We start from the raw sequence: 56390 nt of genomic DNA on the forward strand, positions 1-56390 counted from the left end.
AGGGCTCCGGACGTGACTCTGGATTGCTTCGCTGCGCTCGCAATGACGCGGACAGACGAAGGCCCAAGGCGGAAACTCGTGACGCCAAGATATGCATGCGGTCACCCTCTCGCGGCGCATCCGCACCCGAGCTTTGTTTGTTCGTTCGCCCCCCCTCAACAGAGGGCGCAGGGAAGACCGGGAGCGCGCCGCCCCCATGGCCCCCGTGCGTGAGAAAATGCACGGGGTAGGAACCACAGGTTCGGCTGGGACATCCCGGCCTTCCCTGCGCGATGGCTTTACGGCTTACTCCGTGCTCTCCCCAGGGACCGGCTGATTGACCCTGTCATCAGCGCCATCGTCGGCGCGAACTTGATCTCGGCACCGGGAGATAAGGACCACACGGCTTGACCGTGCGCGTCGGACCGTTCGTCGGCACGATTGCTCGCGCTGCGATCCAACACGCCCATCGCATCCCGCATCAACGCTCGTGACGACCGCGATACGCCCCTCCGATCGAGGCGGGATGCGCCCATACAATCATGATTTCTGTAAAAACGCAATATCTTTCGCCTCTGGCGACGAAATTTTTCACAGCCGCCGGCGACGGCCGCGATTGACGGCGGCGTTCGCGTTCAATGTGCGACGAGCGCCAACATGAACAGCAAGGCGGAGCCGAGCGAGGCGAATGTGCGTAGGTGATTCCAGACACTCCAATCGCGGACGTAGCTCGCCCATAGCGCGGCGCCCTGCGGACTTGCCGGGTCGACGGCCGCCAGCGCGTTGTTCAGCGGAACATTGAACGCCAGGGTGACGACGAACATTCCGAGGACATAGAGAATGCCGGCCGCAAGCAGCGCGAGCGAACCCGGCTCGCCCCAGCGCACGACGGCAACGACCGCGAGCAACGCCGCCGCGACGGTCGTGCCCATGAAGAACGGGATGAACGGCGAATTGACGATGTCGACGTTGATCGCGTTCATGGCGGCAATGCCGGCCGGCGGCGGGATCCGTTGCAGCGCCGACATCACGAAGGTCGAGAAGGCAAAATAGACACCTGCCATCAAGCCGCAGCCGATGGCCGCAAACCACAGCAGACCGGACATGAGCAAGGAGATCATCGCGGCACCTCGCAAAAATACGATAAAAACTCGTATTTCAAAATGCGATAAACTCTCGTATTGTTTTGGTCAAGTCGGGATCTGGAGTCGTCATGGCGAGAAGGCGGGCGGGGCGGGATTCGACAGACACTCCGGCTGATCGAGAGGAGAGGATCGTACGGCTGGCGCCGAGCCAGCAGCGCAGCCGTGCGCGCTTCGAGCAGATCCTGGCTTGCGCCGTCGACCTGATGGCCGAGAAGGGCAGTGACGCATTCAAGATGAGCGACATCGTCGAGCGAACCGGCATCGCGTTCGGCTCGCTGTATCAGTATTTTCCGGACAAGACCGCCGTGATCGGCACGTTGGCCGAGCGCTACAATGCGATCGGTCGTGACTGCGTGCGCAAGGAGCTGACGCGCTTCGAGACCTTGGATGATCTGCAAAGCGTGCTTGGCCGCATCACCGACAGCTACTACCAGTTCTTCATCGATGAACCCGTGGCGCGCGACATCTGGCATGCGACACAGGCCGACCGCGCCCTCCAGGCGCTGGACGCGGAGGATTTCACCGTTCTGACCGGCCTGCTGATCCAGGCCTTGCAGCCGCTCGCGCCGCAGCTTCGTGGGAAAACGCTCGACGAATTCTGTCAGCTCATGATGGTCCTGATCGCGGCCGCCGTCCGGCACGCGGTCACGCTGCCGCCGAAGGACGGACGTCGCGCGCTCGCGCGCTTCAAGCAGCTGTTGCCCAGGACGATAGAGGGGTGACGTCGCTGCGGCAGTGACGCTTTCGGGCCCGAGGCCATCGGCACATCATTCCCACGCGAGCCGCAAGAGGCAGACGTCGCAGTAACACGCGCTTTCCTCAGGCATGGTCGTCTGGCCTGCCCTTCACGCCATGGCTCCGCGCAAGGGTCATGGCCTGATCGCTACCGTTCATGTGCCGTTCGGCTGCGCCGTTCCACTGTGCGAGCACGTCAAGCTCCCCCGTGAATGGAACCCGAAGCCTCTCAGACAGTTTCTCCGCAGTTCCACATAGCAAAGCGAGAATAAATTGAATCGCCGTCAGTTCATGCAATCTGCGGCTGCGATCCCGGTTGCCGCGTCGTTCGCGCGAGGTGCATCGGCCGCAGCGCCTGCGGCGCAGCCGTTCAATGCGGCCTATGTGCGCGACCTCGCGCGCAATCTCGCGTCCAAGCCCTATGCCGCGCCCGACGACAAATTACCGGACGCGCTGGCGAAGCTCGACTACGACGCCTACCGCTCGATCCGTTTCCTGCCGGATCACGCGTTGTGGCGCGGCGACAATCTGCCGTTCCAGGCGCAGTTCTTCCATCGCGGCTCGATCTACAAGGACCGCGTCGACATCTACGAGGTCGCGGACGGCCAGGCCAGGCCTGTGGCATATCGTCCCGAGGATTTCGCCTTCGGCCAGCAGGTCCCGGCGTTTCCGGCGGCCGATCTCGGCTTTGCCGGCTTTCGCATTCACGCGCCGATGAACCGGCCGGACTATTACGACGAAGTCTGCGTGTTTCTGGGCGCCAGTTATTTCCGCGCGGTCGCCAAGGGCGAGCTCTACGGGTTGTCGGCGCGTGGGCTGTCGATCGATACCGGCGAGGCCAAGGGCGAGGAGTTTCCCGTCTTCAAGACGTTCTGGCTGGAGAGGCCGACGCCGGGCGCGACCGCGATGGTCGTGCACGCGCTGCTCGACAGCAAGAGCGCGACCGGCTCCTATCGCTTCACCATCCGTCCAGGCGAGACCACCGTGTTCGACGTCGAAGCGTCGCTGTATCCGCGCGTCGAGATCGCGCATGGCGGGCTGGCGCCGATGACCAGCATGTTCTTCTTCGGACCGAACGATCGCGGCGAGGTCGACGACTTCCGCCCGGCCGTGCACGATTCCGACGGGCTCGCGATGTTCAACGGCAAGGGCGAGCAGCTCTGGCGTCCCCTGAGCAATCCGCGCGACCTCCAGGTCAGCGTGTTCAACGATCTCAATCCGCGCGGCTTCGGCCTGATGCAGCGCGAGCGCAAGTATAGCGCCTACCAGGATCTCGAATCGCATTTCGAGAAGCGGCCGAGCCTGTGGGTCGAGCCGATCGGCGATTGGGGCGAAGGCGCCGTGGTGCTGTTCGAGATTCCGACCAGGCAGGAGATTCACGACAACATCGCCGCGTTCTGGCGGCCGAAGGCGCCGCTCGCCGCCAAGGGCGAGCACAACATGACCTATCGCCTGCATTGGGGCCAGGATGCGCCGAAGCCGCATGCGCTGGCGCGCTTCACACGCACCGGAATCGGCGTTCACGGGGAAGGAAGGCTGTTCGTGCTGGAGCTCGAGGGCGACGCGCTCAAGGGGCTCGATCCGGCGCAGGTCAAGGGCGTGGTCAGCGCCGACAAGTCCGAGGTGACCAACATCGTCACCCAGCCCAATCCCGAGACCGGCGGATGGCGGCTGAGCTTCCAATGCGCCGCCAATGACGCGCCGGTCGAGCTGCGCGCCGAGCTGACCGCCGGCGACAAGCTGGTCTCCGAGAGCTGGATCTATCGATGGACGCCGTAGCCGCATCACAGATGCGCGTGCCGCGTCACGCGCCCGGCAACGGCTTCCTTCCCGCGGAGGCGCCGCTCCAGATGGAGCCGTCGCCGCTGCATCACGTCCCTGCCGCGCAGCAGGCGGTCTCGAGCGGACCAGGCGTCGCGCTACGGCGCGCGCTCATATTTGCCGGAACCGCCGGACTGACATTGGCCGGCTGTGTCAAGATGTACGAGGTCGTCGAGGTCGGCGGCGTGACCGTGCTGGAAGGCATGGTTCTCGTGCTGTTCTCGGTTCTGCTGGCCTGGATCGCGTTCGCCTTCGTGTCGGCGCTGGCCGGCTTCGTCGTGATGCTCGCGCGCCGGCGCGACACCATCGCCATCGCTGTCGACGGGTCCCTGCCCGACCTTTCCAGCCGCACGGCGATGCTGCTGCCGACCTACAACGAGGATCCGCATGCCGTGATGGTGCGGCTGCGGGCGATGATCGAATCCGTCGCCGAGACCGGGCAGGCCGATCGCTTCGACTGGTTCCTGCTCAGCGACACCACCGATCCCGACATCTGGATCGGCGAGGAGGCCGCGTTCCTGGCGCTGCGCGAGGCCTGCGGCACGGCGCGCGTGTTCTATCGGCATCGCGCCGACAATACCGCGCGCAAGGCGGGCAACATTTCCGAGTGGGTGCGGCGGTTCGGCGCGGCCTATGATCACATGCTGATTCTCGACGCCGACAGCCTGATGAGCGGCGCGACGGTGGTGCGGCTCGCTTACGCGATGGAGCATGCGCCGCGGGCGGCGCTGATCCAGACCCTGCCCGTGATCGTCAACGGCGCCAGCCTGTTCGCGCGCCTGCAGCAATTCGCCGGCCGGCTGTATGGTCCGATCATCGCCGCCGGCAATGCGTGGTGGTACGGCGCCGAAGGCAATTACTGGGGCCACAACGCGATCATCCGCGTCGAGGCCTTCGCGCAGGATGCCGCCTTGCCCGAGCTGCGCGGCCGCAAGCCGTTCGGCGGCCACATCCTCAGCCACGACTTCATCGAGGCCGCGCTGATGCGGCGCGCCGGATGGGGCATCTACATGACGGTCGATCTCGACGGCAGCTACGAGGAGGTGCCGCCGTCGCTGATCGACCATGCCGCCCGCGACCGGCGCTGGTGCCAGGGCAATCTGCAGCATCTCGCGGTGCTGCCGGCGCGCGGCCTGCACTGGATCTCGCGGCTGCATCTGTTGATCGGCATCGGCGCCTACATCACCGCGCCGCTGTGGTTCGTCTTCCTGGTGCTCGGCATCCTGATCTCGCTACAGGCGAACTTCGTGCGGCCGGAATACTTCCCCAAGGGCTTTGCGTTGTTTCCGAGCTGGCCGGCGCAGGATCCGGTGCTCGCCGCCCAGGTGTTTGGCGCAACGCTCGGGCTGCTTTTCGTGCCGAAGCTGCTCGCCTTGCTGGCCGCGCTTCTCACGCGCGCACGGCGCCGCGGCTTCGGCGGCGGCATCCGGCTGTGTCTCGCGGTGATCGTGGAGACCGTGCTGGCGGCGCTGATCGCGCCATCGATGATGATCTTCCAGTCGGTCGCGGTGATCGAGATTCTGCTCGGACGCGATGCCGGCTGGCAGGTGCAGCGGCGCAACGACGGCGGCATCAGCCGTGCGGAGATCATGCGCAAGCTCGCGCTGCCGACCGCGTGCGGCCTCGTCATGGCCGTGAGCGCCTATGCCGTTTCGCTGCCGCTGCTCGCCTGGATGTCGCCGGTCGTCGCCGGCCTCGTGCTGTCGATCCCGATCGGATTGCTGACGGGCAGCCGCCGCCGCGGCGCCGGGTTGTTCACCACGCCGGAGGATACCTCGCCGCCGCCGGTGCTGGTCCGCGCGCGGGAGCTCGCCACCACAGCTTCGACCCACACCGGCGCCGCGCTGCTCGAACTGCAACGCCATGCCGGACTGCGCCGCCAGCATCTCGACGCGCTGCCGGCGCGGCCGCTGCGCAAGGCGGGGGATATCGACGTCGAGCTGACCACGGCAAGAGCGCGGCTCGCCGACGCGACCTCGGTCGCGCAGGCGGTCGGCTTCCTGTCCCGCCGTGAGACCATGGCCGTGCTGAACGATCGCGCCACGCTCGAGCAGCTCGCCGAGCTGCCCGAGGCGTGAGGCGGGACCGGCTTACTTGGTGAGATGTGCGGAGGCGATCGCCTGCTGGAACAGCGCGGTCAGGGCGGCGCCGATGCTACCGCTGGAGTCGACCTCGTAGTAGTAGCCCGGGCTGGCGCAGGACTTCATCACGGTGCCGATGTCGTTGCGCCACGGCGCGATATAGGTCGTGTACCAGCTATTGTTGGTGATCGCGAGATAGGTGGTGTAGAGCACCGCGATCTTGATGCCGCGCGCCTTCAGCGCGGTGCAGGTCGCGGTGTTCAGCGGCTCCTGGCAGCGTCCGCCGGAGACCGTCGTCTTGCTGCAGGTGGTCGGATAGTTGTAGTCGGCGACGCCGTCGGAGACGAAGAACAGCCACTTCTGCGGGCTGGTGGACGAGCCGTCGCCCTGCGCCGGGATGACGCCGCTGATGGCCGACATCGCGCCGTCGAAATCGGTGCACTGGTCGTTGTTGTAGCCGCTATAGGGAATGGTCATCAGGTCCAGCGAGCCGACCGACGACTTCACCGACGACATGCTCGACGACAGGCTGGCGACCGTCGTCAATCCCAGCGAGCCGCAGTCGCTGCCCAGGCTGTAGACCGCCATGCGGTACTGGTTGCTGACCACCTGGCTGGCGGTGGCGGTGTCCGTCAGCGATTGGGTCGCCGAGCGCACCACGTCGATCCGCATCGTCACGCCCTTGTTTTTGGCGATCTGGTAGTAGCTGTTGGTCTGCAGCGTCTTCTTCGTGCTCGACGTGTAGACGTCGTGGCAGGCGAAGGCGCATTTGTCCGACGTCGCGTTCTGCAGCTTGGTCATGTCGGCGGTCGTCGCGCCGAGGCCCTGCGACGGCGAATTGTCGACCAGCACGTAGAAGTCCATATAGGTCGGGAACGACGCGGAGGCCGAGGACGAGGCCGAGACGGTCATGGTCGGGAAGCCGAACATGTACATGAAGGCCGTCTTGACCACGACGCTGCCGGTCCCGGTCACTGTCCGGGCGCTCACGCTGTCGGTCACCGTGATGTTCAGCGAATCGGACTTCAGATTGTGGGCCGCCATCTGGCCGTTGAACATGTTGGTCGCCGCGGTCTTGGCGTCGGCCGTGGTTCCACGCATCGCGGTGTAGCCGGTTGCCGCCAGCATCGCGGCGTCGATCGAAGCCGACAGCTTCGCCTTGGCGCGCACCGCCATCGAATAGTCGATGGCCGAGCCGACGAAGGTGAGGATCGGCAGCAGAGCGAGCGCGAAGATGATCGCGATATTGCCATTCCGGTCGCGGCTGAAGCGCGACAGAAGCCTGAGGTATCGGTATCCGGGCCGCACGGCCGCAACTCCAACAAACGGTGATGTCGGCGGCGATGTTGCGGATCAACCGTTGCTTTGAAATTTATTGAATTGCCGAATCTCCGTTACGTTTCGTTTCCGAATGTCGTAAGCCGGCTTGGAGCGGTGCCTTCGCACCAGCAGGCGCGGCATGACTGCCATGCGCGAGGGCGGTGGGCCGGCCATCCCGCGGCAGGTGTCCGGCCTTCGCTCCGTGCGCCCGCCGCCCAGGCCGTGCCTGCCCCTCTCATGGTACCCCGATTGCAATGCGGCCGCGCCGATTGCATAGTCCGCGCGCTTTGCAGCGCGGGGGCGCGCTGATTCTCTGGGGTTTGAGGACGACGATGGCGGATGCCGATCTTGATGCCGTGATCCGGCAACTGGCCAAGCAGCAGAACAAGAGCCTTCTGGCAGCGGCAAAGAAACGGAAGGACCGCTTCAACGGCTTGGCCATGAAGGCCAAGGACAAGGACGCCAAGGAGCGCTTCAAGCTGCTCGCCCGCGAGGTGGTCGAGCAGGCCAGCGCCGCGGCGCGCCGGCTCCTGATCTCCGCCGACAACGTCGCCGACAGCTACGCCCGGGCAATGCGCCAGGCGGCGGCCGCCGAGCTGCCGAAGAAGGCAGAGGTCAAGAAGGCCGAGCCGAAGAAGGACGAGATCGCGCCGGCGAAGTCGAAGGCGGACAGCAAACCGGCGAAGAAGTCCGCAAAGTCCAAGAAGGCCGCCTGACCGCCGCCGCCTCCATCGTTGTTGCCTGGCGAAAGCCTGCGGAATCCTCTGGCGCGCATCTGCGTCGGCGGACAGCCTGACGTTGACTCAGATCAATGCGCGCACGCGACCGCGGGCCTTCCCTTCCCATCCATAGAGCTGGCATCGGCTCCGGGACGCATCGCGTCCCGCCGACGTGGAACCGAAGCCGCCGCATCAGCGAGGGAGGTCACCCATGACGCGTTTCCAGTCGCTCGTCCTGCTCGGCTCCATCGTCCTCGTCTCCTGCGTTGCCTCGGCCGCACGCGCCGAGGTTCTCGCGCACTACGAATGCAGCATCATCGGCCCGTCGCTGCCCGAGCCGATCGGCGATCGTCCCGGACACGCGCTCGCCACCGTGCAGTTCTCCTGCTTTGCCGTCGACGGCGCCATGAAGGGCGCGGTCTACACCGCGGTCAACGTCGCCGAATGGGACGGTCCGAAAGGGACCTATCAGTTCGCCGGCGGCGTTCACCGCATCACGGGGGGCTTTGCTGTCACACAGATGAGTGAAGGCAGCGCGACCGTCGTGCTCAACGACGGTCAGCCGGCGGGCACGGCGGGCTTCGGCAAGGCAGTGATCAAATATGCCGCGGGCACGCTGGCGCAGCTGAACGGCAAGACTGTCGCCTTCACGACGAAGACCACCAGCCTCGGCCGCTTCAGCCTCGATTTCACCGACTGAACGCGGTGCATGCGCGCGGCGCAAAAACGCCGCGCCGCTAGCAACCATCCAGCGCTTGCCGACTTTCCCCCGGGACATTCTCCGGAGGATTGCATGAAGGCGCTGGTCTGGCATGGCAAAGAGGACATCCGCTGCGACACGGTCAGCGATCCCGAGATCGAGGACGCGCGAGACGCCATCATCAAGGTGACGAGCTGCGCGATCTGCGGCTCCGACCTGCACCTGTTCCACAACTACATCCCCGCGATGATGCCCGGCGACATCATGGGCCACGAGACCATGGGCGAGGTCGTCGAGGTCGGTTCCGGCGTCAACGGCAAGCTGAAGAAGGGCGACCGCATCGTCGTGCCCTTCACCATCATCTGCGGCGAGTGCGAGCAGTGCAGGCGCGGCAATTTCTCGGTGTGCGAGACCACCAACCGCAACAAGCACATGGCGGAGAAGGTGTTCGGCCACACCACCGCCGGCCTGTTCGGCTACACGCATCTCACCGGCGGATATCCCGGCGGCCAGGCGGAATATCTGCGCGTGCCGTTCGCCGATGCCACGCACATCAAGGTGCCGGACAGCATGACGGACGAGCAGGCGCTGTTCCTCAGCGACATCTTCCCGACCGGCTGGCAAGGGGCCGCGCAATGCGACATCGAGCCAGACGATACGGTCGCGGTGTGGGGCTGCGGCCCGGTCGGCCAGATGGCGATCCGCAGCGCCATCCTGCTCGGCGCGAAACAAGTGATCGCGATCGACCGCATTGCGGAGCGGCTGGCGATGGCCGAGGCCGGCGGTGCGATCACGATCAATTTCGACAAGGAGAGCGTCGTCGGCCGGCTGAACGAGCTGACCGACAACAAGGGCCCGGAGAAATGCATCGACTGCGTCGGCTTCGAGAGCCATGTCAGCATGGCGCAGCCGGACAGCGTGCTCGACCGCGCCAAGCAGATGTTCATGCTCGAGAACGACCGGCCGCACGTGCTGCGCGAGATCATCTATGTCTGCCGGCCCGGCGGCATCGTTTCGATCCCTGGCGTCTACTCGGGGCTCTCGGACATGGTGCCGATGGGCGCGCTGATGAACAAGGGCCTGACGATCAGGACCGGCCAGACCCACGTCAACCGCTGGACCGACGACCTCACGCGGCGGATCGAGGACGGCCAGATCGATCCGTCCTTCGTCATCACCCACACCGTGCCGCTGGCGCAGGGCCCTGAGATGTATCGCGCCTTCCGCGACAAGCAGGATAGCTGCGTCAAGGTCGTGTTGAAGCCATAAGGGATCGCATCGCATGTTCCATTTTTCGAATCTCGTCAGGCCCAAGGGCGATCCGAAGATCATCTCGACCGGCCCGAGTTCGCTCACCTCAGCGGATCGTCTGGCCCGCGGCCTCGGCTGGTTCTCCATCGCAGTCGGCACGCTCGAACTGCTGGCGCCGCACCGGGTCACCAACGCCCTCGGCATGCAGGGGCGCGAAGGCCTCGTGCGCGCCTACGGACTGCGCGAGCTGTTCGCCGGCGTCATGACGTTGTCGGTGGAGAAGCGGGCCGGCCTGATGAGTCGCGTCGCGGGCGACGGGCTCGACATGGTGACCTTGGCCAGCGAGCTCAGGCCAAGTAACCCGCGCGCGGGCACCGTGCTGGCGGCGATGGTCATGGTCGGCGGCATCACCGCGCTGGACTACATTTGCGCGCAGGACTTGAAGGCGCAGCATGATCCCCGGCGCGGCCGCAAGCGGCTGTACACCGACCGCAGCGGCTATCCGAAGGGCATTGCCGCCGCGAGGAAGGCCGCGTTGCCACGGCCGGCGCAGAGCACGGCCGCGAGCTAGGCTACGCCTGAGCCAGACTGCGGCTCAAGGCTTCAGCGCGAGCGTGAACAGGCGGAAGCCCGCGATTTTCGGAAAGGCTTCCGCCGCCTCGGGCGACGCCAGCGCCACGACGGCTGCGTTCACCTCGCCGTTGCTGAGCCGGGTGATCGCGGTCGCCTGCCCCTCGAGCAGCAGCACCTCGGCGGCGCCGGCGGCATTGATGGCCGCGGTGATCTTGGCGTTCGACTTGGCATAGCGCTCATCGATCGCGATCACCTTGCCGGCCAGATCGCTCACGGCGTTCACCATGGGACGCGCGAGCAGCACGGCGACCAGACGAGTGTCGGCGGGCCCCTCGGGCACGCGCAGCGCCGTCATCCGCTCGGCCAATTCGGCCGCCACCTTCACCGCTGCGAGGGTCACCTCGCTCTGGATCTTGGCTGGGCTCGACGGATTCGCGGTCACGGGCGATGGGATCTTGACGACGGGAGCGGACGCGCCGTCGGCGGGCGGGAGCGGCTCCGGCCGCTTGTCTCTCGGCTTCTGTACGGGCGTCGCAACAACGACCTTCGCCGGCGTTTGCTTTTGAGCGGCCCGGGCGTGCTTGCGCTGGTGAGCCGCCCGGCGCGCGACGGCTGCTTTCCGCGTGACCTTCGCGGCGGCTTCCGGCAGCTTCGGCTGATCGACCGGCGGCACTTGCACGCAGGCTCTTCCGCTCTCGTCCACGCAAGGCAACGTTGCCTGGGGCGGCGGCTGATGGCTGCATCCGGCCAGTGCCAAGGTTGAAACGACGGCCAACGCGCCGAGACAAAGCGCTCTCACTTCCCCGCTCCTGACGACATCCCCTCGCGCAAACCGCGCGTCTTCGTTGGCCTCCTATTTCTCCTATGATGCGTTAAACCCAGCCTTAAACGACGCGGCTCGGTCCGCTCTCCGCACAAAGTGGTTAATGTCGCGCGCACAGGTCGGCCATTACTGCCATCGCGCGAGTGTCATCAGGTGGGGCTTCGACCCAGGCCGCCCGCAGCGGGCTTTGCGCGCGCAAGTCGCCCCCTCCCACAAATTCCATTGATCGGATCACCGCCGGCCGCCATGTTGGGCCGCCTGCCGGGTGGCGGCGGAACGAACCGCCTCCCCCGCTGTTTTTCGAACTTGCGAAGGATGCTCCATGGCCAAGACCGACCCCGCCGCCGGAAAGCCGATCGCCAACGCCGCGCTCGCCAACATTCCGCGGCTGATCACGGCCTATTATGCGCTCAAGCCCGACCCGCATGAGCCGACCCAGCGCGTCGCCTTCGGCACCTCGGGCCATCGCGGCTCGTCGCTGAAGACCGGATTCAACGAGAACCACATCCTCGCCACCACGCAGGCGCTCTGCGACTACCGGCGCCAGCAGGGCCTCGACGGCCCCCTCTTCGTCGGCATCGACACCCATGCGCTGGCCGAGCCGGCGCTCGCCAGTGCGCTGGAGGTGTTCGGCGCCAATGGCGTCGAGGTGATGGTCGACAAGGACGGCGGCTACACGCCGACGCCGGTGATCTCGCACGCCATCATCTCCTACAACAAGGGACGCACGGCGCATCTCGCCGACGGCGTCGTCATCACGCCGTCACATAACCCGCCTGAGGACGGCGGCTACAAATACAATCCGCCGCATGGCGGCCCCGCCGACACCGACGCGACCGCCGAGATCGAGCGCCAGGCCAACGTCTATCTCGCCAACGACCTCGATGGCGTCTCGCGCATCAGCTACAAGCAGGCCAAGCAGCGCGGCTCGGTGCATGCGCACGACTACATCACGCCCTATGTCGCCGATCTCGCCAACACCGTCGATCTCGACGCCATCAAATCCGCCGGCATCAAGATCGGCATCGATCCGCTCGGCGGCGCGGCGATCGCCTATTGGGCGCCGATCATCGAGCGCTACGGGCTGAACGCCACGATCGTCAACGACCTCGTGGATCCGACCTTCCGCTTCATGACCGCGGACTGGGACGGCAAGATCCGCATGGACTGCTCGTCGCCCTATGCGATGGCGAGCCTGATCGGCATGCGCGAGCGCTTCGACGTCGCCTTTGCCAACGACACAGACGCCGATCGCCACGGCATCGTGACGCGCACGGGCGGGCTGATGAATCCAAACCACTATCTGGCAACCGCGATCGCCTATCTCTTCGCGCATCGGCCCGATTGGCGCGGCGATGCCGCGATCGGCAAGACCATCGTGTCAAGCTCGCTGATCGACCGTGTCGCGCAGAAGCTCGGCCGCAAGCTGGTGGAGACGCCGGTCGGCTTCAAATGGTTCGTCGAAGGCCTCGGCTCCGGCAGCTTCGGCTTCGCCGGCGAGGAGAGCGCCGGCGCGTCGTTCCTGAAGCGCGACGGCACGGTGTGGACCACCGACAAGGACGGCCTGATCCTCGGCCTGCTCGCCGCCGAGATCATGGCCAAGCGCGGCCGCGATCCGAGCGAGCTCTACAAGGAGCTGACCTCGGAGCTCGGTGCGCCGGTCTATGAGCGGATCGATGTGCCGGCGAGCCCGCCGCAGAAGGCGGCGTTGAAGGCGCTGACGCCGGAGAAGCTGAACCTCAATGAGCTGGCCGGCGATCCCGTCCGCGTCGTCCACACCAAGGCGCCCGGCAACGGCCAGTCGTTCGGGGGCATCAAGGTCGAGACCGAGTACGGCTGGTTCGCCGCGCGCCCTTCGGGCACCGAGGACGTCAACAAGCTCTACGCCGAGAGCTTCCGGGATGCGGAACATCTGAAGCGCATCCAGAGCGAGGCGCAGGCGGCGCTGGCGAAGGTCGCGTAGCTTCGCGAACGAACGCATATCGACGAACAAGCCCGCAACGCAAACGCCTTGCGGGCTTTCGTTTTGCCCGAGTCGAGTCTCGGCACGCGCGCCTCACGCAGGCGCCGCAGCTGGGCGTCATTCGCAGCGCCCGGCCCTCACGTGAGCCGCATCACATGCGCTCGCTGAACTTCGAGCCATGCTGCGCCCACCACCACGATCGACACCGACATCAAGATCAAGACGGGATCATCCCATGACCACACGCATCTGCTCGATCGCTCTGGCCGTTCTGCTCGGCCTCGTCGCCGGCACCGCAAGCCTCACCTCGGCCGACGCCGCCCAGAAGGTCGTGACCGGCCGGGAGTCCGCGACCGACATCCCGGACCGCCAGACCGCCAAATCGCCCGTCGTCAAGACGACGGTGTCCCAGAGGCCGCCCTGCACCGGCGCGGTTCGCTGGCGTCCCTGCCGCAACTGACGGCTCGCGTTCGAGCGGATCAGTCCCTCCCACTCAGGACCTCAGCCCATCATGACCAGATCCATCTGCGCGGTCACAGCCGCCCTGCTCGCCATCGCAGTGACCTTCGCTGCCGCGCCGACCCCAGCCGAGGCGGGACGTTTCGTCACCGGACAAGGCGACATCAGCAACAAGCCGGTGACTTCCGTCAGGCTGCCCCCTCGCGTCAATCCAGACCTCACCAAGGAGCGCGTGTGTCGCGACAGATACGGCAGACGGGTGACATGCGCCTGATCCGACAAGCGCGCCCATCGGCCGATCAAGGCATGATCCGCCGCCGCGCCCACGACACCTGCCCATGGCCGTTTCCCTTTTCCCCCGGTTCGGATATCGATGGAGGCACAAGGGATTAGACAGCCATCGGTGAGACCGGATGCGAAGCTCTTCGACTGCCTTGCGCGTGACCTTCAGCGCGCTCGCAACCTCTTTCATGCTGGCTGCGAGCGCGTCGGCGCAGATGGCACCGGAGGCGGCAGCGCCGCGGCCGAAGCCGGCGCCGTCGATGCGCGCCGCGGCCTGCCATAACGGCCAAAGCTTCGATCGCTTCCTCGCCGAGCTGAAGCAGCGCGCCGTCGCCGACGGCGTCTCGCAGCGCGCGATCGCGTCTGCCGCGCCCTACCTCACCTACGACCAGGGCATCGTCAACCGCGACCGCGGCCAGCGCGTGTTCGGCCAGTTGTTCACCGAGTTCGCCGGCCGCATGGCGGCGGTCTACCGGATGCAGAATGGCCAGCAGCACATCAGGATGCATGCGGCGGCGTTCGCGCGCGCCGAGAAGGAGTATGGCGTGCCGCCGGCGGTCATCGCCGCGTTCTGGGGGCTGGAGAGCGATTTCGGCGCCAACATGGGCAATCTGCCGGTGCTGCCGTCGCTGGTGTCGCTGGCCTATGACTGCCGCCGCAGCGAGCGCTTCCAGAACGAGACCATCGCCGCGCTGAAGGTGATCGACCGCGGCGATCTCACGCCGACCGAGATGATCGGCTCCTGGGCCGGCGAGCTCGGCCAGACCCAGTTCCTGCCGACGCATTATGTGACCTACGCCGTGGACTATGATGGCGACGGCCGGCGCGACCTCTTGCGCAGCCCCGCCGACGTCATCGGCTCGACGGCGAACTACATCGCCACGGGGCTGAAATGGCGTCGCGGCGAACCGTGGCTGGAGGAGATCCGCGTGCCCTCGAGCTTCCCCTGGGAGCAGGCCGATCTGACCGTCAAGGCGGCGCGCAGCAAATGGGCCGGTCTCGGCGTCACCTATGCCGACGGGCGGCCGCTGCCAAACGATGCGCTGGAAGCCTCGGTGCTGCTGCCGATGGGCCGCAACGGCCCGGCGTTCCTGGCCTACGCCAATTTTGCCGCCTACACCGAGTGGAACAATTCGCTGATCTATTCGACCACCGCCGCCTACCTCGCCACCCGCATCGCCGGCGCCGCCCCGATGCGCAAGCCCACCGCTCCCGTCGCCCAGCTGCCGTTCAACGAGATCAAGGAACTGCAGCAGCTCCTGGTGAAGGCCGGCTTCGACGTCGGCAAGGTCGACGGCGTGCTGGGACAGCAGAGCCGGATCGCGGTCAAGACCATGCAGCAGCGGCTCGGGCTGCCGGCGGATTCCTGGCCGACGGCGGAGCTGCTGGCACGAATGCGCGGCGGCACGCCGCGGGCGCAAGCCGCGCCGGCTCCTGCCACGGCGTCGCGCTGATCATCAACGTCGAAGGATAAGGCCAATGCCTCACGTCATCGTCAAGCTCTACCCGGGCAGGACCGAACAGCAGAAGCAGGCGCTGGCAAAGGCGCTCACCGAAGCAGTGGTGCGCACGCTGAACTCCGCCGAAGATTCCATTTCGGTGGGCATCGAGGATGTCGCCGCGAATGAATGGACAGCCAAGGTGTACGGGCCCGACATCATCGACAAGGCCGGTACGATCTACAAGAAGCCCGGCTACGAGCCGCAATGAGCTGATGGTGCCATGGTCGCACCCACAGCGTTGTGATTTGCCGCTGCGACGATCGAGCGGGACAGCCTGACGCGTTCGGAGGATCATCCATGGCCATCGTCTTCATTACCGGCAGCACCGATGGGCTCGGCCGCGCCGCCGCGCAATCGCTGCTCGATCAGGGGCATCGTGTGGTGCTGCACGCGCGGACAGCCGACCGCGCCGCGGTCCTGGGCGAGTTGGGATCGCGGGCGGCCGGGATCGCGGTGGGCAATCTCAGCAGTGCTGAGGAGACGCGACAGATCGCAGACCAGGTCAACGCAATCGGCCGCATGGACGCGGTCATCCACAATGCCGGCGTCTATACGCAGCCGGGCCGCGGCGACACTCCGGAAAGCCACGCCATCACCTTCGCCGTCAACACGCTCGCACCGTACATGCTAACCGCGTTGATCGAGCGCCCGGCCCGGCTGGTGTATCTCAGCAGCGGGCTGCATCGCGGCGGCGAAGGCTCGCTGGCCGATCTCGACTGGACCAAGCGCCCCTGGGATTCGGCCAAGGCCTATGCCGAGACCAAGCTGCACGTCGTGGCCCTAGCATTTGCGCTGGCGCGACGCTGGCCCCAGGTGCTGAGCAACGCCGTCGACCCCGGCTGGGTGCGCACGCGCATGGGCGGAGCGGGCGCGCCGGTCGACATCGACACCGGGCAACGGACGCAAGCCTGGCTCGCCGTCAGTGAGGATGCCGAGGCGCAGGTCAGCGGCCGCTACTGGCATCACCTCCGGCAGCAGGAGCCGGCGCGCGAAGCCACCGATCCGGCATTCCAGGACGGGCTGATCGCGAGACTAGGCGAATTGACCGGAATTGCTCTGCCGTAGGCCCGCGCTCGTAGCTGTCGCGCTGTCCCGCAACAAGCTTCTCGCTTGCCGGGCGCGGAAGCCGAGACGGGTTCCACGCGACCGAATACCTCATGTCATACGGACCTCCTGACCATATATCCGGGGGGATGACGAGAGGGACGATCATGACGCGACGACAGGCTGTGTTTCCCGCCGGGCGCCAAGCGCTGTACGACAAGTATAAATATTCGGCGGCGATCCGCTCGGGCGACCTCCTGTTCGTCTCGGGGCAAGTCGGGTCTCGCGAAGACGGCTCTCCGGAGCCGGATTATCAACGTCAGGTCAGGCTTGCCTTTCAGAACCTGGAGGCGGTGTTGAGTGCTGCGGGCTGCACCTCCGCAGATATCGTCGATGTCACGATGTTTCTCACCGATCCTCCATCGCAAATGGACACCCTGCTGAAAGTCCGCGACGAATTTCTTGGTGAACCACCCTATCCGAACATCACCGCTGTCGGCGTTAATTGGCTGGCCGGGTTCGATTTCGAGGTGAAGGTCGTTGCGCGCATTCCTGACGCCTGATGGCTTCTCCCCTGTCCTCCAGAGCCACCGGGAGCATGCGGTCGAATCGATCGGGCCGACGGTCCAGGATGCTCTGACGACCGGAGTGGTGCTGCCGTAATCCCGCGCGCGGGACCATCGTGACTGGCCACGAGCATGATCTCCTCCCACGAGAGCGCTGGAGATGACATCCGTTCTGCACAGCTCGCGCGGAACCCGTCTGCATTTTTTGAATGGCTCTGCCCATTGTGCCGTCTGCGGCGATGCACAATTCACCCTGACCTGTCCCCTCCGCAAAGGAAAAGCCGATGAGCACATCCAAACTGTTCGAGCCCGCCAAGCTCGGTGCGATCACGCTGGCCAATCGCATCGTGATGGCGCCGCTGACGCGCAACCGCGCTGGCGAAGGCCTCGCCGCCGGGCCGCTGACGGCCACCTATTATGCCCAGCGCGCGGACGCGGGCCTGCTGATCTCCGAGGCCAGCCAGGTCTCGCAGCAGGGCCAAGGCTATCAGGACACGCCCGGCATCTATTCGAAAGAGCAGATCGCCGGCTGGCGCAAGGTGACCGACGCCGTGCACGCCAAGGGCGGGCGCATCTTCATTCAGCTCTGGCACGTGGGCCGCATCTCGCACGTCTCGCTGCAGCCGAACGGCGGCGCACCGGTCGCGCCCTCGGCCATCGCGGCCAAAACCAAGACCTTCGTCGGCGGCACCTTCGCCGATGTCTCGGCGCCGCGCGCGCTCGAGCTCAACGAGATCCCGGGAATCGTCGAGGCGTTCAGGCAGGCGGCCCTGAATGCGGTCGAGGCCGGCTTCGACGGCGTCGAGATCCACGGCGCCAACGGCTACCTGCTCGACCAGTTCGCCAAGGACGGCGCCAACAAGCGCACGGACGGTTACGGCGGATCGATCGAGAACCGCGCCCGGCTGATGCTAGAGGTCGCCAAGGCTGTCTCGGGCGCCATCGGCGCCGACAAGACCGGCATCCGCCTGTCGCCGGTGACGCCGGCCAACGACATCAGCGATTCCAACCCGCAGGCCTTGTTCGACTACATCGTCGACCAGCTCAACGCGCTGAACCTCGTCTACATCCACGTCATCGAGGGCGCCACCGGCGGCCCGCGCGACGTCGCGCCGTTCGATTACGCCTCGCTGCGCAAGCGCTTCAAGGGGACGTATATCGCCAACAATGGCTACGATCGCGCGCTCGCCGACAAGCAGCTCGACGCCGGAGCCGCAGACCTGATCGCGTTCGGCCGCCCCTTCATCGCCAACCCCGATCTGGTCGAACGCCTCAAGGCGAATGCCCCGCTCAACGAGCTCGACCGGGCCACGCTCTACGGCGGCGGCGAGAAGGGCTACACCGACTATCCGACGCTCAAGCCGGCACAGGCGGCGGAGTAGTCGTGGTTTCGTAGGGTGGGCACGGCGCGCGAGCAAGCGGAGCATGATGCCGGCAGGCATCTCGCCTTGCGCCTTTGCCCACCCTCCCGCTCAGCGACAAGCGGTGCATTCGCGGCGCCGATCGAACTAGATCATGCTTCCCGGCAGGAAGCAGCGGATGTCGATCCGCAGGCCCGTATTGAGCTCGCGATAATACACCGGCCACACCATCGGCTTGCCGACGCGGTTGGGCTCGGTCACCACCGCCTCATTCGGAACGGTCCACCAGATGCCCTCGATGCGCACGCGGTAGCGGCCGTCCTTCATCTCCCAGTCGACATCCGCCAGCGCCGTGCCGTCGGCATCCGAGCAGCAGGGCCCCTTGCTCGAGCGCAGGCCCTCGAACCAGCCCTTCAGCGGCGAGTTGACGTAGCGACCGTCCAGATCGCGCGCCATCGCGCCGGGAGCCGGAAAACCGCCCATGAGACCGAGCGCGAACGCCGCTGCAAAAACGCTCGCGGCAGACATCGACGACTGACTTCTCATGTTCATCACCTCATGGCTCGCTGCGACGGATGCGCAATAGCTCTGTGAGATCTGTGGCCGAACTACGTAGTTGATCCCGGCTCATTGCACGCGACCCGCAAATTCCTGGCACGCCCGGCGATCTCTCCCACCACGGCCGCGGGACGATTGCCCGACGTGAACCTCGCGGATAGGAAGCGTGCCTGTCGTCCGGCGTGAGCGGCGGCGCGGGCGCGCCCTTCCCAGCCCAGCCTCATTCGCGCGCGCCAAACGAAAGGCCGGGATCGCTCCCGGCCTTTCGCCTGTTGGACCTGGAATGCGCCCGCCTCAGAACTCCGCGCGCACCTTCAGCACCGCGGACTGTTCGAGATATTGGCTGCCCAGAACGGCGTTGTATCCGAGCGAGATCGATTGGCGTTCGCCGAACGCCACGAGCTTGAGCGCGGCACCGAGTTCGGCGAGGTTGCGTTCGGGCGACGGACCCGCGGCCACGAAGGTCGCGCCGCCGCCGGCGAAGCTGGCGGTGACGTTCTGCGCCGTGTTGCCGAACTCGTGGCGCCACGCCGCCAGCGTCTCCAGGCCGAAGCCGTAGGTCGAGGTCACGAGCAAGGGGACGGTCGCGCGCAGGCCGAGGTTTGAGCGCACCGAGTTGGTCGTCTGCTTGGCAACCGCCAGGGCCGCGCCGGCAGCGCTGGTCTCGGTGTAGGCCTGCTGATCGAGACGGGCATAGGTCACGCCGGCAAACGGGGTCAGCACGGCCTGATCGACCCGGACCGGCATGCCGAACTCGCCGCGCACCGTCGTCAGCCAGCCCTTGTGGCTGCCCGAGGCGGCGTCGCTGAAGCCTGCAAAGTTGATGCGCCGCGTGGTGGTGTAGTCGACCAGCGCGATGCCGGCAGAGCCGTTGACGTACCATGACGGCTGCACATAGGCGCCGTAGACCGTGCCTTGATAATGCTGCATGCCGACGGCGTCGCCCGGAGCGGTCCGATCATCCATGCTCGAGGTGGCGTAGCCGAAGGCGGCGCCGATGCGGGACGCAGCGTCGATCCGCTGATCGATGCCCGCCACCAGTCCGCCGGTGTTTCCGGAATAGCCCGCGACGCCGGCCACATCATGCTGCGAGACATTGGTGCCGATCAGGCTGCCCCACACGGTCCGCTCCGGCTCCGGCAAGAGCGCCGGCGCCTTCAGCGCCGGGCGCGCCTTGGTCGCACCAAACGCCATCAGCATCGAGGTCAGAGGATCGGACTCCGCAGCGAACGCGGAGGCCACCCGCGAATTCGGCGACGCCGCCGCGGCCGTCAGTCGGTTGTCGATCTGGGTCTGGAACAGCGCGGCGGTGCTGAGCGGCACCTGGACCTGTGCGCCATTGACGAACGGACGCAGCTGGTCGCCGGCATTGCGCACCTCCCGATCGGTGCCGAGGCTCTGCACGGCGCCGCCGAGCGCCTGCACCTGCGCATTGCCGCCGGTGGAGGCGAACAGGCCGTTCAGGGCCGCCAGCGTGCTCGGCGAGATGCCGGCGATCGTGGCAGGCGAGCGCACGGACGCCTTCAACAGCAAGGCGCCGGTCGACGTATCCGCGGTCAAGCCGACCAGCGCGCTGGAGAAGTCGACGTCGAGCGGGGTCGCCGACACCGAGGTCGCGACGCGATAGACGTCACCGTTGCGGACGATGCCTTGCAGCGTCGGCGCGATCGTCCCCGCCCCCGCAAAGGTCACGTCGCCCGTGATGTTGCCGAGCCTGGTCGACGGCGACGCCGCCGTGCCGCCCGGGCCGAAGATCGTCGTGCGCAGCACCGCGCCGTCGACGAGTTGCACGCCGGCGCCGCCGTTGACCGTGACCTGCGACTTCATCAGATCGAGCATGCCGAAATTGACCACGCTGGCCAGACTGGTCACGCCGTCGAGCGTCAGCTCGTTGGTGCCGAGCCCATTCTGCGCGACGACATTGCCGCTGAAGCCGGTTCCCTTGAGCAGGATGGTGTTGGTCGCGCCGTCCTGGTCGTTGATCACGATGTCGCCACCGAGCTTGCCGGTGTTGACCAGATTGAAGACGCGCTCGCCGAAGAAGGTGGCGGCAACCGAGGTCGTCGCGGCGCAGAGCGGATCGGCCGTGTTGGCCCCCGCCGCCGGACAGGCGTTGCCATTGGCGTCGGTGCCCGAGCCTGAGCTGCGGAACGTGCCGTCAACGGTGCCCGCCGTGCCCTTGGTGAACGATCCGCGCGAAGCGCTCTGATCGACCGAGATCGATCCGGCGATGGTGCCGCTGTTGGTGATCTCGTGCTCGCCCGAACCGAGATAGAGATTGCCCTGGATCAGGCCGGCATTGGTGATGACGCTGTCGCGCGGGCCGGAGTTCGAGCCGCTGCCGGTCAGCGGAAAGGTCGCACCCGTCGCAAGGCCCGCGGCCGTGGTCAGCGGATTGGTGTCCAGCGCCAGGATGTCGCCCTTGATGACGCCATTGGCATTGTTGGTCAGGGTCAACGCCTTGGTCTCGGCGACGGTGACGTTGCCGCTGGAGTCGAACTTGTAGAGCGGCGAATCCGGGTTGCTGCCGGGGATGGTTTCGAACTCGGCGCCGGCGAAGGCTGCGATGGCCCAGTGGCCGTCATAGAACCGGCTGGCCGCCGTCCAGCTGGTGTTGCCGATGGTGCCGGAGTTGGTCACCGTGGTGTCGGCGCGGCCGAAATAAGCGGCGGCGAAGTTGCCGGCCGCGGAGATGGTGCCGCCGGCCTTGTTGTTCACGACGAAGTTGTTGGTGTTGTCGTCCGAGAACAGCGCCGAGATGATCGCGAGGTTCGTGCCGTTGTAGCGAGCGGACGCCGTCGTGCCGACCGAAACCGTCAGCTTGGTCGGATCGAACGTGCCGAAGAAATTCTGGGTGACGGCGAGCGTCCCGGTGTTGTTGACGGTGAACTTGTTGACCTGGCTGTCGGCCACGATGACATGCAGCCGGCCGGCGCTGAGCTGGCTGGTGGTGAGGCTGAGCCAGCCGGCATTGTTGATGATGACGTTGTTGACCGCGGGGTCCTCGTCATTGGAGAAGTTGGCCGCGATCATGCCGCGGTCGGCCAAGCCCGTCTGGGTGTTGGTGGTGAGATTGCGGACGGCTGTGGAATCGAGCGTGATAGTCGCCGTCGGCGGATTTGGATTGTAGCCCGTCGCCGGGAAAGCCGGGTTGGCCGGCGTGTAGCCGTTGCCGCCGCCGGCCGGCGTCGCCGTCGCGGCCGCCGCATCATACACCGTGATCGCTGTGCTGATGGTGCCGCTGCAGGTGACGGTCACGCCGGGCGTCGTGCATTCCGCCCTCGCCTCGCCGGCAGCCATCCATGTCGACAACAGCACGACACTCGCGGCGGCTGCTTCGCTGCGCTTCCTGGTCTTCGATCTCACCTGACGCCCCCAACACTACGCAATACACACGCTTCTTGTTGATGAGCGATTGCATCGAAACCTTGGCAAGATTCTGCGAGGCGAAACTTTCTCGAAATAATAGGGACAAAATCCAACTAACAATCTAATTAGTCGGTACACCTGTATAGTTGTTGCGATGGGAGAGCGCCGCATCGACACAACTGATTGGATAGGAAGACACTCCGCTCCGGAGCGAAGACGACCGCGACGCGCCGGCGCCTGCCCCTCCCGGCATCGAGCCAAAAACGAAAAGGCCGGGATTTCTCCCGGCCTTCCTGCCACGGTGGGGGGCTTTCCGTGGAGCGGCGCGACTGCGCCTATGCGATGCCGCCGTCCTCGACGCGTCAGAACTTGGCGCGGATGCCGGCATAGGCGGCGAGCGGCATGCCCGGCACCATGCTGCGCGGATCGTTGAAGGCGAACGCGTTGCCACCGCCGGCCGTGTTGAAGCCGGCCGTGTCGAATACGGCGCCCGCCGAGTAGTAGCGCTGGTTGAACAGGTTCTGGACCAGGCCGAACACCTCGACGTTCTTGGTTACCTGATAGGACGTGTTCAGATTGACGACCCAGTAGGACGGGACCTTCGGATAGACATTGGTCTCGTCCCGCAGCAGATACTGGGTGCCGACATAGTTCACGCTGGCTCCGACCTTCCAGGCATCCGTCACGGCATATTCAGCCCCGAACTTCAGGCGATGCGCCGGAATGCCAGGAATGTGGTTGCCGGACACGACGCCGACCGGAATGCCCAGGAACGGATCGTTCACGTCGAAGGCGCTGCGGAAGGTGGCGTCGATGAAGGTGTAGTTGGCGTAGGCGCTCCACCGGTTCCAGGCGAGGTCGAGCTTGGCCTCGACACCCTGGCGCAGGGTGGTGCCGGCGTTCTTGAAATAGCCGCGCACGGGGTTCGCCGGATCGACGACGTTGATGATGTCGTCCGAATTCTCGGTGCGGAACACGCTCAGGCCCCAGCGCAGCCGCCAGCCATCGTCGAGGATCGGGGCCTTGACCGGCGCCTTGCGATAGGCCGGCAGATCGGCGGCCAGCGCCGAGCGGCCGCCGGAGATCTCGCCGCGCAGGCCGCCCTCGATGGTGCGGGACACCACCTGCTTCAGCGGCGGATCGGCGATCAGGAAGTTGTCGATCAGGCACGGATTGGCGGGATCCGAACAGCCGAGCTCGAGCGGCGTCGGCGCGCGGTTGGCCTCGGAGTAGCCGGCATAGGCGGTCATGTTGGGCGTGATCTTGTAGGTCAGGCCGACCACCGGGTTGAAGCGCTGGAAGTTGTTGTTGCTGTTGAGCAGCGGCGCGAATCCGGTCTGGTCGCGCAGATTGATCTGCGCCCAGTTGAAGCGGCCGCCGGCGGTCAGCGCCAGCTGCGAGGTGATGTCGAAGGTATTGGTGGCGTAGATGCCAAGATAGGTGTTCTTGGCGTTCAGGTTGACCGGCGCAAGGCCGGCATCAGGCTGATCGATGTAGACGCCGAGTCCGGTCACGAACAGCCGGTCGTCGATGGTACCGAGCTCGGAGGTCGCCCGGAAGTTGGTGTTGCCGTGATCGACGCTGGCGCCGACGACAAAATGATTGTCATGGCCGAACAGCTGGGTGGTCGAGGTCGCCTGCAGCGAGCCGCCATAGCTGTCGGTCTTCACCGTATTGCGGTCGATCTGGCCAAGCGCGATATTGCCCGCCAGCGTGTTGGCGGTCGGGCCCGCGCGATTGATCGGGAGGTCGTTTCCGTTGGCGTCCTCGATGACGAACTCGCCGTTGTCGTCCTCCACTTCGGAGCCGTTGCCGTCGATGCGCGAGGATTTGTAGTTGCGGTAGTAGCCATTGGCCTGGACCGACAGCGTATCGGTCGGCGCCCATTTGAGGCTGGCCTGCACCATCTGCATCTGCAGATGCAGCGACTGCGGCCAGGTGTAGACGCTGGACCAGCGCCGGTTCAGCATCTCGATCGGCGTCGCCGCCACCGAGCCGAGCTTGTTGTCGGCGCCGGTGAAGGAGAGATGGAATTCCGTCGTGTCGCCGCGCGCGCCGAAATCGGCATACATGCGCCGGATCTGCGAGGCCGAGGAATAGTCGCGCCAGCCGCGGTCATAAGCGCCTTCCGCCGCGATATAGGCCGAGTAGGTGCCGTTGTTCCAGCCATATTGCGCGCCCGACTGGACGCGGCCGAACGAGCCGCCGAACAGCTGCGTCTCGGCGCCCTGGTAGTTGAAGCCGTTCTTCATCTCGATCGACATCGCGCCGCCGGTGGCGTTGAGGCCGAACAGCGGATTGTTCGGCATCAAGGTCATGCGCGCGATCGCCATCTCCGGGATCAGGTCCCAGTTGACGATGTCGCCGAAGGCCTCGTTGATGCGGGTGCCGTTCTGATAGACGGCGATGCCCTGCGGCGTGCCGAGCACCGGCGAGGCGGTCTGGCCGCGGTAGTCGAGGTCGCGCTGGAACGGGTTGCCGGTCTGATCGCTGAGCGAGACGCCCGGCATCGACTGCAGAATGCCGTCGAGCAGCGACGGAGTCCGGGTACGATCGAGATCCTTCGCGGTGATCGTCTGGACGTTGGACGGAACCTTGTCCCTCGCGATCTCGCTACCCTGAACAGGCGATACGCCGACCACGTCGATGGTTTGCAATGTCTGCTGTGCATAAACAGCCGTGGGTAGCAACGCACACGTCGCGAGAAGTGCGCTCTTCAGCGCCGAGAGTCTGGTCAAGACGTCCCCCAGTTTCTGATCGACCCGACCCGGCGCCAGCTCGCCCCACGAGCTGCACCCCCGCCAAATCCAGTCGATTCACACGATTTTACGAACGGTAATATTGGTAAATAGCGCCCATGGCGGCCGCAACGGGCAATATTCTTCACCCCCTAGGGAGATTCTTCCCGAATCCGGAAATCGGCGATCATTTTGCCTTGGTGTGCCCTCGGCTCCGCCGCATTGTCGTACCCGGTGCTGGTTTGCAACGGAACCGGGATGATAGAACACATCGGCGCCGCCTGCGCCTTCAGGGCAAGACCGTCACTCGGATGTATCGCGTTCTGCTTGTTGATGACCACCCGGTCGTGATCACGGCCTGCCGCTGGCTGCTCAATGCGGCCGGGATCGGCGCCGTGTCCGAGGCGCATGACGCGGACAGCGGCTACGAGGCCTATGTTCGCGACCGGCCCGATGCGGCCGTGGTCGATCTGCGCCTGCACGGCGATGAGCGCGGCGGCATCGGCCTGATCGAGCGCATGCGCTCGCATGATCCGCGCGCCCGCATCCTGGTGTTCAGCATGCTGGCCGACCCCCGCATCGTCCGCTCCGCGATCGACGCAGGCGCCAGCGGCTATCTGCTCAAGGATGCACCGCCGCACGAACTGCCCAGGGCGCTAGAGCAGATCAGGAGCGGCGGCACCTATCTCGACCCGGATCTCGCCAAACGCATTGCGCTGTTGGGCACCGAGGCCGATGGAGGCGCGACCGCACAGCTCACGCCCCGCGAGCGCCAAGCGATCGCCCTGCTGGCGCAGGCGAAATCCTATCAGGCGATCGCCGACCAGCTCGGCATCAGCTACAAGACGGTCATCAACCTGACCTACCGGCTGCGGCAAAAACTCGGTGCCCGCAGCCTGCCGGACCTGGTCCGCCTCGCGGTGGAGATGTCACGGCCGGGCGCGTGATCAAGCCGCGCCCGCAAGCAGAAGGCCCACGACGGTGTCCCGTCGCGGGCCTCATCCCATGTCGAACGGTCCGGGACGGACCGCGTGCTTACTTCAAAAGCTTGGCGACCGACTTCAGCTCTTTCGCGTCGAGCGTGCCGTCATTGTCAGGATCGGCAGCCTTGAAGCGGCCCTCGACCAGCGCCATGTACTCGCCCTTGGTCAGGGTCCCGTCATTGTCGGGATCGGCGGCCTTGAGATCCTTGGCCGAGACGCGGCCACGCAGCTCCTTGACGTCCAGCGTGCCGTCATGGTCGCGATCGAGGCGATCGAACAGGGCGAGGGCCGCGGCGCGAACCTCGTTCATGTCGGCGGTGCCGTCCTTGTCCGGGTCGATGGATACCAGCAGCTTCGAGGGAGCCGGTGCGCTCACCGCCATCGTGGAAGCGCCGACAATCGCAGCCATGCCGACGGCGGCTGCCGTCATCATCAGTTTCCAATTCATCGAATTGATCCTTTGTCTCCGCCGTCCAACGGGGGCGGCGATGAAGGGCGCGGTAACAACGTTGACGCGCACCAGCGGTTTCACCGCGGCGACGCGTGACGTTGACCTATGGGACGTGTTCCAATTTCGCAAGTGCAAGAACGAGACGTCCGGGAATTTACTGTAGGCGGGCCGGGACTAGAACCTGGGCCCATGCAGGAAATATCTCCCAGGTCGGTCGCGACGCGGCCCATCCTCACGGGCGACGGGGCCTGCTCCCGCCTCGGCACGGGCATTGGCGGCAAGGTGACGCCCCCGCTTCGCTGCGCGTCGCGGCTTTGGCGCCTCGGCGATACTCATGTCCGCTGCCGGCGCCGCCTGCCCTGCGGCCTCGACATCCTTTCCGGACGACGCGCGCCTGGCATGCGTAACGCGACCATGCTCCGCCTCGGGCGGCGCCATCGCGGCTTCGCGTCCGTTGCGCGATCGGGCGATCACGGGCTTGGCGCAGCCGTGCTCGGATCTGGCGCAACCCTTCCTCGCGTGCTTGCCGACCTGGGTCTGCTTCCACCAGGCCTCCAACTGATCTCGCAGCGATTCTTCCGCAACGGCGGCCCCAGGCACCACACTCAGCAGGGACAACAGGAGTGCGATCGCCAGTCCCGACCGCATCGGCTGGAGAGATCGGCGGCGACGATGACCGAAAGTGCGAAGCACGGGCACATCCATTCTCTGGCTGATGCGGCGATCAGCGATACATGCTGCAGCGCATGTTTTCCCCGCTCTATGACCTCAATGTGTTTGCAACACGCCACATTCATCGCAGCGCTGAGATTCATTCGCGGATGGGACGCCATATTGTATCGGCGAAGATATCCCGATCGGCTTGCCGAAACATCCCTATTGCCTTCGAACCAAACAATCAGCTGAGAAATGCGGCGATCCGCAACGGATCGTTCCCGATTGCGTCACCTTTCAGCCGAGACCACCGCATTTTTTTGCCGCTCCGACTCGTTAGCTGCTGAAGTCACGGGGAGCGCGAGGATATGCAATCGGCGGGCATTGCAAGACGACGACGTGGACGAGGAGGATCGCGATGGATCATGGCCGCCGCCACCCTCCTGTTCGCGCCGTTCGCTGCGCGGGCCGAAGAGATCCAGGGTAACGATCCCGCCTCCCCCGGTCACTTCCAGATCGAGCAACGCTTCGGCTATCTCACCACGTTCAACCCGCAGCAGAACGGCGGTCGCCGCGTGCCGCAGCGCGCGCTGACCGGTGAGACCGAGATCGGCTATTCGCCGACCGAATGGTACGAAATCGCGCTGACCTCGCCTTATGCGTTCGCGCGCGCCAATGTGCCGATGGCACTGGGCAACGTGATGGACAATGGCGTGCCCGGCTACTCATTCCAGTCCGGCGGCGTGACGATACGCCAGACCTTCATCCAGGGCGACCGGCTCGAGCGCACGGTGTTCCTCGGCCTCGTCTCACGCACCATCCTGGCGCCGCAGGGCGGCCTGACGCCGGATCTGTGGGTCGCCAACAAGGGCGCCGCCGGTCAGCCGGGCGCGCCTCGTTTCGTGCAAGAGGCCATGCCGCGCGTGTCGCAGATGATCACGCCGATCGTCGGCGTCAATCTGCCCAACGACTACCAGTTGATCTTCAACGCCAACATGACCTTCGGCGTCGTCGGCGCCGGCTCGGCCTTCGAGCCATCGGTCCGTTTCGTCAAGCGCCTGAGCGACCGCTGGACGGTTGGCATCGAGCATTTCTCCAATCTCGGGCCGATCGGCCACATCCTGCCCTGGCATCAGCAGATGCAGACGCTCTATGCGGTGGCCGATACCCGCTTCAAGGGGTTCGAGTTCAGCTTCGGCGTCGGCTACGGCCTGACCAATGCCTCGCGCGGCCTCGCGATCAAGACCAGCATCGGCAAGGATTTCTGATCAGGCCCGCTGCCGGCTCCTCATCTCATCCTCCATCAGAAGCAAAGGACACTCGTCATGCGCCGCCTCGTCACCGCCTGCGCCATGCTCACACTGGCCGGCTTTGCCGCTCACGCCGAAGACGGCCCGCGCTTTCTCAATCGCACCGGACAGACCATCGTGAAGATGTACCTGGCGGCCGCAGGCACCAAGAGCTGGGGCACCGATCAGTGCAAGAACGACGACGAGGGCATGGTCGACCATAACGAGCGCATGACCCTGGTCGGCGTCAAGTCGGGCCGCTACGACATCAAGCTGTCGGAACAAGGCGGCCGCACCTGTATCGCCAAGAACATCGAGTTGAAGGAAGGCGCGCAGTTCATCATACGCGATACCGATCTCACCGAATGTTCGAAGTGACCGGTACGCCCGCAGCCTCGCGGCCGCTCAGCGCGGCCGCAGGCGCAACGGCACGCTGCGCGACACCTGCGCCATGGTCATCACCGGAGGGAAGCGCGGGAACGGCTGAGCCCGTTCGATGATCGACAGGGCCGCACGATCGAGCGCCGGAGAGCCCGAACTCCCGGCGAGCCGGCGCGACAGCAGCCGTCCGTTGCGGTCGATGACCACACTGACCACGACCGTGCCGCTGGCACCATTGCCATCGGACGGATAGGCGGCCGCCCGGCCGATCTGCGCTTCGACCTGGCGATTCCAGTTGGCCTGACCTTCGCGGGCGCCGGCACTGTCCTCGCCGCTATTGGGGGCCGCGGCCATCCGCGAGGGCCGGCTGGCCGGCGCGGCAGCGGGCTTCGCCGGCGCGGGCTTCTTCTCGACCTTCTCCTTCGTCTCCTTCTTGTCGACCGGCTTGCGCTCGACGCGTTCAGGCACGGGAGCCGGCTTCGACTCCGGCGGCTTGGCCTCGACCGGCTTCGGCGGCGGTGGCGGCGGCAGCACGACGTCGTCGGCGCGCGGCGGTTCGGGCGCGAGCGCGACCTGCGGAGCGGGCTCCGGTGATGGCGGCACGTCGGGCACCGGCTCCGGCTGCGCCATGACCTGCGGCTCAGGCTCGGAGGACGGCTGCGGCGCGGGCTCGGCGACGGCCTCGCGCGCAACGGGCTCCTCCTTGACCTCTTCCTTTGGCGGTTCGACCGGTGTCGAGGGCTCGGCCTGTGGCGTGTCCTGGATCGCGGGAGCGGGTTCGCTCACGACCGCCGGCGTGAACACGACATCGAACGCCGGAGCTTCGGCGCGCCCTTGCGGAGCAGGACGCAGCAGCAAATAGCCAATGGCGAGTCCGACATGCAGCCCCGCCACCACCAGCGCCGCCGTCGTCCACACCGCCCGCTCGCGACGGTCTTCATTCTCGAACGGATTGAGCGTCAGGACGCTCACGGCGCGGCCCGGTCTTCCAGCGCGACCAGCGCCACCTTGGTGTAGCCGGCGCGACGCAGCGTGTTCATCAGCGCCATCACTTCGCCATAGGGCAGCGTCTGGTCGGCGCGCAGCAGCACGCGCTGGCCGTGATCGGACTTCGTCGCCGCATCCAGCGTGGCGGCGATGTCGGCCTGCGCGACGCTTTGATCACCCACGGCGAGCGACCGGTCAGCCTTGAACGTCACGAACACCGGCGTCTCCGCGCGCGGCTGCGGCTCGGCCGAGATCGCCGGCAGATTGACGGGAATATCGACGGTGGCGAGCGGCGCGGCCACCATGAAGATGATCAGCAGCACCAGCATGACGTCGATGAACGGCGTCACGTTGATGTCGTGCGTCTCCTCGAACTCGTCGGGACGCTTGGCGAGCTTGACCGCCATGGCTCACTCCGCGGGATTGACGATCGACATCAGCGGCGCGTCGACCGCGCGGATGGCGCTGCGCCGGGCCTCAGCGGGGCCCGCGTGCTGCCGGTCGAGATCGCGGCTGAGCAGGCGCATCACGGCGACCGACGCATCGGCGATGACGGCGCGATAGCCGCCGGTGGCGCGCGCGAACAGGTTGTAGATGATGACGGCGGGAATCGCGGCGGCGAGGCCGAACGCGGTCGCGAGCAGTGCCTCGGCAATACCCGGCGCGACCACGGCGAGATTGGTCGTATGGGCATGCGAGATGCCGATGAAGCTGTTCATGATGCCCCAGACCGTGCCGAACAGGCCGACGAAGGGCGCGACGGCGCCGACGGTCGCGAGGATGCCGATGCCGCGGCCGATGCGCGACACGGCGGCCGCCTCGATCCGCTCGAACTGCCAGGCAACACGCTCCTTGATGCCGCCGGCCGGCAGGCCGCGGGACTTCTCGATCTCGTCCTCGGCGGTGGCAAGCAGGCGGCTGACGACGCCGCCTTCGGCGGAAACGCCGCCCGTCGCGTCGGAGAGCGATCGCGCCGCGACCGAGATGCTCAGCGCCGCCCGCCCCTTGCGCAGCGCCGAACGCAACTGGATCGTCTTGACGACGAGCACGGTCCAGGTCGCAACCGAGGCCAGCACCAGCCCGATCATGACGGCCTTCACGACGATGTCGGCCTGCAGGAACATCGTCCAGGGCGACAGCGCCTCGGGCAGCGGGCTCGCCAGACTGGCGATCTGTGCCTGGTCCATGATCGTACTCCCTCGTGGCCCCGCGAGATTGGTGATCACGATGGTCGCGCCGTCACGGAATCGCGCAGCGCCGGATCGTGTCGAGGCCTTGTTGTGCCGCGTTCTTGGGGCAAAGTCGCGGCGAAGGTCGCGATCATCCCGATCGTGAAAGAGTGCCGCCTGAGCCTATCGGCTTCAAGGCACTTGAGGTGTGGAAGTTGTCCCCAATGATCCGGGAAAAACTCCCGATCGGAACGGGAGTCGCTGACGTCGTAGGCAAAGGAAAAGGCCGGGATTGCTCCCGGCCTTCTTGATTTGGATCGCCTCTGTCCAGGCGAGCGAGGTCGAGCGCGAAGGCTTACTTCGCCTCGGCGCGCTTCGGCGGCGAGGCCGGCCACGACTTGATCAGGGTGTCGTAGTCGACGGTCTCGCCCTTCGGCTTCTCGTTCGCGAGCTTGCGCTGCGGAGCGATGTTGCCGTCCTTAGCCGACTTGTTGAACCAGAACTCGGCCGATTCCTTCTTGTTCAGCTTCGGACCGCAGTCGCCCTGGACCTTGGACTTCTCGAGACGCTCGAGGACGGAGTCCTGGGCGGCTGCGAGCGCGTCCATCGCGGCTTGCGGGGTCTTCGCACCGGACGACGCATCGCCGATGTTCTGCCACCACAGCTGCGCCAGCTTCGGATAGTCGGGCACGTTGTTACCGGTCGGGGTCCACTGCACGCGCGCGGGCGAGCGGTAGAACTCGATCAGGCCGCCGAGCTTCGGCGCACGCTCGGTGAACGACTTGTCCCAGATGTCGGATTCACGGATGAAGGTGAGGCCGACATGGCTCTTTTTCAGCGACACCGACTTCGACACGATGAACTGCAGGTACAGCCAGGCGGCCTTGCGGCGATCCGGCGGGGTCGACTTCAGCAGCGTCGCCGAACCGGCGTCCTGGTAGCCGAGCTTCATGCCCTCCTTCCAGTACGAGCCGTGCGGCGACGGCGCCATGCGCCACTTCGGCGAGCCGTCCGCATTCACCACCGGCAGGCCGGGCTTCACCATGTCGGCGGTGAAGGCGGTGTACCAGAAGATCTGCTGGGCGACGTTGCCCTGCGCCGGGACCGGACCGGCCTCGGAGAAGGTCATGCCCTGCGCCTGCGGCGGCGCGTACTTCTTCATCCAGTCGAGATATTTGGTGATCGAGTAGACGGCCGCGGGACCGTTGGTATCGCCGCCACGCTCGATCGAGGAGCCGACCGGACGGCAGCCTTCCATGCGGATGCCCCATTCGTCGACCGGCAGGCCGTTCGGGATGCCCTTGTCGCCGTTGCCGGCCATCGACAGCCAGGCGTCGGTGAAACGCCAGCCGAGCGAGGGATCCTTCTTGCCATAGTCCATGTGACCATAGACCTTGACGCCGTTGATCTCCTTGATGTCGTTCGTGAAGAACTCGGCGATGTCCTCATAGGCCGACCAGTTCACGGGAACGCCGAGCTCATAGCCATACTTGGCCTTGAACTTGGCCTTGTAGTCCGGGTTGGTGAACCAGTCGTAGCGGAACCAATAGAGGTTTGCGAACTGCTGGACCGGGAGCTGATACAGCTTGCCGTCCGGCGCGGTCGTGAACGACTTGCCGATGAAGTCGTCAACGTCGAGACCGGGATTGGTGACGTCCTTGCCCTCGCCCTTCATGTAGTCCGAGAGCGCGACGGTCTGGCCGTAGCGGAAGTGGGTGCCGATCAGGTCGGAGTCGTTGATCCAGCCGTCATAGACGTTCTTGCCGGACTGCATCTGGGTCTGCAGCTTCTCGACGACGTCGCCTTCCTGGATCAGGTCGTGCTTCAGCTTGATGCCGGTGATCTCGCTGAACGCCTTGGCCAGGGTCTTGGCTTCATACTCGTGCGTCGTGATGGTCTCGGAGACGACGTTGATCTCCATGCCCTTGAAGGGCTCGGCCGCCTTCGCGAACCACTGCAGCTCCTTGAGCTGCTGTTCCTTCGACAGGGTCGAGGGCTGGAATTCGCTGTCGATCCACTTCTGGATCGTGGCGTCGTCGGCGAGCGCCGGGATGGACAACGTCATGGTCGCGGCAAACAGCGCCACCGCGCTGGTCATCGCAAGATAGCTGGCCTTGCCTGGGTGATGCTTCCGTTTCAAGTGTCGCATGGTTTCCTCCTTGCAGCGACAGACGTATCCAGGTCCGGGTTGGCCCCGGATCTGCCCTTCTTCGCTTGCGTCAGACGGTGCGAAAGATCGCAACGGCTGATGCCAGCGAAATTGCGGTCGCGAGCCACAGGCTCGAAACCTCAAAACCTTCCTCGCCGATCGGCAAGGTCGCAATCGTATCGGTGCCGACCAGCCCGATCCATGCGAGATGAATAACGGCGGCTGTTATCAGGGAGATGAACAGGCGATCACCGCGCGTCGTCGGGATGCGCAGCACGCCGACCCGCTCCGCCTCCGGATAGCGCGCCGCAAGCAGCGTCATGATCCCGAGCGTGCAGGCCAGCGCGGCGAAGAAGATCGCGGTCGGCAGGGTCCACGCCATCCATGCGATGCTGTCCATGGCTTAAACCCTTCTGCCAGAGAGATGGAAAGCACGAGCGCGAAGCGCGGTGACCTCCCCTCCCCCTTGCGGGGAGGGGTCGGGGGTGGGGGTCCCCGCAAAGACTGCCCCTAGGGTACCCCCCTCCCCAGCCCTCCCCCACAGGGGGGGAGGGAGCGCACTGTCCATGTGGCTGAATACGTGTCTCATGTTCACACCCGCCCCAGCGCGAAGCCGCGCGCGATGTAGTTGCGGACGAACCAGATGACCAGCGCGCCGGGGATGATCGTCAGCACGCCGGCGGCCGCCAGCAGGCCCCAGTCCATGCCCGCCGCCGACACCGTACGGGTCATCACCGCAGAGATCGGCTTGGCGTCCACGGATGTCAGCGTGCGCGCGAGCAGGAGCTCGACCCAGGAGAACATGAAGCAGAAGAACGCCGCGACGCCGATGCCGCTCGCGATCAAGGGCACCAGGATCTTCACGAAGAAGCGCGGGAACGAATAGCCGTCGAGGAACGCGGTTTCGTCGATCTCGCGCGGCACCGACGACACGAAGCCCTCGAGGATCCACACCGCCAGCGGGATGTTGAAGATGCAATGCGCCAGCGCCACCGCCCAGGGCGTATCGAACAGGCCGATCGCCGAGTACAGGTTGAAGAACGGCAGCGCATAGACGGCGGCCGGCGCCATGCGGTTCGACAGCAGCCAGAAGAACAGATGCTTGTCGCCGAGGAAGCGGTAGCGCGAGAACGCGTAGGCCGCCGGCAGCGCCACCAGGATCGAGATCACGGTGTTGATGATGACGTATTTCAGCGAGTTGATGTAGCCGGAGTACCAGCTCTCGTCGGTGAAGATCCTGACGTAGTTGGCCAGCGTGGGCTGATGCGGCCAGAGCGTCATCGTCGTGACGATCTCGTTGTTGGTCTTGAAGCTCATGTTGACGAGCCAATAGATCGGCAACAGCAGGAAGACCAGGAACAGCGAGATGATGATACGGCGGCCCGGAATGGTGTTCATCACGCGCCCCCTTCCACCGGCCGGCGCTCGGCGCCGGCATTGGTCATGATGGTGTAGAACACCCAGCACACGATCAGGATGATCAGATTGTAGACCAGCGACAGCGCGGCCGCCTTGCCGAGGTCGAACTGTCCGAGCGCGATCTTGACGAGCTCGATCGAGATGAAGGTCGTCGAATTGCCCGGCCCGCCGCCGGTGACCACGAACGGCTCGGTGTAGATCATGAAGCTGTCCATGAAGCGCAGCAGCACGGCGATCAGCAGCACACGGTGCATCTTCGGCAACTGGATCGCGGTGAACACCGCCCAGCGTGACGCGCCGTCGATCTGCGCGGCCTGGTAATAGGCGTCGGGGATCGACTTCAGGCCGGCATAGCACAACAGCGCCACCAGGCTGGTCCAGTGCCAGACGTCCATGACGATGACGGTGAACCAGGCATCGGCCTCATTCGACACGTAGTTGTAGTCGAACCCGACGGCGTTGAGCGTATAGCCGAGCAGGCCGATGTCGGAGCGTCCGAAGATCTGCCAGATCGTGCCGACCACGTTCCACGGAATCAGCAGCGGCAGCGCCAGCACGACCAGGCAGAACGCAACCGTCCACCCCGCCCGCGGCATCGACAGCGCCACGACGATGCCGAGCGGCACCTCGATCGCCAGGATGGCGAGCGAGAAGATCAGATTGCGGCCGAGCGAGGCCAGGAAGCGGCCGCCGAGATCGGTGGAGGGATCGAGCAGCTCCTTGAACCAGCCGACGCCGTTCCAGAAGAACTGGTTGTTGCCGAAGGTGTCCTGCATTGAATAGTTCACCACCGTCATCAGCGGCAGGATCGCGGAGAACGCGACCAGCAGGAACACCGGCAGCACCAGGAACCAGGCCTTGTTGTTGATGGTCTTGTCCATCACTCAGGCTCCCTCGACCAGACGGCTGTCGGCATAGACGTGGACATAGGCCGGATTGAACTTCAGGCCGATCGCCGAGCCCGATGGCGAGAACCCGGCCGGCAGCCGCGCGGCGAACTTGGCGTCGCCGACGCGGACGCGCGCGAAGCGGATACGGCCGAGATCGTCGACCCGTTCGATGTTGGCATCGAGCAGTCCCGGCCCGGGCTGCGCAACGTCGACGAATTCCGGGCGGACACCGATTTCGATCTTGGCGCCCGCCGGCAGCGCATCGTAGCTCCGCTCCAGCGACAGCGTGTGACCGGCGATGCGCGCCTCGCGCCCCTTCACCTCGGCGGAGAGAATATTCATGCCGGGCGAGCCGATGAAATAGCCGACGAAGGTATGCGCGGGCTTGTCGAACAATTCGGCCGGCGTGCCGCTCTGCACCACGCGGCCGTCATGCATGACGACCACGGTGTCGGCGAAGGTCAGCGCCTCGGTCTGGTCGTGGGTGACGTAGATCATCGTGAGATCGAGCTCGCGATGCAGCGCCTTGAGCTTGGAGCGGAGCTGCCATTTCAGCTCGGGATCGATCACCGTCAGCGGCTCGTCGAACAGCACGGCGGCGACGTCGGAGCGCACCAGGCCGCGGCCGAGCGAGATCTTCTGCTTGGCGTCCGCGGTCAGCCGCGTCGCCTTGCGATTGAGATCCGGCGTGAGGTCCAGGAGACGCGCAATCTCCGCGACGCGCTTGTCGATCTCGGCCCTGGGCACGCCGCGGTTCTTCAGCGGGAAGGCGAGGTTCTCGCCGACGGTCATGGTGTCGTAGATGACCGGGAACTGGAACACCTGCGCGATGTTGCGCTCGCGGGTCGATGCCTGCGTGATGTCCTTGCCATCGAACAGGATCTTGCCGCGCGACGGCGTCAGGATGCCGGAGATCAGGTTCAGCAGCGTGGTCTTGCCGCAGCCGGACGGGCCGAGCAGCGCATAGGCGCCGCCCTGCCGCCAGGTCATCGTCACCGGCTTCAGCGCGAAGCTTTCGATGTCGGCATCGTTGCCGTGATAGGACTGGGCGAGGTCGACGAGGTCAATGCGGGCCATGCGGCGTCTCCCTCAGATCGCCGGTGCCGCGACCAGGCGGTCGCCGGCGTCGAACACGAAGACGTTGGTGGGATCGAGCACGGCGTCGAGGACCTCGCCGGGCTCGTATTCATGGACGCCGTGCAGCACCGCCACCCAGTTCAGGCCGTCGCGCGTCAGATGCACGAAGCTCTCCGAGCCCGTGATCTCGGTGACGGAGACCGTGGCCGGGAAGGCATGGCGCCCGTGGCTGCCGTCGCCCTTGGCCAGACCAAGCTGATGCGGCCGGAAGCCGACGCGATAGCTGCCGTCCGGCAGATCGGCATACAGGCCGGCCGCGGGAGCGGTGATGTCGCCGGCATAATGCACGCTATCCCCGCGCTTCTGAATATCGACGGTGTTCATCGGCGGGTCCGAGAACACCTGGCCGACACGCAGCGTATCGGGACGGCGATAGACCGCCGCGGTGTCGCCGACCTGGAGCGCCTGGCCTTCCCACATGCAGACGGTGCGGCCGCCGAGCAGCAGCGCCTCCGACGGCTCCGTGGTGGCATAGACGAAGATCGCGCCGGACGCCTCGAAGATGCGCGGCAGCTCGGCGCGCAATTCCTCTCGCAGCTTGTAGTCGAGATTGGCCAGCGGCTCGTCGAGCAGCACGAGGTCGGCGCCCTTCACCAGCGCGCGCGCGATCGCCGTGCGCTGCTGCTGGCCGCCGGAGAGCTGCAGCGGCGTGCGCTTGAGATAGGGCTCGAGACGGAGCAGCCTGGCGGCTTCCGCCACGCGCTTCTCGATCTCCTCGCGCGGTTTGCCCTGCACGCGCAGCGGCGAGGCGATGTTCTCATAGACGGTCAGCGAGGGGTAGTTGATGAATTGCTGATAGACCATCGCGACCGAGCGCTGCCGCACGTCAGCGCCGGTGACATCCTTGCCATCGACCAGCACCTTACCCCTGGTCGGCTTGTCGAGCCCTGCCAGCAGCCGCATGATCGAGGTCTTGCCGGACAGCGTGGGCCCGAGCAGCACGCTCAGCGTGCCGCGCTGCAGGGTCAGCGAGACGTCGCGAATCGTGGTGACGCCGTCGACGACTCGGGAGACGTGATCGAGCGTGACGCTCATGCGCGCGCCCCCGATTCACGCGCCGTCACGGCTGCGCGCTCGCGGTTGGCGTTGATCCACGCATCGAGCGCGGCGATCTCGGCCGCCGACATTCGCAATCCCAGCTTCGATCGCCGCCACACGATGTCCTCTGCCGTCAACGCCCATTCATTCGTCATCAGGTACCTGACTTCACGCTCCGTCAAGGTGCCACCGAAATCCTGGCCGAGATCGGCCGAAGTTGTCGCACCCGCGAGCATGCTCTTGGCGCGCGTGCCATAGGCGTACGCGATGCGCTTCGCATGCGCATCCGACAGGAACGGATGGGCCTTGCGGAGATCCGCGATCAGCGTGGCGACGGCGTCGACTGCCATGTCACCGCCGGGCAGCTTTGACTTGCCGGTCCAACCCTCCTCCGCCTTCGCGCCCTTCAGATAAGGACCAAGGCGTTCGAGCGCCTCTTCCGACAGGCGCCGATAGGTCGTGATCTTGCCGCCATAGATCGACAGCAGCGGCAGGCCGCCCGGCGTATCGAGCTCGAACACGTAGTCGCGCGTGGCGGCCTTGGCTTCGCTGGCGCCGTCGTCATACAGCGGGCGCACGCCGGAATAGCTCCACACCACGTCGGCCGGCGTCACGGGCTTTGCGATGTATTCGCCGAGTGCCGCACAGAGATAGGCGATCTCCTCGTCGGTCGCCTTCACGTTGGCCGGGTCGCCCTGGTAGTCGCGATCGGTGGTGCCGATCAGCGTGAAATCCTGCTGATAAGGGATCGCGAAGATGATGCGGCCGTCGGCATTCTGGAAGATGTAGGCGCGGTCGTGATCGTACAGCTTGCGCACCACGATGTGCGAGCCCTGCACCAGCCGCACCTTCGCCTTGGCATTGACGCCGGCACCGGTCGACAGCACCTGCTCGACCCAGGGGCCGGCGGCATTGACGAGCGCGCGCGCCTTGATGGTCTCGCGCTCGCCGGTCTGCGTGTTCTCGGTCGTGACCAGCCAGACCTGGCCGTCCTGCCGGATCTCGGTGGCGCGCGTGCGCGTGCGGATCTCGGCGCCACGGTCAGCGGCGTCACGCGCCGTCAGCACGACCAGGCGCGCATCGTCGACGAAGCAATCGGAATATTCGAAGCCGCTGTTGTAGCGTCCGGAGATCAGCGGACGGCCGACCTCGTCGCTGCGCAGGTTCACCGAGCGGGTCGGCGGCAACAGCTTGCGGCCGCCGAGATGATCGTACAGGAACAGGCCGAGGCGGAGCAGCCAGGCCGGACGCAGGCCGGAATGGTGCGGCAAAACGAAACGCAGCGGACGAATGATGTGGGGCGCGATCTGCCACAGGATCTCGCGCTCGATCAGCGCCTCGCGCACCAGGCGAAACTCGTAATATTCGAGATAGCGCAGGCCGCCATGGACGAGCTTGGTCGACCAGGACGAGGTCCCGCTCGCCAGATCGTTCATTTCACACAGGAAAACGGAGTTTCCACGGCCGGCGGCATCGCGCGCGATACCGCAGCCATTCACGCCGCCTCCGATGATGGCGAGGTCGTAGATCCGCTCCAAAAGACGCATCCCCCGAGCAATCGCCTTCAATCGGCGATTTCACTTTCGGTTTCGAGTTAAACACAAACGAAAGTGAAAGCAAATCGAAAATCGCATATTGGGCCGCGATTGGGCAAAACCTGCCCAAACCGGAGTCAAACAGCCTTGAGGGGTGGCGGGTGATCAGGCTCGGCGGAGCACGGAGGACGACGCGGTTTCGTTTGCCTCGGCGGTGTCCTCCGCCTCGTCGGCGGGCATGGCCGAGATCACCTCGATGCCCCTGCTGTGGCACAGGCTGGCCAAGCCGTCCGGCAGGGGACGGTCGGTGACGAAGGTCTGGATCTGGCTGAGATGGGCGATGCGCACGGGCGCGCTGCGGTGGAGCTTGGTCGAGTCGGCCACCAGCATCACGCTGCGCGCATTGGCGATGATCGCCTGCGCGACCTGCACCTCGCGATAGTCGAAGTCGAGCAGTGCGCCCTCCTCGTCGATCGCGGATGCGCCGATGATCGCGTAGTCGACCTTGAACTGGCCGATCAGCTGCGTCGCGGTCGAGCCGACCACGCCGCCGTCCGAGCGCCGCACGCTGCCGCCGGCGACGATCACCTCGATGCGCGGATGCGGATAGAGCAGCATCGCGACGTTGAGGTTGTTGGTGATGACGAGCAGGTCCTGATGCGAGGTCAGCGCGCTCGCCACCTCCTCCGTCGTCGTGCCGATATTGATGAAGAGCGAGGAGCCGTTGGGGATCCGCGCCGCGGCGATCGCGCCGATCGCCTTCTTCTCGTCGGCAGCGACGAAGCGCCGCGCCTCATAGGCGAGATTCTCGACCCCCGAGGCGATGATCGCCCCGCCATGGATCCGGGTCAGCGCGCGCTGCTCACAGAGATCGTTGAGGTCCTTGCGAATCGTCTGCGCCGATACTTCGAACCGGCGCGACAGATCCTCGACCATGACGCGGCCGGAGGCACGGGCGATGTTGAGGATATCGGTCTGACGCTGGGAGAGCACGGCCATGGCAAGCTTTCGAAAGTGAGCTGCACCATGGTGATGCTGATCGAGTCAACGGTCAATCAGGGAGGCGGCGCGCGCAGTGCAGCAATCCCGTTGCCCGCATTATGCAGGCCGCCACGTCGGCCAACGTGGGCAGCCTTGGCGCAGAGCTGTTGGCGCAGAGCTGTTGGCGCGCTCAGGCGGCCGCACTCAGCTCGCCCGCGGCGATGCGCATGGCCGCACGTTCCGCTTCACGGGCGTTGCGGAAGATCTGGCCCTCGAGCGCATTGAAGCGGTGCGACGCCGCGAAGAAACGGAAGCCGCCGCGATCGCGAATCACGATCCCCGCCGCCTGAGAGCTGACCTCGATGATGTAGGTGTCGGACATTGCGAATCCCGTGGTTCATTCCGGGGCGTATAACCGGACTCCATGACGTTTGTTCCGGTCAGGGAGCAGCCGGGCATTCCGATGTGATGAACCGATTCCGACAGCAAATTGTGTGGATGTTATGTTGGCTGCAACGCACGCGACGACGCCGTACGACCGCGAGCTTCGCTCGGCGAATCAGCGCGTGGCATCCGGGACGAGCGTGGCGTCGCTCAGCGACGCCTTGGCTCCGTGCAGACGGTCATGATGCTGACCGAGCAGTTGGAAGATGGTGCGGAGATCTCGCAGCATCTCCACATAGTGGTCGCGAAACATGCCGAGCTGCACTTCGTAAATGCCGATTCGCTCCTCGGCATGATGCAGCCGCTGCTGGAGCTTCCGCAGAACTTCAGTCGTCAGCTTCTCATCGACGTTGGACATCACCCACTCCCGGCGTTCGATCCCTCGTTGGACCAGCTATTCCCCCCGGGAGACAGCTCCCTTCCTCGGCTCCTGGGCGGCCAGGAGATGATCGACCGTGTACCCCCAACGGTCGGCGCGACACTAACTACGATAATACCGTCGACGCAACAAGAATTGCGCGACCTGGTTGTGGATGAAGTCCCGCAAGCCGCGGACATCAACATTCCGACACACATCGAAGTGTGTCCGCCACGGCAAGTGCTCGCGACGAGCGAACGCCGTCACGGAAGCCGGGTTCCGTGGCCGTGAGCCAGTTAGGTTACCAGAGGGTTAACGATCATCCGGCGGCAGAGCGGCCGCCGCGTCACGCGGACAGCACGCCGGGATCACGTTTGATCGGCTGCGGACGACCGTCATCGTCGATCGAGACGTAGGTGAAGTTGCCGTCGGTGACGAGGATCGGCTGCTCCTCCTTCCGGCGCAGCACCCAGGCTTCGAGCCGCACCGTCATCGATGTGCGGCCGATGCGCACGAGATGCGCATAGACCGAGACGAGGTCGCCGACATAGACAGCCTTGCGGAAGTTCATCGCCTCGATCGCGACCGTCACCGTGCGCGACTTCGCGACCTTGGCGGCGAACACGCCGCCGCCGACGTCCATCTGGCTGAGCAGCCAGCCGCCGAAGATGTCGCCGTTGGCGTTGGTGTCGGCCGGCATCGCAAGCGTGCGGATGCAGAGATCGCCGCGCGGCTCGGTCGGCGCCGACGATGCGGCTGTGGCGGTCGCTTCGGTCACGTCAGTCGGTCTCCAGTTACGGCGCGCGATGGTGAAGACAGGCGATCAGTCCGGCCTGATCATCTCGAACATGTCTTCCGCCTTGATCTCGAAATAGTCGCCGCGGCGGCCGGCGCGGACGATCGGATGCGCCAGCGCGGTCTGGTAGACGCCATCCTTGATCAGCGCCTTGTCGATATGCACCGCGACGACCTCGCCGAGCGTCAGCCAGGCCTGGGCCTTCTTGCCGTCGGCGCCCTGCAGCTGGATGATCTGCGTGACCTTGCACTCGAACGCAACCGGGCTCTCCCCGACACGCGGGACGTTGACGAACTTGCTAGGCACCGGCGTGACTCCGGCGAGCGCGAACTCGTCGACCTCGCGGGCGACGTGGGCGGCGGAGGCATTCATGTGCTTGGCGAGATCCCGCGTCACCAGGTTCCAGACAAATTCGCCGGTGTCCTGGATGTTGGCGACGGAATCCTTCCACTGCGTGGAAGAGAAGCCGATGATCGGCGGCGTGTAGTTGAAGGCGTTGAAGAAGCTGTACGGGGCAAGGTTGGCATTGCCCTTGCCGTCCCGCGAGGAGATCCAGCCGATCGGGCGCGGCGCGATGATGGCGTTGAAGGGGTCGTGCTTGAGGCCGTGGCCGTTCTTCGGCTCGTAGAAGTGCAAGTCGCGTTCGGTCACGCCGTGGTCCCTTCCGTCATGTGCTCCTGACGTCATTGCGAGGAGCGCAAGCGACGAAGCAATCCAGGGCTGCGCATACGGCCCTGGATTGCTTCGCTCGCAATGACGGAGAACTTAGCTTGCAGCGCCGCTGGAACCAAGCCCCACCAGGACGAAATCGATCATCTCGTCGACCGTGGGACCCGGCTTGGTCGCGCATTGCGCGATCATCTGGGGATGGAAGAACCGCATCATCGCCGTCGTGGCGCATTTGGCCGCCAGCGGCAGGTCGGTGACGGCGAATTCGCCCGAAGCGGCACCCTGCCCGATCACGCGGCCGATGATCTCGGTGATCAGCATCATGTGCGCCTCGCACACCTCCCAGCTCTCCTCCATCGCCACCGCGACCATCTCGTGCAGCTTGCTGTCGCCGACATAGCGCTCGGTGTTCATGCGATGGATGGTGCCGAGCAGCTCGCGCAGCCGCGGAGCCGCCGGTCCGGCGCGCTCGGCAATCGCGATCGCGGCCGCCTCGACCTGGCCCATCAGTTCGCGGGCGACGCCCTGGTGGATCGCCTTCTTCGAATCGAAGAACCGGTACACGTTCGCCGGGCTCATGCGGAGCTCCTTGGCGATGTCGGCGACGGTCGTCTTCTGGTAGCCGATCTGTCGAAACAGGCGCTCGGCAACAACCAGGATGCGTTCGCGCGTATCGGGTTCGATGTGTTCGGAAACCAGCGTCATCATGCCTGCGATCTTGTTGATCCCTTATTCGGCCGCCTCGGCGAGCGGGAGCGCGGGAGCCGGCCCGTCAACGTGCTGCGCTGCAGAATGATCCTGCGCAGCTGCCCCGCGCTCATCCAGGCTCTTGCGGAACCATAGGGCATACAGGCCCGGCAAGTACAGCAGCGTCAGGAAAGTTGCAACGAACAAACCACCCATGATGGTGATCGCCATCGGCCCCCAGAACGCCGAGCGCGACAACGGGATCATGGCCAGGATCGCCGCCAGCGCCGTCAGCACCACGGGGCGGGCGCGCCGCACCGTGGCCTCGATGATCGCCTCGCGCCGGGTCAGGCCGGAGGCGACGTCGTGCTCGATCTGGTCGACCAGGATCACGGTGTTGCGCATGATCATGCCGGCGAGCGCGATCAGGCCGAGCAGCGCGACGAAGCCGAACGGCGCGTTGGCGACGTTGAGACCGAGCGAGGCGCCGATGATGCCGAGCGGCGCGGTCAGGAACACCAGGAACAGCCGCGAGAAGCTCTGCAACTGGATCATCAGCAGGGTCAGCATCACGATCGCCATCAGCGGGAAGAGCGCGAAGATCGACGCATTGCCCTTGGCCGATTCCTCGATCGCGCCGCCCATCTCGATGCGGTAGGCCGGATCGAGCTTGGCCCTGATGTCGGCGAGCTTCGGCCAGATCTGGTTGGTGACGTCGGGGGCCTGCACGCCGTCGGCGACGTCGGCGCGCACGGTGATCGCCATGTCGCGGTTGCGCCGCCACAGGATCGGCTCCTCATGCGCATACTCGATCTTGGCGATCTGCTGCAGCGGCACGGCGACGCCGTTGCGCGAGGTGATGGTGAGGTCGCCGACGCCGGCGAGGTCGAGCCGCTCGGACGGCACCGCACGCGCGATGACCCCGACCTTCTCGATGCCGTCGCGGATCGTCGTCACCTGCACGCCGGAGATCAGCATCGCGAGCGACTGCGACACGTCCTGCGGGGTCAGGCCGAGCGCGCGGGCGCGATCCTGGTCGACGACGAGCTTCAGGTACGGCGACTGCTCGTTCCAGTCGAGCTGCGGATCCCTGACATTCGGATTCTGCCGGACGACGTCGCGCACCTCGCGCGCGATCTCGCGCACCTTGGAGGTGTCCGGGCCGATGACGCGGAACTGCACGGGGAAGCCGACCGGCGGACCGAAATTGAAGCGATCGACGCGGACCCGCGCTTCGTTGAGGTCGCCATTGGCCGCGGCCGTCTCGATCTTCGCCTTGATGCGCTCGCGCGCGGCGACGTCCTTGGCGACGATGACGATCTCGGCGAAGGCCTCGTTCGGCAGCTGCGGCGACAGGCCGAGCCAGAACCGCGGCGAGCCCTGGCCGACATAGGCCGTGAAGGTCTCGATGTCCTTGTCGTCCTTCAACAGCGCCTCGGCCTTGCGCGCGGCCTTCTCGGTGACGTTGAAGGCGGTGCCCTCCGGCAGGCGCAATTGCAGGAACAGCTCGGGCCGCTCCGACAGCGGGAAGAACTGCTGCTGCACGTGGCCGAAGGCGACGATGGAAGCCGCGAAGACGCCGACGGTCGCGGCCACCGTGGTGATGCGATGCGTCACGCACCAGCGCACCACGGCGCGCAGGCCGCGATACATGCGCGTGTTGTAGACGGCGTGCTCGTCATGGCCATGGTGCGCCTTCATGTCCGGCAGCAGCTTGACGCCGATATAGGGCGTGAAGATCACGGCGACGAACCATGACGCCACCAGCGCGATCGCGACGATCCAGAAGATGCTGCCGGTGTATTCGCCGACCGCCGAATTGGCGAAGCCGATCGGCAGGAAGCCCGCAGCGGTGACCAGCGTGCCCGTGAGCATCGGAAAGGCCGTGGATTCCCAGGCGTAGGATGCCGCGCGGACGCGGTCCCAGCCCTGCTCCATCTTCACCACCATCATCTCGACCGCGATGATCGCGTCATCGACCAGCAGGCCGAGCGCGATGATCAGCGCACCGAGCGAGATGCGATGCAGGTCCAGGCCCATCGCGCTCATCGCGATGAAGACGATGCCGAGCACCAGCGGCACCGACAGCGCCACGACGATGCCGGTCCGCCAGCCGAGCGCCAGGAACGAGACGAACAGCACGATGATCAGCGCCTCGACGAAGGAGTGCACGAACTCGCCGACGGCGCGCTCGACCACCTTGGGCTGATCGGCGATCTGGGTGAGCTCGATGCCCTGCGGCACGGCCTTCATGAAATCGTCGGAGGCGGCGTGAACGTCCTTGCCGAGCTCGAGAATGTTGGCGCCCTTGGCGGTGACGACGCCGATGCCGAGCGCCGGCTTGCCTTCCTGATGCACCTTGTAGCTCGGCGGATCGACGAAGCCGTGGGTGACGGTGGCGATATCGCCGAGCCGAAAGACGCGGCCGTTGCTCTCGACCGGCGTCTCGGCCACCGCCTTGGCGCCGTCGAGCGCGCCGGTGACGCGCAGCGGCACGCGCTGCGACGTGGTCTCGACCGTGCCGGCCGGCGTCACATTGTTCTGCTTGGCCAGCGAGTCGAACAGCGCCTGCGGGGTGATGCCGAGGGTCGCCAGCTTGGCATGGCTGAACTCGACATAGATGCGCTCATCCTGGGTGCCGTAGAGATTGACCTTGGTGACGCCGTTGACCTTGAGCAGCCGCTGGCGCAGTCCTTCGGCGACCTTCTTCAGCTGCGCATAGTCGGCGCCGTCGCCGGTCATCATGAACAGGATGGAATCGACGTCGGAGAATTCGTCGTTGACGAACGGCCCGAGCACGCCCGAGGGCAGCGAGGTCTGCGCATCCGCGAGCTTCTTGCGCAGCAGATAGAACAGATACGGCACGTCCTTCGGCGGCGTCGAATCGCGGAAGGTGACCTGCATCGCGGTGAAGGCCGGCTTGGAATAGGTCTGCACCTTCTCGAAGTAAGGCAGCTCCTGCAGCTTCTTTTCCAGGGGATCGGCGACCTGGCTCTGCATTTCCTGCGAAGTGGCGCCGGGCCACATCACCGAGACGTTGACGACCTTCACCGTGAAGAACGGATCCTCGGCGCGCCCGAGCCGCTCATAGGAGATGAAGCCGAACAGGCCGAGCGCGACGATCAGGAACAGCACCAGCGGCGGATGATTGACCGCCCAGGCCGACAGATTGAACCGCTTCATGGCACGCTCCCCGATGATCCGAAGTCGTTAGTTCAGGCCGACAGTCTCAGTGACCGTCATTGCGAGCGAAGCGAAGCAATCCAGAGTCGCACGCGTAGCCCTGGATTGCTTCCTCGCTGCCGCTCCTCGCAATGACGACCGGGTTTGTCTCGTCATTCCGGGGCGCTCGCATCAGCGAGCGAACCCGGAATCTCGAGGTTCCGGGTTCGATGCTGCGCATCGCCCCGGAACGACGATCGTCAGAACGTCAGCGCCGAGACCACGCGCACCTTCTGCGCGGGGTCGATCTTCTGCACGCCGAGCGCGACGACCTTCTCGCCCTCGTCGACGCCGGAGGTAATGAGCACGTCCTTGCTGTCGTAAGCCTTCACCTTGACCGGCTTCAGCATCACCTCGCCCTTGTCGTTGACGACGTAGAGCGAGGGATCACGGCCGTCGTTGAACAGCGCCGACAGCGGCAGCCGCGCGACGCGCGTGGTCGCCGGATCGGACAGCGTGAGCGTCGCGGTCATGCCGAGCGAAACGCTGTCGTTTGCATCCGGCAGCGAGAATTTTGCGAGGTAAGTGCGCGTCGCGGGATCGGCGGCCGGCGCGATCTCGCGCAGCCGCGCCGTGTAGGTCTTGCCGGACTCCGACCACAGCGACACCGTCGCCTTGCCGTTCTTGGCGCGGTCGAGCAGGGTCTCGGGGATCGCGACCACGGCTTCCTTCTCGGCAAACCGCGCGACGCGGATGGCAGCCTGGCCGGCGGCGACGACGACGCCCGGTTCGATCATCGAGGCGGTGACGACACCGCGGGCATCTGCGACCAGCGTCGCGTAGGACAGCGAGTTGCGTGTCAGTTCGACCGAGCGCTCGGCGCGATTGAGCCGCGCGCGGGCTTCATCCGCGGACGCCTTGGCCTGATCCATCTGCGCATCCGTGGTCCAGCCCTTGGCGCGCAGCTCTTTCGCCCTGGTCTCGGCCGCGGAGGCCTGCGCCAGTACGCCGGTGGCGGCGCGGAATTCGGCCTCCGCCTGCTCGGCCTGCAGCTTCAGATCGACTTCGTCGAGGGTCGCGAGCGGCTGGCCGATGTCGACGGTCTGCCCGACCTCGACCAGCCGCTTGGCGACCTTGCCGGCGACGCGAAAGCCGATGTCGGCCTCGATGCGAGGACGGATGGTGCCGACGAAGCTGCGCTCGGGCGTCTCGGCCTCGTAATGGACCGAGGCGACCAGAACCGGCCGGACCGGCTCGGCCTTCTGGGCGACGGTTTCATTGCACCCGGCCAGGGCCGCAGCCATGATGGCCAGCGCAAGGCCAGTCAACAGCTTAGAATAACTCGCGAAAATCAGGCGGATCAACATCGGACACCCCTCGCTGCGAATGCGAGGGAGTGTCGAATGTCGAGTGATGATTGTCAATAATCGTCAGAGATCATGACTTCGTGAATATTAAGACATCTTGCCGCAGGTGCTCAGGAGAAGGGGCAGATCTCGATCGGCGGGAGTGTCCATCACCTCACGGCGTCATTCCGGGGCAACCGCGCCAGCGGTCGAACCCGGAATCTCGAGCTTGGTTTGCACCACAGCGACTCATCTCGGGATTCCGGGTTCGGTCGCTGTCGCGATCGCCCCGGAATGACGGCGCCTGGTCCCAACGCACGGTGTCCGCAGTGCGGATCACCGCAACGCGCTCACTCCGCCGGCGCCTGGCCGGCGAACTCCACCTTGCTCTCATGGCCGCCGAAGAACACGAGCAGACCGGCCATCAGCGGTAGCGCCGACAGCGCGAGCAGGCCATGCGTGGTCGAGCCCGTCGTGTCCTTGATCCAGCCGACCAGATAGGGACCGCCGAAGCCGGCGAGATTGCCGATCGAGTTGATCAGCGCGATCGCGCCGGCGGCAGCCGTGCCCGACAGCCACGCCGTCGGCAATGTCCAGAACACGCCGAACACGCAGAACACGCCGATCGCGGCGAAGGTCAGCGCGACCATGGTCAGCTTCGGATCGCCGATCTGGCTCGATGCCGCCAGCGCAATCGCGATCAGGATCATCGGCGCGCCGACATGCACGACGCGCTCGCGCGTCGCATCCGAATGACGCGCCCACAGGATCATCGCGACGGTGCCGAACGCATAGGGGACCGCGGTGACGAAGCCGGTCTGCGTATTGGTCAGGCCGAACGCCTTGACGATCTGCGGCAGCCAGAACTGCATGCCGTAGAGCGCGCCGACGAAGCCGAAATAGATCAGGCTGAGCACGATCACCTTCGGCGACGACAGCGCCTCGCCAAGCGTCATGTGCCCCGCCGCCTGCTTGGCCGCGGTCTCCGCCTCGAGCCTGGCCGCGAGCCAGGCCTTCTGCTCCGCCGACAGCCAGGTCGCGTGCTCCGGCCGGTCGGTCAGATAGAACCAGGTGACGACACCGAGGATGATCGACGGGATGCCTTCGATGATGAACAGCCACTGCCAGCCCTGCAGCCCCATCCACCCGTGCAGGCCAAGCAGCAGGCCCGACACCGGCGCGCCGATCACGGTGGAGACCGGCACGGCGACCGCGAAGGCGGCGAGGAAGCGCGCGCGATACTGCGCCGGGTACCAATAGGTGAGATAGAGGATGATGCCCGGAAAGAAGCCGGCCTCGGCGACACCGAGCAGGAAGCGCAGGACGTAGAAGCTCCACGGACCGGACACCAGCGCCATCAGCGCCGAAATGATGCCCCAGGTCACCATGATGCGGGCGATCCAGCGGCTGGCGCCGAACTTCTCCAGCGCCAGATTGCTCGGCACCTCGAAGATGAAATAGCCGATGAAGAAGATGCCGGCGCCCCAGGCGAACACCAGCGGCGAGAATTTCAGCTCGGCGTTCATCGTCAGCGCGGCGAAGCCGAGATTGACGCGGTCGAGATAGGAGAAGAAATAGGCGAGCACCAGGAACGGAATCAGCCGCCACGAAATGGCGCGGATGGTGGCGGCCTCGATATCGGACCGGCCAGACGCGGCCGGACGAATGGTTGACGAACTCATCGATCTCCTCCCGGGAGCATTGCAGAATTTGATAGTTGATGGCGGTGTTGAGCATCGGTCGTGGCAAGTCAATCGGAAAACCAGATATTCCACGGCCTTCCGCCGCATCGCGGGGGCGCCGCGCACGCATGACGTCCGCATATCCCGATCGTCCGAGCCGCCCCGATGCGCGCCGCCGCGCAGCGTTTGCCCTGGTGGTGGCCTTCGTCGTGATCGCGCTAGGCCTCGCTTTGCGCTTCTACGGCCTGGGCCTCGGTCTTCCCGCCTTCGTCGTCAAATACGGCGGTTCCATCCTTTGGGCGACGATGGTGTACATGCTCCTGGTCGCGCTGCTGCCGCTGAGGTCGTGGCGGCAGATCGGTGGTCTCGCGCTCGCCCTCGCCGTGATCGTCGAGGCGAGCCGGTTGATCCATACGCCCTGGCTCGACAGCTTCCGCCTGACGCTGGCCGGCGCGCTGCTGCTCGGTCGCATCTTCTCGCTGTGGAACATCGCCGCCTATGCGATCGGCATCCTGATCGGCATAGCGATCGATCGGATCGCGTTGCGGTCTCCTCGGCCTAACAGCACGGCGAAAGATGCTGCCAATTCGTAACTCCGTCATGCCCGGGCTTGTCCCGCCTGCGCGGCCGAAGCCGCTTCGGCGCGGCGAAGGCCCGGGCATCCACGTCGTTCCCAATATACCGGATGACGTGGATGGCCGGGACGAGCCCGGCCATGACGACGTGGAGATGGACGAGCGCAAAACTGCCGTCCAAATGCGATCGCCCAGCACGGCTTAGGTTGCCTGGGGCGAGGCTCCATGCCGGCTGAGATCTCAGTTCGAATTGGCACCCGCGCGGCTGAAGAAAGCCATCAGTTCCTCCGCCAGGACGGCCGGCTGCTCTTCCGGGATGTAGTGGCCGCACGAGCCGATCGTGATGCCATCGACGCGCTCGGCGACCTGCCTGAGCGGCGCGGCCATGTCGACGATCGATCCCTGGTCGGCGCCGACCGCCAGCACCGGCGGCTTCAGTTTGCCTTTGGCTTTCAGCTCGCGGTTCTGATCCGCCGACACTACGGCCGCACGATAATAGCCAAGTCCCGCGCGCAGGCCGCCGGCCTTGGTCAGCACGCGCGCGTATTCGTCGAGATCGCCCTCAGAGAATGCTTCGGGATTGGCGCCCTTGCGGCGCAGAAACCAGGCGAGATAATCGCGCTCGCGGCCCTCAATCAGCATCTCCGGAAGGTCCGCGACGACGTGGAACGCGAAGTGCCAAGTGCGCCACGCGCGGTCCGGCGCGTACGGCAACGCCTCGGGCAAGGTCACGCCGGGAATGCCGGCATCCAGCAGCGCCAGGCTTTGCACCGCATCTTCGAACAGTGCCGCGTAGGGATAGGCCACCCACGCGCCAATGTCGTGCCCGGCGAGATGATGGCTGGTGACGCCAAGCTGCTGCAGCAGGCGATGCACTGACGTGGCGAGCGTCTGGGTGTCGTAGCCATCCGCCGGCCGGTCCGAGTCGCCCTGCCCTGGAAAGTCGATCGCAATGACGCGATAACGCGCGCCCAGCAGCGGCATGACCTTGCGCCAAGCAAACCAGCTCTGCGGAAAACCGGCCAGCAGCACCACGACCTCGCCATCCGGCCGGCCACCACTGACATAGTGCAGCCTGAGGCCGTCAACGGTCGCGAACCGGTGCGTGAAGCCGGGCAACGCGGCGTCATCGCGCGCGAATGGTTCAGCCGCGACCAGCCGCGACGGACGTTGGACAGAAACGGCGTTCATCAATTCCGACATGGATCACCCTCTTTATTATAGAACAAACGTTTCCTAATTTCGCGCAACATCACGCGAACAGGGCCGCGGCTTGTTTTGCCACCTTCGTCATCTCGCTCTTGGCGCGTCCGGTCTTGCCGACCACCCGCAGGCCCTGGATGACGCAGAACAGAGCCCCCGCCGCGACCTCAGCATCGAGATCCGGCCGGATCGATCCGTCGGCCTGACCGAGCCTGATCAGGTCGCGCAACAGGGTCTCGACCCGGCGCAGCGAATTGCGGACCTTGGCCGCGGCTTCCGCATCCAAGGTGGCGAGCTCGGTGGCGCTGGTCACGACCAGGCAGCCGCGCCGGCCCTCGCTGTCGCTGGCGGAGTCCGCATAGAATGCCAGCAAGGCCTCCAGCTTGTCGCGGCCGCGGTGTTGCGCATCGAGCCGCTCGCGCAGCTGCCGGTCGCGGCGCGCGATGTAGTAGTCCAGCGTCGCCAGGAAAATCGCGCTCTTGTCCGCGAAGGCCTTGTAGAGGCTGCCGGTGGCAAGCTTCATCGCAGCCCGCAATTCCGCCAGCGAGGCGCCGTGGTAGCCACGCTCGCTGAACACCACCAGCGCCTTGCCGAGGGCGGTATCCATGTCGAACTCGCGCGGCCGGCCTGGCCCGCGGCGCTCTGATGAATTCGTCTGCGGCTTCGTCATGCCCTATTTTAGGAAACATTCGTTTCCAAATCAAGCCCGCCGATCGCCCGTCGGACACAAGGTCAGTCTCCCAGCTGAAACCGCTGGAACCGGTGCAGTTCGTCCTCGATGGTCCGCTTCAGCGCCTTGCGATGGTCGCCGCGCGCCGCCTTGCCCTGGCCGACCCAGCTCCATTTCTGCATCAGCAGCTTGCCGTTCTGCCGGTCGGTCTTCAAATCGAGCGCCGCGACGATCTCCTCGCCGACCAGCACGGGTAGCGCAAAGTAGCCGAATAGCCGCTTGTCCTTCGGCACATAGGCCTCGAAGCGGTGGTCATAGTCGAAGATCGCCTGCGTCCGCTTGCGCTGGATGATCAGCGGATCGAACGGCGACAGGATGTGCACGCGCGCAGGGTCGATCGCGATCGCCTCCTCCAGAGCGGTCGGCGCCGCCCAATGCTCGTGCCTGCCGGCGCTCTCCAGCGCGACGGGAACGAGCTCACCGCGCCGGACGCGCTGATCGATCACCCGGCGCACATCCGCCTTGCGCGGCGCATTGAGATGGCACAGCGAATCCAGGCTGACGACGCCCTGCGCACGCAGGCCGCGATCGAGCAGATAGGCCGCGATCTCGCGCTCGGTCGCGCCCTTCGGCAGCCGGTTCCAGCCGAAATGCCGCGTCGTGAGATCATAGGTCTTGAGCATGCCGTCGCGGCCAGCGACCGTCAGCACGCCCTCGTAGAAGCCGAGCTGCAGCGCGCGCTTCGACGGCTTGCGGCTCGCCCAGGCGTGGTCCTTCTCGCGCAGCTCGTCGTCGTCGATGTCGCGGATCGTCAGGGCCCCGCCCTGCCGGATCAGCCGCATCACCTTGCGGCTGTCCTCCGGCTTCACCGTCTGCAGCCAGCGATGCCCCTCGCGGCGATAGCGCCGCATGGCGGGCACGAAATAGCGGAAGTCCTGCACCGGAACGTAGGACAGCGCATGCGTCCAATACTCGAAGACCGTCTTCTCCGCGCTCTGCGCCTGCGTGAGATCGGCGCGCCGATAGGCCGGGATGCGGCTGAACAGGATGTGGTGGTGACAGCGCTCGATCACATTGATGGTGTCGATCTGCACGTAGCCGAGATGCGCGACGGCGGCCGCGACGGCTTCGGCACCGGCACCGAACGGCGCCTCCTGATCGAGGCGCTGGGCGCGCAGCCAGAGCCGTCGCGCGGTGGTCTTCGAGAGCGGGAGGGGAACGGACGGCATGACGGCGCAATCGTGCGAGATTCGCCCGCATCGGCGCAACGGCAATCCGCCGCCGTCCAACCTATTGCTTGGGCTTGTCCGGAATGCTGCCGGTGGCGATCTCGGTCTTGCAGCTGGCGCGGCCGGCGTCCGGCGCGTGACACTTGTAGACGCGGCCGGTCAGGCGGTCGACGAGCCAGGCCGTATCCTCCGACGGACTTTCCAGACCGACATAGCGATTGCCGACGGCGGAGATCAGGGTCGACAGCAGGATCGAGGCCGCAATGATGGTTGCCCCGATCAGCGTCGACATGGAACCGGAGGATCCCGACGAGTCCGGGGGGCTCGTTCGGGACGTGTAGTCGCGCCTCTGTGATGAGTTGAACACGGCTATGCTTTTCTGTTCACGCTTCTTCACTCAATTCGCCGCTGGCCCGCGTCGCTCCTTCTCGTTTGCGATTTTTTTCCGGCGATGGATATCCGGTAGAACCGCATCTGGCCGATTTGTTGTTCGCAGACCGGCCGAGGGCCGATTGCATTGCGACAACCTCGCAGCCGCATGGGCAGCATCGGTCGCCGGGTTCCTCCCGCGCTACGTGATCTCGATCACATTCCGATGCTTTGAACCGGTTCTACTGTCGGCGCATCCAATGGCCATAGGTCATGAAGACCCCGAGGATACGACGATGACCCCGTTTTATGGACGTTTTGCAGTTCGGGCGGCGGCGTTTTCCGCCGTGTTGACGATGAGCGTGGGCGCGGCGCTCGCCGGCGAGGCGGTCTCCGCCGACCAGATCCTGAACGCGCTCAAGCCGAAATCGGCGACCCGCAGCCTGTCGACCACGCAGGCGCCGCAGGTCGATCCGGCGACCCAGGCCAAGCAGGCCGCCCTGCTCGACAGCGTCCGCAATCGCAAGACGCGTTCGCTGTCGCTCGGCGAGCGCGAGCAGATCGCGGAACTCGCCGCAACCAAGCCGAAGATCGATCTCGAGATCCAGTTCGACTACAACTCGGCCGAGATCAGCAAGGCCTCGATGCAGGCGGTGCAGGAGCTCGGCAAGGCGCTGTCGGATCCGAACCTCAAGGGCTCGACCTTCGTCGTCGCCGGTCACACCGACGGCATCGGCAGCGAGAGCTTCAACCAGGATCTCTCCGAGCGCCGCGCCGACACCATCAAGCGCTTTCTGGTCGACAAATACGGCCTCACAGGCCAGGACCTCGTCACCGTCGGCTATGGCAAGACCAAGCTGAAGGACACCGCGAACCCGGCCGATCCGCTGAATCGTCGCGTCCAGGTCGTCAACATGGACACCAAGACCGCAGCGGCGAAGTAATGATCACGGCGTGTCCAGCACCTCGCGGATCTTGGTGCTGAGCATCGCCCGGCTGAGCGGCTTCTGAAGCAGCGCAACGCCCGGATCCAATCGCCCCTGATGGACGATGGCGTTGCGCGAATAGCCGGTCATGAACAGCACCTTCAGCGTCGGGCGCGTGACGCGCAGATCATCCGCCAGCTGCCGCCCGTTCATGCCGGGCATCACGATGTCGGTGAGCAGCAGATCGACGTCCAGCGGCTCGCGCGCCAGCAGCGCCAGCGCCGCCGGACCATCGGGCGCCTCATGCACGGCATAGCCGAGTTCGGCCAGGGTCTCGGCGATGTAGCTGCGCACCTCGGGCTCGTCCTCGACCACGAGCACGGTCTCGCTGCCGCGACTGCCGACGACCGCAGCACGGTTGTCCGGCGCCTCGACGGCGGCGGCATGCGCGCGCGGCAGATAGATCTTCACCGTCGTCCCCTCGCCGACCTCGCTGTAGATGTTCACGTGGCCGCCGGACTGTTTCACGAAGCCGTAGACCTGACTCAGCCCGAGGCCGGTGCCCTGCCCCGGTTCCTTGGTGGTGAAGAACGGATCGAACGCCTTCTCCACGACCTCGCGCGGCATGCCGACGCCGGAGTCGGTGATCGCGATCAGGACGTATTGGCCGACCCGGACGTCGGCGTGCTGCCGCGCATAGGCCTCGTCGATGAAGCTGTTCGAGGTCTCGATCGTCAGCTTGCCCTGGCCCTGCATCGCGTCATTGGCGTTGACGACGAGGTTGAGGATCGCGGCCTCCATCTGGCTCGGATCGACCTCGACCTGCCACAGCCCGGCGCTTTCGACCACCTCCACGCTGATCGTCTCGCCCAGGGTCCGCCGGAAGAAATCGGACATGCCCGCGAGCAGCCTGTTGACGTTGGTCAGCCGCGGATCGAGCGGCTGGCGGCGGGCGAAGGCGAGCAGCCGCTGCGTCAAGGTCGCGGCGCGCTGAGCCCCATTCGCAGCATGCGCGATGGCGCGCGCGAGGCGGTCGCGGGCGGCTTCGCCCTGCGCCTGCAGGCTGCGCTCGGCGATTTCCAGGTTGCCGCTGATGATGGTGAGCAGGTTGTTGAAGTCATGCGCGACGCCGCCGGTCAGTTGGCCGACCGCTTCCATCTTCTGCGCGTGGCGCAGCATTTCCTCGGCCTCGCGCCGCTGCCGGCTCTCGACGACCAGCGCCGCCTCGGCGGCGCGCAGCTGCGCCGGCGACGGGATCGCCAGGAGCTTGGGCAGCAGCGGCCACAGGATGCCGGCGGTGAGGATAGAGGCCAGCGCGGTCATGGCCTTGACCAGACCTTCGATGCCGTAGATCGGAACCCAGAGCGTGACGATCGACAGCACATGGGTGACGCCGCAGGCCATGATGAACAGCGCGAACGCCCAGAACAGGAACCCGAAATCGACATCCCGCCGCTTCAGCACGAACAGCGTCAGTACCACCGGAATGGAGAAATAGGCCGCGGCGATCACGGCATCGGACGCGACATGCAGCCAGATCAGCTCGGGTTCCCAGAGCAGACAAATCCCGTGCGGAGACAGACTCGACGAATCGAGCAGCCGCTGCAGCAATCCCAACATTGAGCCTTGCTCCCCCAACGCTTCTCGCGAAGCAGAGCGAAACTGGCTGCGGGGGATGGTCTCGTCAAGCAACAGACGGCGGGAACCCAAGGGAACTCACGTTCCGATGAGGGCTCAGATCCAGCTCTGGAACAGCATCAGCCGCGTGAACGTCTGCATCGTCGTTCCCAGGAACGCCGCGCTGACCGGCAGCAGCGCGAGGAAGCCTGCGACCGCGACCGCGGTATAGGCCCACAGCGCCCAGCGCGGTGCGCGCAACAGCACATGGACCAGCGCGAGGCTCGCGAGCGTCGCCGACGGCAGATAGTAGTAGAGAAAGCTCAGCGCGCGCGGCAGCAGCGCCCAGGGCAGATAGCAGCCGAGATAGAACGCCAGAATCAGGAACGCCGTCGCGCTTCGCGAAGCGATGAAATCCCGCAGGCAGATCGCAAGCGCCGGCAGCGCAGGCCACAGCACCAGGGGATTGCCGAGCAGCACCACGGCGGCGATGCTGTTGTCGCTCACCTTGTCGAACAGGAACCAGACCGGCCGGACCAGGAACGGCCAGCTCGGCCAGGCGCTCATATAGGTGTGGCCGGCGATCGCCGTGGTGACGCTGTCGG

At 65.7% G+C, this 56390-nt stretch carries 53 protein-coding genes (1 of these 53 running past the window's edge); 21 read left to right on the forward strand and 32 right to left on the reverse strand.

Going from position 1 to position 56390, the window contains the following annotated elements:
- Positions 1-614: 614 nt before the first annotated feature.
- Complete coding sequence (locus ACQR1Y_RS25920; RefSeq protein WP_434876972.1) at positions 615-1100, reverse strand: DUF1772 domain-containing protein; 486 nt, start codon at positions 1098-1100, stop codon at positions 615-617.
- Between the two features lie 92 nt (positions 1101-1192).
- Between ACQR1Y_RS25920 and ACQR1Y_RS25925 the strand changes: the two genes are divergently transcribed.
- The 3 genes from ACQR1Y_RS25925 to mdoH all read left to right on the forward strand — a co-directional run bounded on the left by ACQR1Y_RS25925 (position 1193) and on the right by mdoH (position 5758).
- The gene (locus ACQR1Y_RS25925) at positions 1193-1846 is read left to right on the forward strand and encodes a TetR family transcriptional regulator (RefSeq protein WP_434876973.1); all 654 of its coding nucleotides are present in this window, start codon (positions 1193-1195) and stop codon (positions 1844-1846) included.
- Positions 1847-2150: 304 nt separating this feature from the next.
- On the forward strand, positions 2151-3638 hold the full coding sequence (locus tag ACQR1Y_RS25930; RefSeq protein WP_434877157.1) for a glucan biosynthesis protein G: 1488 nt from the start codon (positions 2151-2153) through the stop codon (positions 3636-3638).
- A complete protein-coding gene (mdoH, locus tag ACQR1Y_RS25935) occupies positions 3626-5758 on the forward strand; it encodes a glucans biosynthesis glucosyltransferase MdoH (RefSeq protein ID WP_434876974.1) in 2133 nt (710 codons plus the stop codon). The genes ACQR1Y_RS25930 and mdoH overlap by 13 nt, the downstream gene beginning before the upstream one ends.
- A 12-nt stretch (positions 5759-5770) precedes the next feature.
- On the opposite strand, the gene ACQR1Y_RS25940 is transcribed toward mdoH, so the two are convergent.
- Complete coding sequence (locus ACQR1Y_RS25940) at positions 5771-7069, reverse strand: TadE/TadG family type IV pilus assembly protein (RefSeq protein ID WP_434857110.1); 1299 nt, start codon at positions 7067-7069, stop codon at positions 5771-5773.
- 344 nt (positions 7070-7413) lie between these two features.
- Here ACQR1Y_RS25940 and ACQR1Y_RS25945 point away from each other — a divergent pair, with 344 nt between their 5' ends.
- The 4 genes from ACQR1Y_RS25945 (at position 7414) to ACQR1Y_RS25960 (ending at position 10322) form a co-directional block, all read left to right on the forward strand.
- Positions 7414-7797, forward strand: coding sequence for a hypothetical protein (locus ACQR1Y_RS25945; RefSeq protein ID WP_434876975.1), 384 nt, complete (start codon positions 7414-7416; stop codon positions 7795-7797).
- A gap of 214 nt (positions 7798-8011) precedes the next feature.
- Entirely contained in the window at positions 8012-8500 is a 489-nt protein-coding gene (locus ACQR1Y_RS25950) for a hypothetical protein (RefSeq protein WP_434876976.1), read from the forward strand.
- A 93-nt stretch (positions 8501-8593) separates the two neighbouring features.
- Positions 8594-9769, forward strand: a complete 1176-nt coding sequence (locus ACQR1Y_RS25955; RefSeq protein ID WP_434876977.1) for a zinc-dependent alcohol dehydrogenase — start codon at positions 8594-8596, stop codon at positions 9767-9769.
- Positions 9770-9782: 13 nt separating this feature from the next.
- Positions 9783-10322, forward strand: coding sequence for a hypothetical protein (locus ACQR1Y_RS25960; protein WP_434876978.1), 540 nt, complete (start codon positions 9783-9785; stop codon positions 10320-10322).
- Positions 10323-10346: 24 nt separating this feature from the next.
- Here ACQR1Y_RS25960 and ACQR1Y_RS25965 read toward each other — a convergent pair whose 3' ends face one another.
- On the reverse strand, positions 10347-11003 hold the full coding sequence (locus ACQR1Y_RS25965) for a hypothetical protein (RefSeq protein WP_434876979.1): 657 nt from the start codon (positions 11001-11003) through the stop codon (positions 10347-10349).
- A 466-nt stretch (positions 11004-11469) separates the two neighbouring features.
- Here ACQR1Y_RS25965 and pgm point away from each other — a divergent pair, with 466 nt between their 5' ends.
- The 8 genes from pgm (at position 11470) to ACQR1Y_RS26005 (ending at position 18345) form a co-directional block, all read left to right on the forward strand.
- Positions 11470-13110 carry a phosphoglucomutase (alpha-D-glucose-1,6-bisphosphate-dependent) gene (gene pgm, locus ACQR1Y_RS25970; RefSeq protein WP_434876980.1) on the forward strand — a complete coding sequence of 547 codons (1641 nt, stop codon included), beginning with the start codon at positions 11470-11472 and terminating at the stop codon, positions 13108-13110.
- A 235-nt stretch (positions 13111-13345) separates the two neighbouring features.
- Entirely contained in the window at positions 13346-13570 is a 225-nt protein-coding gene (locus tag ACQR1Y_RS25975) for a hypothetical protein (protein WP_434876981.1), read from the forward strand.
- Positions 13571-13621: 51 nt separating this feature from the next.
- Positions 13622-13843 carry a hypothetical protein gene (locus ACQR1Y_RS25980; RefSeq protein WP_434876982.1) on the forward strand — a complete coding sequence of 74 codons (222 nt, stop codon included), beginning with the start codon at positions 13622-13624 and terminating at the stop codon, positions 13841-13843.
- Between the two features lie 223 nt (positions 13844-14066).
- On the forward strand, positions 14067-15305 hold the full coding sequence (locus ACQR1Y_RS25985; protein ID WP_434877158.1) for a lytic murein transglycosylase: 1239 nt from the start codon (positions 14067-14069) through the stop codon (positions 15303-15305).
- Between the two features lie 25 nt (positions 15306-15330).
- Positions 15331-15561, forward strand: a complete 231-nt coding sequence (locus tag ACQR1Y_RS25990) for a tautomerase family protein (protein ID WP_434876983.1) — start codon at positions 15331-15333, stop codon at positions 15559-15561.
- Positions 15562-15650: 89 nt separating this feature from the next.
- Positions 15651-16418, forward strand: a complete 768-nt coding sequence (locus ACQR1Y_RS25995) for an SDR family NAD(P)-dependent oxidoreductase (protein ID WP_434876984.1) — start codon at positions 15651-15653, stop codon at positions 16416-16418.
- A gap of 146 nt (positions 16419-16564) precedes the next feature.
- Entirely contained in the window at positions 16565-16960 is a 396-nt protein-coding gene (locus ACQR1Y_RS26000; RefSeq protein WP_434857121.1) for a RidA family protein, read from the forward strand.
- A gap of 287 nt (positions 16961-17247) precedes the next feature.
- On the forward strand, positions 17248-18345 hold the full coding sequence (locus ACQR1Y_RS26005) for an alkene reductase (RefSeq protein ID WP_434876985.1): 1098 nt from the start codon (positions 17248-17250) through the stop codon (positions 18343-18345).
- A 126-nt stretch (positions 18346-18471) separates the two neighbouring features.
- Here ACQR1Y_RS26005 and ACQR1Y_RS26010 read toward each other — a convergent pair whose 3' ends face one another.
- Complete coding sequence (locus ACQR1Y_RS26010; RefSeq protein ID WP_434877159.1) at positions 18472-18807, reverse strand: hypothetical protein; 336 nt, start codon at positions 18805-18807, stop codon at positions 18472-18474.
- Between the two features lie 369 nt (positions 18808-19176).
- Positions 19177-22140, reverse strand: a complete 2964-nt coding sequence (locus tag ACQR1Y_RS26015; protein WP_434876986.1) for an autotransporter domain-containing protein — start codon at positions 22138-22140, stop codon at positions 19177-19179.
- On the opposite strand from ACQR1Y_RS26015, the gene ACQR1Y_RS26020 reads away from it, so the two are divergent.
- On the forward strand, positions 22130-22252 hold the full coding sequence (locus ACQR1Y_RS26020; RefSeq protein ID WP_434876987.1) for a hypothetical protein: 123 nt from the start codon (positions 22130-22132) through the stop codon (positions 22250-22252). The genes ACQR1Y_RS26015 and ACQR1Y_RS26020 overlap by 11 nt on opposite strands.
- A gap of 361 nt (positions 22253-22613) precedes the next feature.
- Here ACQR1Y_RS26020 and ACQR1Y_RS26025 read toward each other — a convergent pair whose 3' ends face one another.
- Positions 22614-24989 carry a TonB-dependent receptor gene (locus ACQR1Y_RS26025; protein WP_434876988.1) on the reverse strand — a complete coding sequence of 792 codons (2376 nt, stop codon included), beginning with the start codon at positions 24987-24989 and terminating at the stop codon, positions 22614-22616.
- Positions 24990-25108: 119 nt separating this feature from the next.
- On the opposite strand from ACQR1Y_RS26025, the gene ACQR1Y_RS26030 reads away from it, so the two are divergent.
- On the forward strand, positions 25109-25936 hold the full coding sequence (locus tag ACQR1Y_RS26030) for a response regulator transcription factor (protein ID WP_434876989.1): 828 nt from the start codon (positions 25109-25111) through the stop codon (positions 25934-25936).
- An 88-nt stretch (positions 25937-26024) separates the two neighbouring features.
- On the opposite strand, the gene ACQR1Y_RS26035 is transcribed toward ACQR1Y_RS26030, so the two are convergent.
- Complete coding sequence (locus ACQR1Y_RS26035) at positions 26025-26381, reverse strand: EF-hand domain-containing protein (protein ID WP_434857258.1); 357 nt, start codon at positions 26379-26381, stop codon at positions 26025-26027.
- A 1121-nt stretch (positions 26382-27502) separates the two neighbouring features.
- Between ACQR1Y_RS26035 and ACQR1Y_RS26040 the strand changes: the two genes are divergently transcribed.
- Together ACQR1Y_RS26040 and ACQR1Y_RS26045 are read left to right on the forward strand one after the other, a co-directional pair.
- The gene (locus ACQR1Y_RS26040; RefSeq protein ID WP_434857127.1) at positions 27503-28345 is read left to right on the forward strand and encodes a hypothetical protein; all 843 of its coding nucleotides are present in this window, start codon (positions 27503-27505) and stop codon (positions 28343-28345) included.
- Positions 28346-28402: 57 nt separating this feature from the next.
- Entirely contained in the window at positions 28403-28744 is a 342-nt protein-coding gene (locus ACQR1Y_RS26045) for a hypothetical protein (protein WP_434876990.1), read from the forward strand.
- A 27-nt stretch (positions 28745-28771) separates the two neighbouring features.
- On the opposite strand, the gene ACQR1Y_RS26050 is transcribed toward ACQR1Y_RS26045, so the two are convergent.
- The 19 genes from ACQR1Y_RS26050 to ACQR1Y_RS26140 form a co-directional block, all read right to left on the reverse strand.
- Complete coding sequence (locus ACQR1Y_RS26050; protein ID WP_434876991.1) at positions 28772-29719, reverse strand: TonB family protein; 948 nt, start codon at positions 29717-29719, stop codon at positions 28772-28774.
- Positions 29716-30141 carry a TonB system transport protein ExbD gene (gene exbD, locus ACQR1Y_RS26055; protein ID WP_434857130.1) on the reverse strand — a complete coding sequence of 142 codons (426 nt, stop codon included), beginning with the start codon at positions 30139-30141 and terminating at the stop codon, positions 29716-29718. Before exbD ends, ACQR1Y_RS26050 begins: the two co-directional genes overlap by 4 nt.
- Positions 30142-30144: 3 nt before the next feature.
- Entirely contained in the window at positions 30145-30921 is a 777-nt protein-coding gene (gene exbB / locus ACQR1Y_RS26060) for a tonB-system energizer ExbB (protein ID WP_434876992.1), read from the reverse strand.
- A 337-nt stretch (positions 30922-31258) separates the two neighbouring features.
- Positions 31259-33001 carry an ABC transporter substrate-binding protein gene (locus ACQR1Y_RS26065; protein WP_434836470.1) on the reverse strand — a complete coding sequence of 581 codons (1743 nt, stop codon included), beginning with the start codon at positions 32999-33001 and terminating at the stop codon, positions 31259-31261.
- A gap of 121 nt (positions 33002-33122) precedes the next feature.
- Positions 33123-33452, reverse strand: coding sequence for a DUF2160 domain-containing protein (locus ACQR1Y_RS26070; protein WP_434857132.1), 330 nt, complete (start codon positions 33450-33452; stop codon positions 33123-33125).
- A 191-nt stretch (positions 33453-33643) separates the two neighbouring features.
- Complete coding sequence (locus tag ACQR1Y_RS26075) at positions 33644-34450, reverse strand: carbohydrate ABC transporter permease (RefSeq protein ID WP_315721400.1); 807 nt, start codon at positions 34448-34450, stop codon at positions 33644-33646.
- Complete coding sequence (locus tag ACQR1Y_RS26080; protein ID WP_434836420.1) at positions 34450-35352, reverse strand: carbohydrate ABC transporter permease; 903 nt, start codon at positions 35350-35352, stop codon at positions 34450-34452. Before ACQR1Y_RS26080 ends, ACQR1Y_RS26075 begins: the two co-directional genes overlap by 1 nt.
- A 3-nt stretch (positions 35353-35355) precedes the next feature.
- Complete coding sequence (locus ACQR1Y_RS26085) at positions 35356-36438, reverse strand: ABC transporter ATP-binding protein (RefSeq protein ID WP_434857133.1); 1083 nt, start codon at positions 36436-36438, stop codon at positions 35356-35358.
- A 12-nt stretch (positions 36439-36450) separates the two neighbouring features.
- Positions 36451-37533, reverse strand: a complete 1083-nt coding sequence (locus ACQR1Y_RS26090; RefSeq protein ID WP_434857134.1) for an ABC transporter ATP-binding protein — start codon at positions 37531-37533, stop codon at positions 36451-36453.
- Positions 37530-39083 (reverse strand): glycerol-3-phosphate dehydrogenase, encoded by a 1554-nt coding sequence (gene glpD / locus ACQR1Y_RS26095; protein WP_434876993.1) that lies wholly within the window; start codon positions 39081-39083, stop codon positions 37530-37532. Before glpD ends, ACQR1Y_RS26090 begins: the two co-directional genes overlap by 4 nt.
- 153 nt (positions 39084-39236) lie before the next feature.
- Positions 39237-40070 (reverse strand): DeoR/GlpR family DNA-binding transcription regulator, encoded by an 834-nt coding sequence (locus tag ACQR1Y_RS26100; protein WP_434876994.1) that lies wholly within the window; start codon positions 40068-40070, stop codon positions 39237-39239.
- 172 nt (positions 40071-40242) lie between these two features.
- Complete coding sequence (locus ACQR1Y_RS26105) at positions 40243-40434, reverse strand: hypothetical protein (protein ID WP_434857137.1); 192 nt, start codon at positions 40432-40434, stop codon at positions 40243-40245.
- Between the two features lie 177 nt (positions 40435-40611).
- Entirely contained in the window at positions 40612-40854 is a 243-nt protein-coding gene (locus tag ACQR1Y_RS26110; RefSeq protein WP_434857138.1) for a hypothetical protein, read from the reverse strand.
- A 346-nt stretch (positions 40855-41200) separates the two neighbouring features.
- Positions 41201-41632, reverse strand: a complete 432-nt coding sequence (locus ACQR1Y_RS26115; protein WP_434857139.1) for an acyl-CoA thioesterase — start codon at positions 41630-41632, stop codon at positions 41201-41203.
- Positions 41633-41677: 45 nt separating this feature from the next.
- On the reverse strand, positions 41678-42301 hold the full coding sequence (locus ACQR1Y_RS26120; RefSeq protein WP_434857140.1) for a flavin reductase family protein: 624 nt from the start codon (positions 42299-42301) through the stop codon (positions 41678-41680).
- A gap of 114 nt (positions 42302-42415) precedes the next feature.
- Positions 42416-43027 (reverse strand): TetR/AcrR family transcriptional regulator, encoded by a 612-nt coding sequence (locus ACQR1Y_RS26125; protein WP_434857141.1) that lies wholly within the window; start codon positions 43025-43027, stop codon positions 42416-42418.
- Between the two features lie 21 nt (positions 43028-43048).
- Positions 43049-46189 (reverse strand): efflux RND transporter permease subunit, encoded by a 3141-nt coding sequence (locus ACQR1Y_RS26130; protein WP_434876995.1) that lies wholly within the window; start codon positions 46187-46189, stop codon positions 43049-43051.
- A 239-nt stretch (positions 46190-46428) separates the two neighbouring features.
- Positions 46429-47535 carry an efflux RND transporter periplasmic adaptor subunit gene (locus ACQR1Y_RS26135; protein ID WP_434876996.1) on the reverse strand — a complete coding sequence of 369 codons (1107 nt, stop codon included), beginning with the start codon at positions 47533-47535 and terminating at the stop codon, positions 46429-46431.
- A gap of 329 nt (positions 47536-47864) precedes the next feature.
- The gene (locus ACQR1Y_RS26140) at positions 47865-49196 is read right to left on the reverse strand and encodes an MFS transporter (RefSeq protein ID WP_434876997.1); all 1332 of its coding nucleotides are present in this window, start codon (positions 49194-49196) and stop codon (positions 47865-47867) included.
- A gap of 128 nt (positions 49197-49324) precedes the next feature.
- On the opposite strand from ACQR1Y_RS26140, the gene ACQR1Y_RS26145 reads away from it, so the two are divergent.
- A complete protein-coding gene (locus tag ACQR1Y_RS26145; RefSeq protein ID WP_434876998.1) occupies positions 49325-49789 on the forward strand; it encodes a DUF2809 domain-containing protein in 465 nt (154 codons plus the stop codon).
- Between the two features lie 222 nt (positions 49790-50011).
- Here the strand turns inward: ACQR1Y_RS26145 and ACQR1Y_RS26150 are convergent, their stop codons facing one another.
- The 4 genes from ACQR1Y_RS26150 to ACQR1Y_RS26165 all read right to left on the reverse strand — a co-directional run bounded on the left by ACQR1Y_RS26150 (position 50012) and on the right by ACQR1Y_RS26165 (position 53165).
- Positions 50012-50974 carry an alpha/beta fold hydrolase gene (locus tag ACQR1Y_RS26150; protein ID WP_434876999.1) on the reverse strand — a complete coding sequence of 321 codons (963 nt, stop codon included), beginning with the start codon at positions 50972-50974 and terminating at the stop codon, positions 50012-50014.
- Positions 50975-51023: 49 nt separating this feature from the next.
- Positions 51024-51581, reverse strand: a complete 558-nt coding sequence (locus tag ACQR1Y_RS26155) for a TetR/AcrR family transcriptional regulator (protein ID WP_434877000.1) — start codon at positions 51579-51581, stop codon at positions 51024-51026.
- Positions 51582-51706: 125 nt separating this feature from the next.
- Positions 51707-52873, reverse strand: a complete 1167-nt coding sequence (locus ACQR1Y_RS26160; protein ID WP_434877001.1) for a winged helix-turn-helix domain-containing protein — start codon at positions 52871-52873, stop codon at positions 51707-51709.
- A gap of 61 nt (positions 52874-52934) precedes the next feature.
- Entirely contained in the window at positions 52935-53165 is a 231-nt protein-coding gene (locus ACQR1Y_RS26165; protein WP_434857149.1) for a hypothetical protein, read from the reverse strand.
- Positions 53166-53538: 373 nt separating this feature from the next.
- On the opposite strand from ACQR1Y_RS26165, the gene ACQR1Y_RS26170 reads away from it, so the two are divergent.
- The gene (locus ACQR1Y_RS26170) at positions 53539-54186 is read left to right on the forward strand and encodes an OmpA family protein (protein ID WP_434877002.1); all 648 of its coding nucleotides are present in this window, start codon (positions 53539-53541) and stop codon (positions 54184-54186) included.
- 3 nt (positions 54187-54189) lie between these two features.
- On the opposite strand, the gene ACQR1Y_RS26175 is transcribed toward ACQR1Y_RS26170, so the two are convergent.
- Entirely contained in the window at positions 54190-55788 is a 1599-nt protein-coding gene (locus tag ACQR1Y_RS26175) for a response regulator (protein WP_434877003.1), read from the reverse strand.
- A 114-nt stretch (positions 55789-55902) separates the two neighbouring features.
- On the reverse strand, positions 55903-56390 hold the 3' portion of the coding sequence (locus ACQR1Y_RS26180) for a glycosyltransferase family 39 protein (RefSeq protein ID WP_434877004.1). It continues 847 nt past the right edge of the window; only the last 488 of its 1335 coding nucleotides appear in the window; its start codon lies off the right edge, out of view; the stop codon is at positions 55903-55905.

Origin of the sequence: Bradyrhizobium sp. HKCCYLRH3099 (assembly GCF_051167855.1) — a bacterium.
Lineage (GTDB): Bacteria > Pseudomonadota > Alphaproteobacteria > Rhizobiales > Xanthobacteraceae > Bradyrhizobium.

Bases quoted from the DNA above. Each gene is read 5' to 3' on its own strand.
- ACQR1Y_RS25920 (WP_434876972.1), bottom strand. From the start codon at position 1,100: ATGATCTCCTTGCTCATGTCCGGTCTGCTGTGGTTTGCGGCCATCGGC.
- ACQR1Y_RS25925 (WP_434876973.1), top strand. From the start codon at position 1,193: ATGGCGAGAAGGCGGGCGGGGCGGGATTCGACAGACACTCCGGCTGAT.
- ACQR1Y_RS25930 (WP_434877157.1), top strand. From the start codon at position 2,151: ATGCAATCTGCGGCTGCGATCCCGGTTGCCGCGTCGTTCGCGCGAGGT.
- mdoH (WP_434876974.1), top strand. From the start codon at position 3,626: ATGGACGCCGTAGCCGCATCACAGATGCGCGTGCCGCGTCACGCGCCC.
- ACQR1Y_RS25945 (WP_434876975.1), top strand. From the start codon at position 7,414: ATGGCGGATGCCGATCTTGATGCCGTGATCCGGCAACTGGCCAAGCAG.
- ACQR1Y_RS25950 (WP_434876976.1), top strand. From the start codon at position 8,012: ATGACGCGTTTCCAGTCGCTCGTCCTGCTCGGCTCCATCGTCCTCGTC.
- ACQR1Y_RS25955 (WP_434876977.1), top strand. From the start codon at position 8,594: ATGAAGGCGCTGGTCTGGCATGGCAAAGAGGACATCCGCTGCGACACG.
- ACQR1Y_RS25960 (WP_434876978.1), top strand. From the start codon at position 9,783: ATGTTCCATTTTTCGAATCTCGTCAGGCCCAAGGGCGATCCGAAGATC.
- pgm (WP_434876980.1), top strand. From the start codon at position 11,470: ATGGCCAAGACCGACCCCGCCGCCGGAAAGCCGATCGCCAACGCCGCG.
- ACQR1Y_RS25975 (WP_434876981.1), top strand. From the start codon at position 13,346: ATGACCACACGCATCTGCTCGATCGCTCTGGCCGTTCTGCTCGGCCTC.
- ACQR1Y_RS25980 (WP_434876982.1), top strand. From the start codon at position 13,622: ATGACCAGATCCATCTGCGCGGTCACAGCCGCCCTGCTCGCCATCGCA.
- ACQR1Y_RS25985 (WP_434877158.1), top strand. From the start codon at position 14,067: ATGGCACCGGAGGCGGCAGCGCCGCGGCCGAAGCCGGCGCCGTCGATG.
- ACQR1Y_RS25990 (WP_434876983.1), top strand. From the start codon at position 15,331: ATGCCTCACGTCATCGTCAAGCTCTACCCGGGCAGGACCGAACAGCAG.
- ACQR1Y_RS25995 (WP_434876984.1), top strand. From the start codon at position 15,651: ATGGCCATCGTCTTCATTACCGGCAGCACCGATGGGCTCGGCCGCGCC.
- ACQR1Y_RS26000 (WP_434857121.1), top strand. From the start codon at position 16,565: ATGACGCGACGACAGGCTGTGTTTCCCGCCGGGCGCCAAGCGCTGTAC.
- ACQR1Y_RS26005 (WP_434876985.1), top strand. From the start codon at position 17,248: ATGAGCACATCCAAACTGTTCGAGCCCGCCAAGCTCGGTGCGATCACG.
- ACQR1Y_RS26010 (WP_434877159.1), bottom strand. From the start codon at position 18,807: ATGGGCGGTTTTCCGGCTCCCGGCGCGATGGCGCGCGATCTGGACGGT.
- ACQR1Y_RS26030 (WP_434876989.1), top strand. From the start codon at position 25,109: ATGGCGGCCGCAACGGGCAATATTCTTCACCCCCTAGGGAGATTCTTC.
- ACQR1Y_RS26035 (WP_434857258.1), bottom strand. From the start codon at position 26,381: ATGGCTGCGATTGTCGGCGCTTCCACGATGGCGGTGAGCGCACCGGCT.
- ACQR1Y_RS26040 (WP_434857127.1), top strand. From the start codon at position 27,503: ATGGCCGCCGCCACCCTCCTGTTCGCGCCGTTCGCTGCGCGGGCCGAA.
- ACQR1Y_RS26045 (WP_434876990.1), top strand. From the start codon at position 28,403: ATGCGCCGCCTCGTCACCGCCTGCGCCATGCTCACACTGGCCGGCTTT.
- exbD (WP_434857130.1), bottom strand. From the start codon at position 30,141: ATGGCGGTCAAGCTCGCCAAGCGTCCCGACGAGTTCGAGGAGACGCAC.
- exbB (WP_434876992.1), bottom strand. From the start codon at position 30,921: ATGGACCAGGCACAGATCGCCAGTCTGGCGAGCCCGCTGCCCGAGGCG.
- ACQR1Y_RS26065 (WP_434836470.1), bottom strand. From the start codon at position 33,001: ATGACCAGCGCGGTGGCGCTGTTTGCCGCGACCATGACGTTGTCCATC.
- ACQR1Y_RS26070 (WP_434857132.1), bottom strand. From the start codon at position 33,452: ATGGACAGCATCGCATGGATGGCGTGGACCCTGCCGACCGCGATCTTC.
- ACQR1Y_RS26075 (WP_315721400.1), bottom strand. From the start codon at position 34,450: ATGAACACCATTCCGGGCCGCCGTATCATCATCTCGCTGTTCCTGGTC.
- ACQR1Y_RS26080 (WP_434836420.1), bottom strand. From the start codon at position 35,352: ATGGACAAGACCATCAACAACAAGGCCTGGTTCCTGGTGCTGCCGGTG.
- ACQR1Y_RS26085 (WP_434857133.1), bottom strand. From the start codon at position 36,438: ATGGCCCGCATTGACCTCGTCGACCTCGCCCAGTCCTATCACGGCAAC.
- ACQR1Y_RS26090 (WP_434857134.1), bottom strand. From the start codon at position 37,533: ATGAGCGTCACGCTCGATCACGTCTCCCGAGTCGTCGACGGCGTCACC.
- glpD (WP_434876993.1), bottom strand. From the start codon at position 39,083: ATGCGTCTTTTGGAGCGGATCTACGACCTCGCCATCATCGGAGGCGGC.
- ACQR1Y_RS26100 (WP_434876994.1), bottom strand. From the start codon at position 40,070: ATGGCCGTGCTCTCCCAGCGTCAGACCGATATCCTCAACATCGCCCGT.
- ACQR1Y_RS26105 (WP_434857137.1), bottom strand. From the start codon at position 40,434: ATGTCCGACACCTACATCATCGAGGTCAGCTCTCAGGCGGCGGGGATC.
- ACQR1Y_RS26110 (WP_434857138.1), bottom strand. From the start codon at position 40,854: ATGTCCAACGTCGATGAGAAGCTGACGACTGAAGTTCTGCGGAAGCTC.
- ACQR1Y_RS26125 (WP_434857141.1), bottom strand. From the start codon at position 43,027: ATGATGACGCTGGTTTCCGAACACATCGAACCCGATACGCGCGAACGC.
- ACQR1Y_RS26130 (WP_434876995.1), bottom strand. From the start codon at position 46,189: ATGAAGCGGTTCAATCTGTCGGCCTGGGCGGTCAATCATCCGCCGCTG.
- ACQR1Y_RS26135 (WP_434876996.1), bottom strand. From the start codon at position 47,535: ATGTTGATCCGCCTGATTTTCGCGAGTTATTCTAAGCTGTTGACTGGC.
- ACQR1Y_RS26140 (WP_434876997.1), bottom strand. From the start codon at position 49,196: ATGAGTTCGTCAACCATTCGTCCGGCCGCGTCTGGCCGGTCCGATATC.
- ACQR1Y_RS26145 (WP_434876998.1), top strand. From the start codon at position 49,325: ATGACGTCCGCATATCCCGATCGTCCGAGCCGCCCCGATGCGCGCCGC.
- ACQR1Y_RS26150 (WP_434876999.1), bottom strand. From the start codon at position 50,974: ATGTCGGAATTGATGAACGCCGTTTCTGTCCAACGTCCGTCGCGGCTG.
- ACQR1Y_RS26155 (WP_434877000.1), bottom strand. From the start codon at position 51,581: ATGGATACCGCCCTCGGCAAGGCGCTGGTGGTGTTCAGCGAGCGTGGC.
- ACQR1Y_RS26160 (WP_434877001.1), bottom strand. From the start codon at position 52,873: ATGCCGTCCGTTCCCCTCCCGCTCTCGAAGACCACCGCGCGACGGCTC.
- ACQR1Y_RS26165 (WP_434857149.1), bottom strand. From the start codon at position 53,165: ATGTCGACGCTGATCGGGGCAACCATCATTGCGGCCTCGATCCTGCTG.
- ACQR1Y_RS26170 (WP_434877002.1), top strand. From the start codon at position 53,539: ATGACCCCGTTTTATGGACGTTTTGCAGTTCGGGCGGCGGCGTTTTCC.
- ACQR1Y_RS26175 (WP_434877003.1), bottom strand. From the start codon at position 55,788: ATGTTGGGATTGCTGCAGCGGCTGCTCGATTCGTCGAGTCTGTCTCCG.